General features: G+C 58.3%; 42 protein-coding genes and 1 pseudogene. 22 read left to right on the top strand and 21 right to left on the bottom strand.

Annotation, left to right across the window (positions count from 1 at the left end):
* Nucleotides 1–53 precede the first annotated feature (53 nt).
* The 4 genes from BFP92_RS04075 to BFP92_RS04060 all read left to right on the top strand — a co-directional run bounded on the left by BFP92_RS04075 (nucleotide 54) and on the right by BFP92_RS04060 (nucleotide 2,382).
* Nucleotides 54–1,276 (top strand): IS3 family transposase gene (locus BFP92_RS04075; protein ID WP_122527355.1). Its coding sequence is split into 2 segments (ribosomal slippage): nucleotides 54–405 and nucleotides 405–1,276, totalling 1,224 coding nucleotides; the frame shifts between segments, so codons are not numbered across the junction.
* Between the two features lie 148 nt (nucleotides 1,277–1,424).
* Entirely contained in the window at nucleotides 1,425–1,709 is a 285-nt protein-coding gene (locus tag BFP92_RS04070; RefSeq protein WP_065911975.1) for a hypothetical protein, read from the top strand.
* Between the two features lie 132 nt (nucleotides 1,710–1,841).
* Entirely contained in the window at nucleotides 1,842–2,135 is a 294-nt protein-coding gene (ihfB, locus tag BFP92_RS04065) for an integration host factor subunit beta (protein WP_003172657.1), read from the top strand.
* Nucleotides 2,136–2,154: 19 nt separating this feature from the next.
* Nucleotides 2,155–2,382 carry a LapA family protein gene (locus tag BFP92_RS04060; RefSeq protein WP_065911987.1) on the top strand — a complete coding sequence of 76 codons (228 nt, stop codon included), beginning with the start codon at nucleotides 2,155–2,157 and terminating at the stop codon, nucleotides 2,380–2,382.
* A 60-nt stretch (nucleotides 2,383–2,442) separates the two neighbouring features.
* Here BFP92_RS04060 and BFP92_RS04055 read toward each other — a convergent pair whose 3' ends face one another.
* The 10 genes from BFP92_RS04055 to wecB all read right to left on the bottom strand — a co-directional run bounded on the left by BFP92_RS04055 (nucleotide 2,443) and on the right by wecB (nucleotide 15,018).
* Nucleotides 2,443–3,459, bottom strand: a complete 1,017-nt coding sequence (locus BFP92_RS04055) for an MraY family glycosyltransferase (protein WP_065911974.1) — start codon at nucleotides 3,457–3,459, stop codon at nucleotides 2,443–2,445.
* Nucleotides 3,456–4,415, bottom strand: coding sequence for a UDP-glucose 4-epimerase family protein (locus tag BFP92_RS04050; protein WP_065911973.1), 960 nt, complete (start codon nucleotides 4,413–4,415; stop codon nucleotides 3,456–3,458). Before BFP92_RS04050 ends, BFP92_RS04055 begins: the two co-directional genes overlap by 4 nt.
* Before the next feature lie 2 nt (nucleotides 4,416–4,417).
* Nucleotides 4,418–5,596 carry a glycosyltransferase family 4 protein gene (locus BFP92_RS04045; RefSeq protein ID WP_065911971.1) on the bottom strand — a complete coding sequence of 393 codons (1,179 nt, stop codon included), beginning with the start codon at nucleotides 5,594–5,596 and terminating at the stop codon, nucleotides 4,418–4,420.
* A gap of 7 nt (nucleotides 5,597–5,603) precedes the next feature.
* Nucleotides 5,604–7,232: a heparinase II/III family protein gene (locus BFP92_RS04040; protein ID WP_065911966.1), complete on the bottom strand. Its 1,629-nt coding sequence runs from the start codon at nucleotides 7,230–7,232 to the stop codon at nucleotides 5,604–5,606.
* A 60-nt stretch (nucleotides 7,233–7,292) separates the two neighbouring features.
* Nucleotides 7,293–9,134, bottom strand: coding sequence for an asparagine synthase (glutamine-hydrolyzing) (asnB, locus tag BFP92_RS04035; RefSeq protein ID WP_065911961.1), 1,842 nt, complete (start codon nucleotides 9,132–9,134; stop codon nucleotides 7,293–7,295).
* Complete coding sequence (locus BFP92_RS04030) at nucleotides 9,134–10,756, bottom strand: O-antigen ligase family protein (RefSeq protein WP_065911959.1); 1,623 nt, start codon at nucleotides 10,754–10,756, stop codon at nucleotides 9,134–9,136. The genes asnB and BFP92_RS04030 overlap by 1 nt, the downstream gene beginning before the upstream one ends.
* Nucleotides 10,757–10,772: 16 nt before the next feature.
* Nucleotides 10,773–11,234, bottom strand: a complete 462-nt coding sequence (locus BFP92_RS04025) for a serine O-acetyltransferase (RefSeq protein ID WP_056857221.1) — start codon at nucleotides 11,232–11,234, stop codon at nucleotides 10,773–10,775.
* A gap of 2 nt (nucleotides 11,235–11,236) precedes the next feature.
* Complete coding sequence (locus BFP92_RS04020; RefSeq protein ID WP_065911958.1) at nucleotides 11,237–12,481, bottom strand: hypothetical protein; 1,245 nt, start codon at nucleotides 12,479–12,481, stop codon at nucleotides 11,237–11,239.
* Nucleotides 12,482–12,616: 135 nt separating this feature from the next.
* The gene (gene wecC / locus BFP92_RS04015; protein ID WP_065911957.1) at nucleotides 12,617–13,882 is read right to left on the bottom strand and encodes a UDP-N-acetyl-D-mannosamine dehydrogenase; all 1,266 of its coding nucleotides are present in this window, start codon (nucleotides 13,880–13,882) and stop codon (nucleotides 12,617–12,619) included.
* Nucleotides 13,879–15,018, bottom strand: a complete 1,140-nt coding sequence (gene wecB, locus BFP92_RS04010) for a non-hydrolyzing UDP-N-acetylglucosamine 2-epimerase (RefSeq protein ID WP_065911949.1) — start codon at nucleotides 15,016–15,018, stop codon at nucleotides 13,879–13,881. Before wecB ends, wecC begins: the two co-directional genes overlap by 4 nt.
* A gap of 1,186 nt (nucleotides 15,019–16,204) precedes the next feature.
* Between wecB and BFP92_RS04005 the strand changes: the two genes are divergently transcribed.
* Together BFP92_RS04005 and BFP92_RS04000 are read left to right on the top strand one after the other, a co-directional pair.
* Nucleotides 16,205–18,199, top strand: a complete 1,995-nt coding sequence (locus BFP92_RS04005; protein ID WP_065911985.1) for a polysaccharide biosynthesis protein — start codon at nucleotides 16,205–16,207, stop codon at nucleotides 18,197–18,199.
* Between the two features lie 111 nt (nucleotides 18,200–18,310).
* Complete coding sequence (locus BFP92_RS04000; RefSeq protein WP_058422818.1) at nucleotides 18,311–18,643, top strand: ComEA family DNA-binding protein; 333 nt, start codon at nucleotides 18,311–18,313, stop codon at nucleotides 18,641–18,643.
* A gap of 27 nt (nucleotides 18,644–18,670) precedes the next feature.
* Here the strand turns inward: BFP92_RS04000 and BFP92_RS03995 are convergent, their stop codons facing one another.
* Complete coding sequence (locus tag BFP92_RS03995) at nucleotides 18,671–19,249, bottom strand: TetR/AcrR family transcriptional regulator (RefSeq protein WP_056857215.1); 579 nt, start codon at nucleotides 19,247–19,249, stop codon at nucleotides 18,671–18,673.
* 134 nt (nucleotides 19,250–19,383) lie between these two features.
* Here BFP92_RS03995 and BFP92_RS03990 point away from each other — a divergent pair, with 134 nt between their 5' ends.
* Both BFP92_RS03990 and BFP92_RS03985 read left to right on the top strand, forming a co-directional pair.
* Nucleotides 19,384–20,028, top strand: a complete 645-nt coding sequence (locus BFP92_RS03990; RefSeq protein ID WP_065911948.1) for a GntR family transcriptional regulator — start codon at nucleotides 19,384–19,386, stop codon at nucleotides 20,026–20,028.
* A gap of 15 nt (nucleotides 20,029–20,043) precedes the next feature.
* A complete protein-coding gene (locus BFP92_RS03985; RefSeq protein ID WP_065911947.1) occupies nucleotides 20,044–20,892 on the top strand; it encodes an urea carboxylase-associated family protein in 849 nt (282 codons plus the stop codon).
* 6 nt (nucleotides 20,893–20,898) lie between these two features.
* Here the strand turns inward: BFP92_RS03985 and BFP92_RS03980 are convergent, their stop codons facing one another.
* Together BFP92_RS03980 and eat are read right to left on the bottom strand one after the other, a co-directional pair.
* Complete coding sequence (locus BFP92_RS03980; RefSeq protein ID WP_065911946.1) at nucleotides 20,899–21,066, bottom strand: DUF2897 family protein; 168 nt, start codon at nucleotides 21,064–21,066, stop codon at nucleotides 20,899–20,901.
* 111 nt (nucleotides 21,067–21,177) lie between these two features.
* Nucleotides 21,178–22,542: an ethanolamine permease gene (eat, locus tag BFP92_RS03975; RefSeq protein WP_065911944.1), complete on the bottom strand. Its 1,365-nt coding sequence runs from the start codon at nucleotides 22,540–22,542 to the stop codon at nucleotides 21,178–21,180.
* A 413-nt stretch (nucleotides 22,543–22,955) separates the two neighbouring features.
* Between eat and kdpF the strand changes: the two genes are divergently transcribed.
* From kdpF to BFP92_RS03945, 6 genes are all read left to right on the top strand, one after another.
* Complete coding sequence (gene kdpF, locus BFP92_RS03970) at nucleotides 22,956–23,045, top strand: K(+)-transporting ATPase subunit F (RefSeq protein ID WP_003218754.1); 90 nt, start codon at nucleotides 22,956–22,958, stop codon at nucleotides 23,043–23,045.
* Nucleotides 23,046–23,054: 9 nt separating this feature from the next.
* Entirely contained in the window at nucleotides 23,055–24,755 is a 1,701-nt protein-coding gene (kdpA, locus tag BFP92_RS03965) for a potassium-transporting ATPase subunit KdpA (protein WP_065911943.1), read from the top strand.
* Nucleotides 24,756–24,770: 15 nt separating this feature from the next.
* Nucleotides 24,771–26,834, top strand: coding sequence for a potassium-transporting ATPase subunit KdpB (kdpB, locus tag BFP92_RS03960; RefSeq protein ID WP_065911941.1), 2,064 nt, complete (start codon nucleotides 24,771–24,773; stop codon nucleotides 26,832–26,834).
* A gap of 96 nt (nucleotides 26,835–26,930) precedes the next feature.
* Complete coding sequence (gene kdpC, locus BFP92_RS03955; protein ID WP_065911940.1) at nucleotides 26,931–27,476, top strand: potassium-transporting ATPase subunit KdpC; 546 nt, start codon at nucleotides 26,931–26,933, stop codon at nucleotides 27,474–27,476.
* A gap of 137 nt (nucleotides 27,477–27,613) precedes the next feature.
* Nucleotides 27,614–30,265, top strand: coding sequence for a sensor histidine kinase (locus BFP92_RS03950; RefSeq protein WP_065911939.1), 2,652 nt, complete (start codon nucleotides 27,614–27,616; stop codon nucleotides 30,263–30,265).
* Between the two features lie 37 nt (nucleotides 30,266–30,302).
* Nucleotides 30,303–30,992: a response regulator gene (locus BFP92_RS03945; RefSeq protein ID WP_053255124.1), complete on the top strand. Its 690-nt coding sequence runs from the start codon at nucleotides 30,303–30,305 to the stop codon at nucleotides 30,990–30,992.
* 122 nt (nucleotides 30,993–31,114) lie between these two features.
* On the opposite strand, the gene BFP92_RS03940 is transcribed toward BFP92_RS03945, so the two are convergent.
* Nucleotides 31,115–32,152, bottom strand: a complete 1,038-nt coding sequence (locus BFP92_RS03940) for a patatin-like phospholipase family protein (protein WP_026013612.1) — start codon at nucleotides 32,150–32,152, stop codon at nucleotides 31,115–31,117.
* Nucleotides 32,153–32,389: 237 nt separating this feature from the next.
* Here BFP92_RS03940 and BFP92_RS03935 point away from each other — a divergent pair, with 237 nt between their 5' ends.
* The 3 genes from BFP92_RS03935 to BFP92_RS03925 all read left to right on the top strand — a co-directional run bounded on the left by BFP92_RS03935 (nucleotide 32,390) and on the right by BFP92_RS03925 (nucleotide 34,360).
* Nucleotides 32,390–32,668: a hypothetical protein gene (locus BFP92_RS03935; RefSeq protein ID WP_010176194.1), complete on the top strand. Its 279-nt coding sequence runs from the start codon at nucleotides 32,390–32,392 to the stop codon at nucleotides 32,666–32,668.
* Between the two features lie 42 nt (nucleotides 32,669–32,710).
* On the top strand, nucleotides 32,711–33,472 hold the full coding sequence (locus tag BFP92_RS03930) for a CHAD domain-containing protein (RefSeq protein ID WP_065911938.1): 762 nt from the start codon (nucleotides 32,711–32,713) through the stop codon (nucleotides 33,470–33,472).
* Nucleotides 33,473–33,562: 90 nt separating this feature from the next.
* Nucleotides 33,563–34,360, top strand: a complete 798-nt coding sequence (locus BFP92_RS03925; protein WP_065911937.1) for an acyl-CoA thioesterase — start codon at nucleotides 33,563–33,565, stop codon at nucleotides 34,358–34,360.
* 6 nt (nucleotides 34,361–34,366) lie between these two features.
* On the opposite strand, the pseudogene BFP92_RS03920 reads toward BFP92_RS03925, so the two are convergent.
* The 3 genes and pseudogenes from BFP92_RS03920 to BFP92_RS03910 all read right to left on the bottom strand — a co-directional run.
* Nucleotides 34,367–34,615 (bottom strand): annotated as a pseudogene (locus BFP92_RS03920) (terminase); the annotation flags it as partial.
* 109 nt (nucleotides 34,616–34,724) lie between these two features.
* Nucleotides 34,725–36,206, bottom strand: coding sequence for a methyl-accepting chemotaxis protein (locus BFP92_RS03915; protein ID WP_065911936.1), 1,482 nt, complete (start codon nucleotides 36,204–36,206; stop codon nucleotides 34,725–34,727).
* A 96-nt stretch (nucleotides 36,207–36,302) separates the two neighbouring features.
* Nucleotides 36,303–37,109 (bottom strand): TatD family hydrolase, encoded by an 807-nt coding sequence (locus BFP92_RS03910; RefSeq protein WP_065911935.1) that lies wholly within the window; start codon nucleotides 37,107–37,109, stop codon nucleotides 36,303–36,305.
* Nucleotides 37,110–37,345: 236 nt separating this feature from the next.
* Between BFP92_RS03910 and BFP92_RS03905 the strand changes: the two genes are divergently transcribed.
* The 3 genes from BFP92_RS03905 (at nucleotide 37,346) to BFP92_RS03895 (ending at nucleotide 39,874) form a co-directional block, all read left to right on the top strand.
* Nucleotides 37,346–38,767, top strand: coding sequence for an MltF family protein (locus BFP92_RS03905; protein WP_065911932.1), 1,422 nt, complete (start codon nucleotides 37,346–37,348; stop codon nucleotides 38,765–38,767).
* 103 nt (nucleotides 38,768–38,870) lie between these two features.
* A complete protein-coding gene (locus tag BFP92_RS03900) occupies nucleotides 38,871–39,305 on the top strand; it encodes a DoxX family protein (RefSeq protein WP_056857202.1) in 435 nt (144 codons plus the stop codon).
* A gap of 260 nt (nucleotides 39,306–39,565) precedes the next feature.
* Nucleotides 39,566–39,874 carry a hypothetical protein gene (locus BFP92_RS03895; RefSeq protein ID WP_065911930.1) on the top strand — a complete coding sequence of 103 codons (309 nt, stop codon included), beginning with the start codon at nucleotides 39,566–39,568 and terminating at the stop codon, nucleotides 39,872–39,874.
* A gap of 7 nt (nucleotides 39,875–39,881) precedes the next feature.
* Here BFP92_RS03895 and BFP92_RS03890 read toward each other — a convergent pair whose 3' ends face one another.
* From BFP92_RS03890 to BFP92_RS03880, 3 genes are read right to left on the bottom strand one after another with little or no spacing between them, the layout of a single operon-like run.
* The gene (locus tag BFP92_RS03890; protein ID WP_065911929.1) at nucleotides 39,882–41,603 is read right to left on the bottom strand and encodes a GldG family protein; all 1,722 of its coding nucleotides are present in this window, start codon (nucleotides 41,601–41,603) and stop codon (nucleotides 39,882–39,884) included.
* Between the two features lie 15 nt (nucleotides 41,604–41,618).
* On the bottom strand, nucleotides 41,619–42,344 hold the full coding sequence (locus BFP92_RS03885; protein WP_065911928.1) for an ABC-2 transporter permease: 726 nt from the start codon (nucleotides 42,342–42,344) through the stop codon (nucleotides 41,619–41,621).
* A complete protein-coding gene (locus tag BFP92_RS03880; RefSeq protein WP_065911983.1) occupies nucleotides 42,341–43,267 on the bottom strand; it encodes an ABC transporter ATP-binding protein in 927 nt (308 codons plus the stop codon). Before BFP92_RS03880 ends, BFP92_RS03885 begins: the two co-directional genes overlap by 4 nt.
* Before the next feature lie 238 nt (nucleotides 43,268–43,505).
* On the opposite strand from BFP92_RS03880, the gene BFP92_RS31650 reads away from it, so the two are divergent.
* Both BFP92_RS31650 and greB read left to right on the top strand, forming a co-directional pair.
* On the top strand, nucleotides 43,506–44,582 hold the full coding sequence (locus BFP92_RS31650; protein WP_065911927.1) for a hypothetical protein: 1,077 nt from the start codon (nucleotides 43,506–43,508) through the stop codon (nucleotides 44,580–44,582).
* A gap of 124 nt (nucleotides 44,583–44,706) precedes the next feature.
* Nucleotides 44,707–45,180 carry a transcription elongation factor GreB gene (gene greB / locus BFP92_RS03870; protein ID WP_056857197.1) on the top strand — a complete coding sequence of 158 codons (474 nt, stop codon included), beginning with the start codon at nucleotides 44,707–44,709 and terminating at the stop codon, nucleotides 45,178–45,180.
* A 43-nt stretch (nucleotides 45,181–45,223) separates the two neighbouring features.
* Here greB and BFP92_RS03865 read toward each other — a convergent pair.
* On the bottom strand, nucleotides 45,224–46,627 hold a 1,404-nt coding region (locus BFP92_RS03865), incomplete at its 5' end, for an FtsX-like permease family protein (RefSeq protein ID WP_139114030.1).

Below are 46,627 nucleotides of genomic sequence, written 5' to 3'. Positions count from 1 at the left end.
TGTCCCGTCCTGAATAAGGTTTACACCTTCTGACCCAATCTCAGGAAGGCGTAATGAATTCAGGAAAAAGGCGCAGTCAGCGTGACTACTCGCTGACCTTTAAATTGTCAGTCGTCGATCAGGTCGAAAAAGGCGAGTTGAGTTATAAAGAGGCTCAAGAGCGCTACGGCATCCAGGGCAAATCTACGGTGTTGAACTGGCTACGCAGGCATGGTCGACAGAACTGGAGTCAAAGCGCGTCCATTCGTACCAAGAGATCCCGTTCCATGGATGAGCCCGACAAGCCGCTGACGCCCGAACAGCGAATCAAAGAGCTTGAAGAGCAACTCGCTCAAGCCAATCAGAAAGCTCAGTTTTTCGAAGCCGTTGTTGATGTACTCAAGAATGACTTTGGTGTCTCTGTCGTAAAAAAGCGATCCGGCAAGCCCTCTCCCAAAGGAAAGTCCAAGACCTGAGTATCAGCCGGGCTTGCCAGTTCATCGGGATATCCCGCCAGGCATATTACAAACGCATTCGAGCATGTAATGCTCGAGCCCTCCAGGCTCAGAAGGTTATGGGGTTCGTGCACGAAAAGCGCCTCAGACAACCTAGGCTTGGAACCCGAAAGCTTCATAACCTCATGCATAGCGAGCCCGAAGCCCCGGTAAAGGTTGGTCGAGACTGCCTTTTCGACATTTTGCGGGATCGCAGAGAGTTGGTTCCTCGAAAGCGGGCCTATCACAAAACGACAAACAGTCATCATCGCTTTCACAGGCACCCCAACCTGCTCAAAGAAGGGCCATCACAGGTAGTTGCTACGGCGCCAGAACAAGTTTGGGTAGCCGATATCACCTACTTGCCCACTCAAACGGGCGTGGCCTATCTGAGCTTGGTGACTGACGCCTACTCTCGGAAGATCGTGGGGCATCATGTTCACGAAAGCTTGCACACGGAGTCTGTGATTCAGGCATTCAGTAAAGCCCTCAAGTGCAGAAAAACAGAGCAAAACCTTGTTCATCACTCAGATCGAGGCATCCAATACTGCTCCGAGCTTTATCAGCGGCTGCATGTAAAGCACGGTATCCGGTGTTCTATGACCGATGGTTACGACTGCTACCAAAATGCTTTGGCCGAACGAGTGAACGGGATTTTGAAAACCGAGTTTCTCTTGCATCGGCCCAAAGATGCGGCTGAAGCCGCGCGAATGGTGGATCAATCCGTGCATATCTATAACAGTGAGCGGCCACATCTATCGCTGAAATACAAAACGCCCGATGCGGTGCATCGGGCGTTTTGAGGCTGAAATAGGTGTAAACCTATGTCAGGACTGGACACTGAAATTCGTTGAATCAACAAGTTAGAACCAAGGCGTGCAGCCCAGTGTCAGAGCTGACTATAGTTCTTAACAAATGCTCCGCCGTGTTGTTGTTTCAATAAGGATTTGAATGAACAGGCTTATCGTTTTATTCGCAGTGGTGCTGCTGGCCGGCTGCACTGCCACCAATGCCAAAACCCACGCCAAACGCGGCGTCAGCGGCATCGAGATCGATTGCTCGGGCCTAGGCAGCAATTGGGACAAGTGTGAGAAGCGCGCTGCCCGAGAGTGCAAGATGCAGGGCTACAAGGTCATCACCCGATCCAGTGACGCCAAGGACGAAGAGGGTGACTATCTGTTCGGCTGGAACCCTGCCGGCGCTGTCACTCGTACCATGTTGGTGATCTGTAATTGAGGGGGTCAAGCATGAGTTCCGGGTATCCGTTGATGCTGCAGATAAGTTGGCAGGTGGGCTGTTCAAATTCACCAAGTCATGCTAAAACCTTCGAAGCGCTTTTCCTAGCTGCTTGAAAAAGAAGGGAAAAATATGACGAAGTCGGAGTTGATCGAACGAATTGTCACCCATCAAGGGCTGCTTTCATCCAAGGATGTAGAGCTGGCTATCAAGACGATGCTTGAACAGATGTCCCAGTGCCTGGCTACCGGGGACCGCATTGAGATCCGTGGTTTTGGCAGTTTCTCCCTGCACTACCGCGCACCGCGAGTAGGTCGCAACCCGAAAACCGGGCAATCCGTCAGCCTTGACGGCAAGTTTGTGCCTCACTTCAAGCCGGGCAAGGAATTGCGCGATCGAGTTAATGAGGATGAAGACGAGGTTTGATACTCGTGAGGGAGGCGGCATGAGTAGATTCAAGCGTGTTATTGCACTGCTGGTAGTGTTGGTGCTGCTGCTGTGCATCGTGGCATTTGTGCTGGAAAATCAACAGTCGGTTTCCCTGCAGTTCCTGAGTTGGGCAGCCCCGCAGTTGCCAATTTCTGTTTTCGTAGTGCTCGCTTTACTGGTTGGAATGCTTATTGGCCCACTGATGGCGTGGGTTGCCAGGGCGCGGCGCAAGACTCGGGTTTGATCCTGGCCACTGTTCATGTGCGGCAGGAAGGGGAGGCGATCGCCGCCCCTGTGGACGTATTCAATTCGGCTCTTTCTCTCCGGCCCTGAACTTTACGGCCAGCGCGATCAGCGGCAGATAGGCCACCAGCAGTCCCAAAAAGCCATCCACCGTGCCGTTGCCCACGAGCAGCGCCACAGGCAACAGCCATCCAATGTTGATTGCCGCTACCGCCAGGGTGACAGGCGCATGTTTGCCGAACTGGCGAGAAGCAAACTGGTAGGCGTGGCTGCGGTGGGCCTCATAGACTTTGTCGCCTCTGAGCAGGCGGCGCAGCAAGGTCCATGTCGCGTCAGTGATAAACACACCCAGCAGGATCAGCCAGCTCCACAGCAGCTGCGGCGTGACCCAGGCCGCCTGTAGTGACAACACCCCCAGCGTGATGCCCAGGAACCCGCTGCCCGCATCGCCCATGAAAATACGGGCTTTTGGGAAGTTCCAATACAGGAAGCCAACGACTGCAAACGCCAGTAACAACGGCGTAAACGCGATCAGCTCGTGACCTGTAAGCCAATAGAGCAGCGCACTGCCAAGACAGACGCAAATAGCCTCGACGCTGGCTATTCCATCAATTCCATCCATGAAGTTATACAAGTTCAGCAGCCATACCAGGTAGACGGCTGCCAGCATATGGCCGATCCAGCTCAAGTCGACGGCGAATCCCGCCACCACCAGCGGCGGCAGGCCACCGATCCAGAACAGTGCCCATGCCGCGGCTATAAAGTGCCCTAGCAGGCGCCAACGTGCGCTGATATGACCATGGTCGTCTAAAAAGCCCAATACCGCGATGCCGGTACCGGCGCCCAACAATGCGTACGTGAGTGGCCATGCAATCAGGCCAAGGCTGGCGGTCAGCAATAGCGCTAACAAAAAGCTGACGACGATCGAGACACCGCCGCCCCTGGGCGTAGGCACGACGTGCGAGCTGCGCGCATTCGGGATGTCGATCAGGCTTCGCGCCAGGGCGTAATGACGCAAGGCCCCGGTTAAAAGGAGTGCGACAATCGTCACAGCCGGTAATAGCCACCACATATTCATTTAGTTTGCCGTTCCAAAAAGTGTTTACCTGTTTTACTCAGTGCCTGGTCAACGCTGCTCGGCGGTGTCCAGCCCAGCAGTTCGCGGGTCTTGCCAATATCGACCTGCAGGGAGCCGCATAGCCTTTGAGCGAGTGCCCGGCGACCCAGCGCCGTGGCGCCGGTTTGCAGCAACCAGCTCGGCACAGGTAGCAAGCGTGCGGGCTTGTTCAGTGCCGTTCCCATTCGACGCAAAAGCGCGGTGGTCGAGAGGTCCTCGCCGTCACTGACCAGGAAGGTTTGATTGGCGGCAGCGGGGTGCTCGGTGCACGTCACAATCAAATCAACCAGGTTGTCCAGGGCAACCAGGCTGCGTCGATTGTTCACGGCCCCGAAGGGCAAGGGCAGGCCTTTATGCAACCAGCGCATCATGCTCAGGAAGTTCGCTTGAACGCCGGGTCCGTAAACCAATACGGGACGAATGATCACCACCTCCATGCCGGTTTCAGAAGCCAGTGTTCGCAGGCCTTGTTCTGCTTCCTGTTTGGAGATGCCGTAGGGGTCGGTAGGGGCTGTGGGACCGTCAGCCGTATACGGCGCGCCGGTCGCCGTGCCCTCGCCATTGACCTTGATCGAGCTGATGAATATAAAGCGTTTAACCCCGGCAGCCGCCGCCTGGCGGGCCAGGTTCAGGGTGCCTTCGACGTTGACCCGCCGATATTCGGCAAGTGGATCGGTGGATGCGTCACTCATGACATGGACCCGGGCGGCCAGGTGGATCACCGTATCCTGGTGCTTGAGCAACACCTGCCAATCCTGATCGTCGGATAGCCCGCCGATAAGGCGCTGGTTGACGCGCGGATCGAGGTCGGCCTTGAGCCCGCGTACAGCAGCGGTAATCGAGTGCTGGCGTTGTAGCAGTGGCGCGATTAACCCGCTACCGACAAAGCCGCTCGCTCCCGTCAGGAGGATTTGCATAATCAACGAGTTCCTGTGAGTGAAAGAACATCATTCGCCATTTCGCGCATGATGCGCCCGCGTGCGAAACGCTCGACGAAGGCATGGCGCGGGCGCGTCTTAATATTGAGCGTCTCGAAGGACTGGATCCCTGCGGCAGCGTCACACGGCGCAAACACGGCAGCGTTTTCAATATGTTCAGAGACAAAGCCGGCTGCGTAACCCGAGATGCCCGCCCAGATCGGTTTGCCCAGTGCCGCGTATTCAAACACTTTCGATGGCAAGACCTTGCGGAAGGCGTCGTGGTCGTTCAAATGCAGAAAAAGCACATCCGCCGCCTGATAAGCCTCGATCAATTGTTCGCGCTTGACCGGTTTCAAGAGTTCAACGTTAGTACAGGCGTGAGTGACAAGGGCTTGTTTTAACAGCCCGATCCGGCCTCCGTCGCCGATCACTCGGAATCGCACCTTCCCCTCAAGCTGTTTGGCCAGTTGGGGGATAATGTTGTGCAGCCCCTGGCCTTCACCGATATTTCCCGCATAGACAATGTCCAGAATCGGGTTGGGCACCTTTTCTTCAGCCACCGGTTGCGCATCCAGAAATTCGCCATCGATGCCATTTGTATAGGTGGAGTAGCGCTGATCGGGATAGCGTGATTTGAAGTAAGGAAGAAAACCTTCAGAGACCAGGTTGACCTTTTGCGCCGAGTGAATGGTAAAGCGTTCAACCAGCGATAATAAGGGTTTAAGCAACCAGACTTTTTCTTTGGACAGCACATCCTTGATGGTGTCGACAAAGATATCGCGTATGTCCAGGTAGAGCGGCGTTCGTTTTGTGCGTGCGATCACCGCTCCCAGCGTAGCGGTCATCAGGCGTGAAGAAGTCGCATAGACAAGATCGTAGTCCTGGTTTCGCACAATCTTGCGTGCAGCGTTGGCATACACCAGAAACGCTCTTGCTTGATCGACCATCCCGCTCTTGTGGCCAGGCAGGGCCACTCGGCGGATGGTGAGCCTGGGGTGCGTCTCCAGTTCCGGGGCTTGACTGCTGAAGGAGCTGTAGCGATTCGGCAGGGTTGTGATCAACTCGATATGGGCGTCTGCGGGCAGTTGTTCCAGAAGTGCATCCACCAGTGCCGTCGTGCGGAATGAACCGGCTGACAGATCAGGCTGGTAGTAAAAGCTCAAAATCAAAAGTTTCACGTAAGCCTCACCAGGTTATGCGGGTGGTCAGTTTGTCTGTCGACATTTCAGCGACGATGCACTGATTGGGAACAGACTTGCCGAATTCCGGATGCCATGTGGAAGACACCACATTGATCCGGGTTGCGCCCTCTAGTGTCGCGACAGCGACCTGACCGCCGGGCAGGGTGATCGTTACCTTGTTGCCATGTTGAGTGGTGCGGATATCAGGGTGTAAAAATAGCCTTGAGACAGCGTGATCGAATGTGCCGGATACGCAATCGATCACCTGTAATTCACCAACCATCGCAACCCACTCGCGAACGTGCAGGTTTTTCCCCGGTAGGCGCAGGTAGCCGTCATGGCTGCCACTGACCCGTACGGTATCGACCGTTTGTTCCAGCTCACCCACGGTGGTGCGTGCGCGTCGTGCGACCCTGAATCCGGCCCAGACTTCAGATGAGTTTTCACCGTTCACTTCTATTGTGTTGTGCGCTGCCGTGCTGCGTTGCCGTTGACGCTCTGCGTCTTCGCCGTATTGAGACGTGCCGGAGTTGACGAACACGCGCTGTCCAAACAGGCTGAGTTCGAAGCTCAGGGTGTCCGCATGGGTGTGACCTGGCTGGTAATCAGGCGCAACCTGCGCAAGGTTCAACAAGGCTTTGCACCGATCGCCAAAATTGATCGCCACGTAGCCACTTTCAGTTTGGTGTACAGCTGCAATCGTAGTGGTGGACGTGTCATTGCGCGCACGGCACCCCAATTCAAACGCGTAGGCCTCTATATCCAGCAGTGTGGGGGCGATGCCGAATGCCGAGTCATTGAAGAATGGAATGCCACCATCCGGGTGCTGGAGGCTGCGCAACCAGACCAGGCCTTGCTCAATCTGCTGCTTCCATTGGTTTTTGCGAGTGTTAAGTTCCGGCAGCTCGGAGTGAGTGGCCAGGTTCAGCAGGTCGCAGATGTCCCAAAGAAGAGACGCGTGGTACATGGGGGACAGTTCGAAGTGCGCACCGTCCGCAAGAAACTGCTCCTCGATTTCCTCATCAAGGATCTTTAACCCCTTGGACAGCCAGCTGTCTGCCCGATCGCCGTTCAGAAAGCTCCCGGCAAACACCAGCGCCTTGCCATTCACGAACAAATGGTTGGCGAGAATGTGATATTCGATCTGTTCGGACAGCGCGTGGGCCTGTGTCGCCAGGCTGTCCAGCCAGTGAGGTTCCAGGGTCGGTTGTTGTTCAAACCACTTGACCAGATTTACGATGCGCAGAGATAGCGTATACGGTTCCCAGCCGCATCCATGGAAGGGTGGATTGTTTGCTATCCAACTGTTGACCAGGCGCCTGTCGAAGTCTCTTCGGTCCTCGCCTGAAGAGGCCAGGTGATCCAGATAATGCAGGTTGTACTGCCAAATTTTCGGTCGTGTCTGATCGTGCCAGTCAATCGGCGCCGTCAGCCCCATGAATTCAAACTGTTCGTCGGCACCGAAGCGCGAGGCACACCAATGGGGAGCCTTCGCCAGGTCAACTCCAGGGCGCCGGGTAAAGCCTTGCGCCGAAAAAGGCCGGACTTTAGCGAAGCGATAGTAAAGACGGTAAACGATCTGCTTCAATCGCAGCATTTTAACGGTGTGGTAGAGCTTGATTATTCGTTGCATCAACGTCCTGCTTGGGTCAATCACTTGAAAGTTAAAGTAGTGAGTACTGCCTGACGCCCGTTAAGGGAAATTGATTTTCAGCCAACGCTCGAAGTACACCATCTGCCAGAGTTTGTAGGTGTTGTTTGCACTGCCTGAAAAATGATTGTTCACTAACTTTTCCACTTCCTCTCGGGCTACGTAGGTGTAAATACGCTCGAACTCGGTGAGCAGGCGTTGTTGGCCTATGCGTTGGATAATGCCATCCAGAGGTGGGTTGAAGCCTGTTTTGGGACGATCAACCAATGAGGCGGGAAGCAGACTTTTCAGCAGCTTCTTGAGTGGGGCCTTTGGCGCTCCGCCTTTAAGCAAATCTGCACTTGAGGTTGCAAGACCGCTGGCCACCACGCGCTCGTCCAGCAAGGGGACGCGCAGTTCGATACTGGCCAGCATACTGGCCTTGTCCGAGACACTCAGGTTATGGCTCAAGAAGCCTGTCTGGTCAAAATGCTGTGCACATTTGACTTTGTCTTCAATGGCGCCGGTGTACTGATCCATTACGCCGGACAGGCGTTGCTTGTAGTGTCGTTCAAGCTCGCTGTAATCACGAAAAAAGCCCTGCAACTCTTGGCGGGAGAAGTACCCCAGCATGCGCGAATACGCCAGCGGCCAATAGCTTTCCTGAGCGTAGGACACCAACCGTTCAAACTTTTTATCGAGCCGCTTTGGAAATAACTTGAGCGTTAGCAGTGCACTTAATACGGGATACAGCCACCTGATGAGTGTGTGATGCTTGAGGACTGTGTAGCGTGGGTAACCTGCAAACGCCTCATCTCCACCCATGCCACTGAGCATGACGGTATACCCACTTTTCCTGGCTTCGGTGGACAAGCGGTAGGTTGCCCAGAACGTATAGTCGGATACCAGTTCTTCGGTGTTGGCCGCGACGAAGTCGATGGACTCGAACGGGTCCGTATTTGAGTCGAGAATCTCGGTGACCACCAGCTTTTTGCCAAGGTGTTCGGCGATCCTGGCGGAAAACTTCGTATCGACAGTGGCGTCGTCCGTTGCGTCGTACTGTGCAAAAAATAAGTCGGCATCACCGGTGAAACTTGCCAGGATGCTGGAGTCTGCGCCACCACTGAAAAACACCCCGACCGGTACGTCCGCTTCCAATTGGCGCGTCACGGCAGAGCGCACATCCTGCGCGAGGCTTTGCTCGGTCTTGAAGTTCATCGCGCTCTGGTAACGCTGGGTTGTGGTCTTGCCGGTTGCCAGGTCGAACGCCAGGTAACTGCCGGGCATCAGTTTCTTGATGGATGTGTAGCCGGTGTTGGGTTCGTAAAGAAAGCCGTTGTTGAAAAACTCAAAGACATCATCCGGGTCTATGTCGGTGTTTACCTGCGAGAAACATTTGAGGCCGCGGATTTCCGAGCAGGCGTAGAAGCCGTCGGTGCCGGTGTAGCAATACACCGGCTTGATGCCAACGACGTCCCTGACCAGAAACGTTTTTTTGCGCGGCTCATCCAATATGACAAATGTGAACATGCCTTCAAGCCGTGCAAAGGCCTGTTCTTGATACTCTACGTACAATTGCAGGATAACTTCGGTATCGGAGGTGCCTTTGAAGGTATAGCCTTTTTCGATCAGTTGTCGGCGCAACTCGTGATGGTTAAACACCTCGCCATTGAACACGATGCTTACACCATGATTGTCGGCAAACATCGGCTGGCTGCCAGTGGGTGACAAATCCAGAATGCTCAGCCTGTTGTGTCCCAGGCCTACCTGATAGCCCGCGACACTGGCGAAATAGGTGCCGGATGCATCCGGGCCACGGTGCCGTGTAACCGCCAGGCTTTTTTCCATTTGGGCCTGGGTCTCGGGTACGCCATCTTTGACTGCAAAAAAGCTGAGGCCGCACATTATACCGACGTCTCCCTGGTGTCTTTGACGACCATTACCGGCCGGGTGTTGGAGAGTGACGCTGGATGCCCGTCAGGCAAGGCGGTACCCATGATTTGATTTGAATGCTTATGCGCCAGCATTACGCCCCAAGCTGCTGCGAGCAGTAAGTTGAAGGAAATCAGGCGAAACACCGCGAAGAACAACCCGTAGATCGCCAGCGTTATGACCGCCGTGCGAATCACTGTGAGGTGAACGGGGTCGGATTTCAGAGTGGTGAACCGATACAAAACGGGAGCGCCGAGGACAGTGATGTACATCAGCAGCCCCAGGATGCCGCCGACCATCAGCATGTACAGTGGCCAGTTATGGATATAGCCAACTGACTCCGTGAATGAATCACCGCCGGGTCTCTCCCAGCGCATCTCGTGTTTGATCCCGATACCGTTACCCAGCGCGGGGTGATCCTGAAACATGCTCCAGGCGATTTTATATTCCTGTACCCGGGAAGAGACGTTGAAGTCCTGCTTCTCGTTGGCAGCAGGCTTGGACTCCGAGACTACTGGCGCCGCAGCGTCAGGTTGCGTGCGATTCTCTCCCATGGACGCAATGGAAGAGGTTGCGATAGGCAGTGCCGTATTCGCCAGGGAGTTCATGCGCCCCAGCCATACGTCTTGCATGCCGGTGGCAAAAATAAACACAAGGCTAAACAGCGCTTGAATGACAATGCCGGATACTACTTTCAGCCGTAAATGCTTGTGCGCGAAAAAGGTATAGAGCGCGAACAAGCCAATGACCAGAAGCGCACTGATCAGCATGCTTCGTGTGAATGTGATCAGCACTGCGGCCGTGCAAAGCAGCGATATCAGGCCACTGATCCATGCAACCCTTCGGTCAGGCGTCAACGTGCCGACGACATACCCGAGCACCATGCCCAGCGGCAGGATCGCGTCTGTTGCTTGCGCCAGCACCATGGTGATGCGATCACGCATGGGGCCCTGTGCGTTAACGTTGCGCAGCGCTTCTTCATAAGGGATTTTTACCATCTCCCCGTTGACCTGAAGGGTCCAGTACGGCTGCCACAAGCCGTGATAGAAGTAATAGAAAACGATGTAGCCTGCGGTCAGTAAAATCAGGGTTCCCACCGAAGCGCCGAGCCAACGATTGTTATTTTCTTCGCGGCCTACCAATGCGCAGATCGGGATCAGTGCATAGATAAACAGAAAGGGCACCACCCCTCTGATCCAATCAGCCATCGGAACATGGTGGTACATCGCTACAACCAGGTTCAGCACTAGAAACCCCAGGCCTATTAGCAAGGGGGCGGCGAACAGACGCAGGACCGATTTGAAACCCAGAGTACGGAGCAATTTGATCAACGCGCTGAGAAATACCGCCATCAGCAGGGCGGCAAACGCTATTTCCTGGGCGCCCAACGAAGTGGGCGCGGGGTGAAGAGCAAAGGCCATTGGGAACAGCGCCAATAAACCCAGCCAAGGCGACAGGATGGCCGTCAATACCAGTAAAGCGCTGCCGATAATGGCCGTGTAAAAAAGCACGCCAGGATCCAGCATAAATAAAATGGCAATGAGCGCTGCTGCCGTGATCGCCATAGAATTTTTTACGCAGACAGGTTGACTCATTGCGGTACTCCATTGTTCAAGGGCGTATGGCTTTATAGTCGCTGGCTGTTTGTCCAATCACTTTTGCGGGTATTCCCACAACGATTGAATTATCAGGCACGTCTTTCAATACGACCGCCGAAGCGCCAATTTGACAGTTGTTTCCGATGACGATGTCGCCAATGATTTTTGCCCCGGCCCCTATGTAGCAGTTGTCACCGATGACGGGGCAGCGATTGATCTCGCTGGTGACATAGCCCTCAGCGGCGCCGATGGTGATGCCTTGGCCCAGCACGCAGCCGTCGCCAACCTTGGCATTCGCGTGCAGTACGACGCCGATCGCACCATAGGCGAATATCGTGCCCCTTCCGATCGTCGCGGTGATTGGAATGTAAGAGTTGAACAATAGGAAAATCACATTTCGAACAAGGCCTGGTAATAACGGCACTCGATGCCGGTGCAGCCAGTTTCCAACTCGATAAAGTTTTACTGCATTCACGGTTAAAACCTCAGCGTGCGAAGATCGGCGGGTCGAAGCTGGAGTGCTCCCACTGCGATGATCATGAGCGAGCCCATATACAGCACGGCCCAGACCAAGCTCATGTGTGTCAAAAAGATAGCCAGGGGTGAAAGTAACGCGACCCAAAAAACCACCGGCAAGCGAATGCCAGGACGGCAGCTTATGTGCAGGAACAGCAAATAGGCCGAGAACCCGATAGCGTAGAACAACTGCGCCTGGTTCAAGTCTTTGACAAATAGAATCATGCTGGTTATGGCCAGTGGGGCAATGACCAGGTTTGCCACGATGACTTTGCGGTGCAGGCCGGAGGCGACCAGATAGCGCTCTGTCACCACTGCCCAGTACAGCACTGGCAGGCAGGGCAGCATCACCAGATAGTTCGAGTACTGAGGGAACAGCCAAACCGCCGCGTACCCCGACAAGCCCACCAACGCGAAGTAGAAAATCGCCACTGACGTGATGATTCTATAGTGCGCTTGACGTTGCCCGCCCGAGACGAAGGCGACAAAGACTGCCCTGACGTTGATGGGGAACAGGCTGGTGGCTGATTGAATGATCGAGACGATGACCCTGAACAATCCAAGGTCGCGGACGGGCAGGCTCTTGGAAAGAATGAAGGGCAAGATGTTGGTGAACAGGTTGAACACCAGGGTGATGGATATCATTCTGGGTAATAACAACAGCACACCTTGGCAGGTCTGCAACAGCTGTTTGCCGACCGGCAGTTTCGCACCTTTGAAAAACAGCACCGCTACGGCAAATACGCACGGAATCAAGTTGGTCAGAATCAGTATGTCGACGATAGTCAGCGGCACTAGCTGTTGGTAGCTGATAAACAGGAGCGTGAAAAACACGCCAAGAAATAGCACCAGGTAGGCCACGATCCAGCGTTGCAGGCGCAGCCCGAACAGCGATAACAGGCATGCCGAGCTTAAAAGCATCACCCCAAGCAGGAGGGGGTTGCCGATGTGATCAATCAGGTTCACAGCGCTGAACAGTACAAAAATCAGTACGGCCATAAATAATGAAGTCACCAGAATGTACTCGGCCTCCACGGTGGCAATCAGTTGCTCATTGACGATATCCAAGAGTTTTTGAAATAAAAATACCAGCACGTTGGCCTTGATGAATGCGCCATACGCTTCCAATCCGTAAAGTCCGGGAATCACAAAGTTAACAACCAGGCCACTTATCAGTGTCAGCACCTGGATCAATAGGTTGACCATGCCAGAACCTCTTGAACCTCATCATGACAAATGCAATGGCATGATCATTTAACAAACATGCCCAACGCGGTGCTCGGAAACCGACGCAATACTAACGGCTTGCGTCGGTTTCCAGGCGGGATTTATCAGGCGTTATCAAGCCCACACACCGCGTGTGTCGATGACTTTGAGCGAGGACAGGCGTGAGCCCGGGATCTTCTTGAATGCGCTGTGATCGACCAGCAGGACAATCACCTGCGCAGATGACAGCGCCTGATCGATTCCGCTCAGCGTTGCAATACCTTCAAGGCGAGCCGGTAAGTGCGCGATGTTCGGTTCAACCGCCAGCACAGTACCGGGATGGGACTGGGCAATGTGCGCGGTGATCTCCACAGATGGGCTCTCACGCAAGTCGTCGATGTCCGGCTTGAAGGCCAGCCCGAGGCAGGCAACCGTGACGTCCTTGGCCGTTTTCGACGGGTGTTCCTGCAGGAATTGACCGATGGCCAGTTGAACCTGCTCCAATACCCACTTTGGCTTGCTGTCATTGACTTCCCTTGCGGTGCGGATCAGGCGCGCCCGGGCGGGTGTTTTGCTGACAATGAACCAGGGGTCGACAGCGATGCAGTGGCCGCCCACACCGGGGCCAGGTTGCAGGATATTAACGCGAGGGTGGTGATTCGCGAGGCGGATCAGCTCCCATACATTGATGTTGAGTTCGTCGCAGATCATCGACAATTCATTGGCAAACGCGATATTCACGTCGCGAAAGCTGTTTTCTGTGAGTTTGCACATTTCGGCAGTGCGGGCGTCGGTGATGATGCATTCACCCTCAACGAATGTTTTATACAGAGACCGCGCAGCCTCTGAACATTTGCTGGTAAGCCCGCCGATGATGCGATCGTTTTCAATCAGCTCGCGCAGAACATGACCCGGCAGCACGCGCTCCGGGCAATGCGCTATGCAGATGTCTGACGCTGCGCCATGGGTTTGCGGGAAGGTCAGGTCCGGACGGGCTTCGGCCAGCCATGCAGATATTTGCTCGGTAGCGCCCACTGGAGAGGTTGATTCCAGCACGACCAAATCCCCTTTTTTCAGGACGGGGGCAATGGCTCGACTGGCTGATTCGATGTAGGAAAGATCAGGTTCGTGATCGCCCTTGAAGGGGGTCGGGACGGCAATCAGGAAGGCGTCGGCCGGCTCTGCGGTTACAGTTGCTCGCAAATACCCTTCGGTGACGGCGGCGCGCACGACGATGTCCAGATCCGGTTCAATAATATGGATTTCGCCGCGGTTGATGGTTGCCACTGTGTTCGGGTTTACGTCGACGCCGATGACTTTTTTCTTGCGTGCAGCGAAAACGGCTGCCGTTGGAAGCCCGATATAGCCGAGGCCGACTACAGAAACAGTTTCAAAGCTCATGAATTGGCCTTTTTAATTCGTGAAAGTGCATCGAGAATTCGTGCGGATGCTTTTCCGTCACCATAGGGGTTATGAGCGAAGCTCATCTGGCCATAGGCTTCAACATCCGTCAGCAGGACTCTCAAGTTAGAGGTAATGGCCTCAATTTCGGTGCCGACAAGTTTTACTGTGCCTGCGTCGACCGCCTCTGGACGCTCAGTGGTGTCACGCATCACCAGCACAGGTTTGCCTAAAGAAGGGGCTTCTTCCTGAATGCCACCTGAATCACTCAAAATCAGATAAGACCGATCCATCAAATACACGAAGGGCAGATAATCCAGGGGTTCAATCAGATGGATATTCTGGATGTCGCTGAGCAATCGATTGACTGGCTCGCGTACATTCGGATTCAGGTGAACGGGGTACACAATCTCGACATCGGGAAACTCCCTGGCGATAGTGATCAAGGCCTGGCAGATATTCTCAAAGCCGCCGCCGAAACTCTCGCGGCGATGCCCCGTGACCAGGATCACTCGCCGGCAATCACCCAGGAATGAGAACTGCTGGTGAAATTGCTGCTGCAGGGCCGGACGGGTCTTGATTCGGCCCACCACATCCAGCAATGCGTCAATGACAGTGTTGCCGGTCACATGGACGCTTTGGCTTGCGACCCCCTCTCTCAGCAAGTTCTGCCTGGACGTTTCAGTCGGCGCGAAGTGCAATGCCGCAAGAGCGCCAGTCAGCTTGCGGTTTGCCTCTTCAGGCCACGGAGAATAGAGATTTCCGGTGCGCAGGCCGGCTTCGACGTGAGCCACGGGAATTTGGTGATAGTAAGCGGCCAATGTGGTGGCGAACGTCGTCGCTGTGTCGCCATGGACCAGGACGATATCCGGTTTGAATGTTGCGAAGACAGTTTTCATTCCCTGCAAGATGGCACTCGTGACATCGGTCAGATCCTGGCCGGACTTCATGATGTTCAAATCGAAATCAGGCTTGATTTCAAAGAGATTGAGCACCTGGTCGAGCATTTCTCGGTGCTGTCCAGTCACGCAGACCTTGGCATTGAAGCGCTCATCGGCTGCAAGGCTCAACGCCAAGGGAGCCATTTTGATTGCTTCAGGTCGTGTGCCGAATACACACAGGGTTCTTAAAGTCATCGCAACACCGCTACTTAAAGTAAAAATCAATGCACGCTTACGTCATAATCCGCGGATTAGGTGCCGTCAGTTGTGATACGTTTTTGCACACGCTATGCCAGGGCACAGGGCCGCGGGACAGCACAATCAGATAGTGGGAACATGACATCTGAGAGTTGTGCATGCGTTATTTTCTGGAATTCCACTCGCCGGCATTTGCATGCCCGTGTGTTGAGGTTCGTGAGAATTCCAAGCCATATGCCTGGGTCTAGTGACGATTCTCGGGCGGCCTCCTTTCGTCCAGTTTGGCAGTGCGTATGTACACCTGCGATGGTCACTCAGCAAGTAGTGCGCATACTCTAAAGTATCCTTGTCATTCGGCTCCAAGACACAATTTGCTCGCGTTGGGGCTGTTTGGTTTCTTTAAAACATGATGGCTGATTAGCATTTTTATCATTAAGGTCAACCATCAAGTGCTGTTGATCCGGTTATTTTTGTCATGGCGGATTCTTACGGACTTTTCCTACAATGCTTTCCGCTGTAGTGGCACAGGTGAACGCGTTGCCGAGTATAGCCTCTTTAGGCGTTTTTTTTCCAAGACTGGAATGGAACAGCTGTTCGACTTGGCTCTCCAAGGGCCTTTGCCGGACGTTCTAGAGGGCGGGACTTAGAATCCAGCTATGCCTTATGGTGAACATAGACAGTGATATCAGCCTCTCTTGCATTGTTTTAAAGGTGACCACTTTTGTTACATTTTGCTATACGGGACTGTTGCTATGCTAGCTAATGATGCGACTGCAACTCAACGTCTCGGGCCAAGCCTAGCAGCTTGTCAGGTGTTCGCCATTTTTTGTTGGTGAGCGCTCGAACCCCTCGGTTTCGTGGGGGCCAACGCTCACTCGCCTTGGTTTTTTTGGGACGGACAAAGGATTTCAAAGGATTTCCCACACAACAAGGGTATCATCCGATCTATGGTGTTTACTGTAGGTGTCGGGTAACGCCGTGGTGTTTTCAGTACAGAATAGGGGTTATTAACCCAGGGAAAGGTCGTCAAAGGAGTGCGATTTTTCTGAAGGGAGATTTTGATGCGGTTGCCGTGCTTGTACGATTTTTGTTCAGTGCTGGTTATTCATTATGGATCGCTATTTTCGTCTATTCGCGGGCACGGTTTTGATTCTAGGAGCGTGGAAAAGTGTTGGAGAAGGGCATGGATAAGATGAGAGTTTTTTTATTAAATCTCCCGCGCCGCCACAAGCGCATTCTTCAGGTGCTTGTCGATATTGTACTGGTGTGGATTTCATTATGGATGGCCTTCGTCGTACGACTTGGGATTGCCGAGATGGAACAGCCGATCCAGCGATACTTATGGCTGTTCTTGAGCGCTCCGGTGATCGCCATTCCCCTGTTTGTTCGCTTTGGCATGTACCGCGCCGTCATGCGTTACTTTGGTAACGATGCACTTATTACTATTATCAAAGCGGTGAGCCTTTCTTCACTTGTTCTCGGCTTGGCTGTCTATCTTTACAGCAACCATCAATACGTTGTTCCACGCTCGGTTATTTTCAATTATTGGTGGTTGTGCCTGGTGACCGTGGGCGGATTGAGACTAGCGATGCGCCAGTACTTCATGGGCGATTGGTTCTCTGCAGCGCAGCATGTTCCCTTTACCAATCGTGATGATGGATTAACGAAAGTTGCCATTTACGGAGCCGGCTCGGCGGGTAATCAATTGGTCGCTGCGTTGCGCATGGGGCGTGTCATGCGGCCGGTCGCCTTTATCGATGACGACGGGAGTATCGCAGGTCGTGTCATCTCCGGGCTGCAGGTGTTCAAGCCCAAGCATATTCAGCAGATGATCGACACGACGGGCGCTCAGCAGATATTGCTTGCAGTGCCTTCTGCGGGCCGCGGGCGCAGGCGTGAGATTCTCTCTAACCTTGAGCGTTTTCCGCTGCATGTGCGCAGCGTGCCTGATTTTATGGACCTGGCCAGTGGTCGCGTCAAGGTCGACGATATTCAAGAAGTCGATATTGCCGACTTGTTGGGGCGTGATGCAGTGCCAGCCCAGGAAGACCTGCTTGCACGTTGTATCGTGGGCCAGTCTGTCCTGGTCACTGGAGCAGGGGGATCGATTGGGTCTGAGCTATGCCGGCAGATTTTGACGCAGAAACCCAAGACCTTACTCTTGTTCGAACACAGCGAATTCAACCTCTACAGTATCCTGTCCGAACTTGAGCACCGCGTTGCGCATGAGTCGATGCCCATTAAGTTATTGCCTATCCTGGGGTCGGTACGCGACGAAAATAAATTACTTGATGTCATGAAAAGCTGGCACGTCGACACGGTTTATCATGCGGCTGCCTATAAACATGTGCCGATTGTCGAGCACAACATCGCCGAAGGTGTCCTGAATAACATCATCGGTACTTTGAATACCGCCCAGGCAGCCTTGAAGGCCGGCGTGGTGAACTTTGTGCTGATTTCCACCGACAAGGCTGTTCGACCCACCAATGTGATGGGGAGTACCAAGCGCCTTGCAGAATTAGCCCTGCAAGCCCTGAGCGTTGAAAAAGCACCGGTGATGTTTGGCGACAAGTCTGGCGTGGCGCGCGTCAACAAAACACGCTTCACGATGGTCAGGTTCGGCAATGTTCTGGGTTCTTCCGGCTCAGTGATTCCGCTGTTTCACCGGCAGATCAAGGCAGGCGGTCCGTTGACCGTCACACACCCAAAAATTACGCGTTATTTCATGACCATACCCGAAGCGGCCCAGCTGGTGATCCAGGCCGGTTCCATGGGGCAAGGCGGGGACGTGTTCGTTCTGGACATGGGTGAACCCGTAAAAATTGTAGAGCTTGCGGAAAAGATGATTCATTTATCCGGGCTGAGCGTGCGCACGGATAAAAACCCTCACGGGGATATCGCGATCGAGTTCACCGGATTGCGCCCAGGCGAAAAGCTTTACGAGGAATTGCTGATCGGCAACAACGTCGTCGCTACCCAGCACCCGATGATTATGAGCGCCAACGAGGACCACCTGGCGTGGGACGTACTCAAAAGCAAACTGAGCGAATTGCTGGGCGCGGTGAGTGAGGACGACTACACCCGCGTGCGTCAGATCCTGCGCGAAACAGTCAGTGGCTACTCGCCCGACGGCGAAATCGTCGATTGGATCTACCAGCAGCGCCGTTTGGAGCCGTGAGTTAACACCCTGTTACTCACCCGTTTTTGACTCTCTCGCCACATCGCCTAAGTTAGAAAAGCAGCTTTTGGAAAGCTGCTTTTCTTTTACCGATGTCATGGAGTGTCACCAATGCAAAATGCCTATATCTCTTCCCTGATCTTTGCCGTCCTCACCAGCCTCTCCGTAGCAACCACCGCAGCCCCTTCCATCAAAGCCGAAGCCCCAGCGCCTATCACGGCTCAAATGGCCAACGTCGAGCAATCCACCAAGGTCAATCTCAACACCGCCGACGCTGAAGTTCTGCGCCGCGACCTGTTCGGGATTGGCGCCGCCAAGGCCAAGGCGATCATCGCCTATCGTGACAGTAACGGGCCTTTCACGGCGGTCGACGAGTTGCTGGAAGTCAAAGGCATCGGCAAGGCGTTGCTGGAGAAAAACCGCGACAGGCTGGCGATCAACTAAGGGTGTGAGCCCTGGACAGAAGGCCGGTCACTGACCGGCCTTCTGTTTGTCCGAGACCTGTTCTTTCAAACACCCGCTTACCACCTCCATGATGCGGGCTGCCATTTCCTGGCTTTCGACGCTTCTGGCCAGCACCAGGGCGCCCACCAACGTCGACATCAGTACCAGGCTCTCGTGGTCACCCTTCGGGTGCTCCAATGCCGAGTCGATCTGGGTCAGCCTGGCTTCAAGTACCGCATCCGTTACCGGGCTATGTTGCCCTCGCAGGCCCAACTCCGACGACATCGTGGGCAGCGGGCAGCCTTCACCCGGCGAGGTCTGGTGCCATGGCGACAGGTAGCTGTCGATAAACGCATCCAGTGGCCGTTCCTGGCTGAACAACGTTGCGCAATGGGCATCGAGTTCCGCAGCGGCGGCCAACAGGGCCTTGTCCACCAGCTCATTCTTGGACTTGAAATGCGCATAGAACCCGCCGTGTGTCAGGTTCAACGCTTTCATCAAGGGCTGCAGGCCAGTGGCGCCAATACCGTCGCGGCGAAACCGTACGGAGGCTTCCTTGATGATGCGCTGGTGAGTCTGAGCTTTGTGATCGGTTGAATAACGCATAGGGCGGCCTCTGGAACGAGTGCGCATTTTAACGAAGTTAAATCCTTTTTACCCATAGCGACAGCCTTGAGCGGGCCTGGCATGAAAAGTGATTACATCTGGCTCAGACATTGTTCAACAATCGAGGCGCGGTGATGACGCTCAGTTTGTCTTTAGCCGATCAGATTGCCCTTGAGCTGCGCGCCGACATCATGGGTGGGCGGCTGTTACCGGGGATGGCGCTGGTCGAAGTGGACCTGGTCAAACGCTATAACGCCTCGCGCAATACCATTCGCGAAGCGTTACACCGCTTGGGGCAGGAGGGGCTCACCCGCTATGTGCGCAACAAAGGCGTGATGGTCCGGCGCGTGGCACGCGATGAAGTGCGTGACCTGTTCGTGGTACGCCGTACCCTTGAACTGCAGGCCATCGCCCAGAGCGGCACGCTGGCGGGCGACCATGACGTGCGCATGCAACATGCCATCGAAGCCACCACGCTGGCGCGCGAGCGTGAAGATTGGCGCGCCGTGGCCACTCACAGCCTGGTGTTCCACCAGCACATTGTCGGGTTGATGCGCAGCCCATTATTCGACGAGTTCTTCGCCCAAGTGATCGCTCAATTGCGCCTGGTGTTTTGCGCGGCGCCCGATGAACAACGCTTCCAGTCGCCCTGGCTGGAGCGTGATCGTGAGATCTACACCTTGCTGGCAAACGGCAATAAATCGGCTGCGCAGGAGGCGATGAGCCTTTACCTGCACGATTCCGAACGCCTGTCCCTGGCGCTGTTTGATTACCCTTGATGGAGGATTGCACCCATGTACAAAGACTATCCGGCCGCCTATCAGGTCAGCAAAGGCTCGGCGCTGCAAGTGGACACCGCCTTCTACGCGCGTATTCGCGACCAGGGGGATAAACGTACCTTGATCGAGCAGTTTGAAGTACCGATTCGCACGGGCAGGGCGTGGAAAGTGCCGGCTGGGCATGTGTTTCGCGTGACGACGCCGGTAGGCCCGCAGGTCGGCGATTTTAACGTGTGGAACGCCAATGACCCGCGCGAACGCCTATGGGCGGCACGCACGCGGCAGTTGCAGGGCGCCCATGTCAGCACCCATGACCGGTTGTGGTCGAACCTGCCGTTCCTGCGCCCCCTGGTGACCATCACCGATGACAGCCTGGCGAGCTATGGCATCGATGAACACGGCGGACGCCTGCACGATTTGCTCGGCACCCGCTGTGACCCATATGTGAACCGCATGCTCACCGGCGAAGACTTCCACCACCACTGCCATTCCAACTTGACCCGCGCCGTGCTGCCCCATGGCTTGACTGAATTTGATGTGCACGACGTGCTGAATATTTTCCAGTGCACCGGCCTTAATCATGACGACATGTACTTCATGAAAGCCTGCCCGGCGCAGAAGGGCGATTACCTGGAGTTTTTTGCCGAGATTGATTTGCTCTGCGCCTTGTCGACATGCCCGGGAGGGGACCTGTCGCTACCGATGTGGGGGCCGGACGCACAAGACCCTTTGACCGTGTGCCGCCCGCTGGGCGTAGAGATCTATCGTTTGGAGGAGGCGTTGCTCAACGGCTGGAGCCAGCCTGAGCGTGCTGCCTACAAGGGGCAGCACGGCTTGCATATTGCCAAGGCAGACTGGGAGTAACCCGCTTCAGCGGTCCTGTGCGTCCTTGGCGTCCGCCTGGGCGTTGCGCTCGGCCACGCGTTTGCGTTGGTCGTCGGTGAGTTCCACCTTGTTGGCGCTGTCACGCAGCATCAGCAGCCCACCGACGATCGACCCGATCGCTACCACTAAAATCAACCACGCATACCACGGCATAAGGCTCTCCTTGAGGCGGACCAGCGTCGGAGGATGTTCCCACGCTAATAACGGCTTTGAGTCACAGGCTTTCTGAGTAGTTCATTGTAGGCCTGTTCCGCCTCGTTAACCCTAGAGCCCGGTCAACATCGCGTCGGCCGGTGCATCGGCGCGGTCTTGGGCGGTCAGTTGGAAGTAGATGAACCCCGCCAGCATAAAGCCCAGAAATATCAGGCCGATCAGCGCATTGAACCAGGCCATGGCCACCAGGCACACCAGCGCCAGTACCAGCGCAATAGCGGGCACGATCGGATAACCCGGCGCGCGGAATGTGCGCTCCAGCAGCGGTTCGGTCTTACGCAGCTTGAACAGGCTGAGCATGCTCATGATGTACATCACGATGGCGCCGAACACCGCCATCGTGATCATCGCTGCGGTCAGCGTCATGCCACCCAGGTTGATCAGGCCATCGCTGTAGATCGCAGCGATACCGACCACACCGCCGGCGATGATTGCCCGGTGCGGTGTCTGAAAACGCGAGAGTTTGGCCAGGAACGGCGGCAAGTAACCGGCGCGGGCCAGGGCAAAGAACTGGCGCGAATAGCCAAGGATGATGCCGTGAAAGCTCGCTACCAGGCCAAACAGGCCGATCCACACCAACATGTGCAGCCAGCCGGAGCCGGTGCCCACCACGCTTTTCATCGCCTGCGGCAACGGGTCGTTGATGTTCGACAGGGTGCGCCAGTCGCCCACGCCACCGGCGAAGAACATCACGCCCATGGCCAGGATCACCAAGGTCAGGATGCCGCTGATATAGGCTTTTGGAATGGTGCGCTTGGGGTCTTTCGCTTCTTCAGCCGCCATGGCTGCGCCTTCGATGGCGAGGAAGAACCAGATGGCGAAAGGAATGGCCGCAAACATCCCGGCAATCGCCGGCGCGCCGAAGGTGTCGGAACCCGCCCAGCCGTTCAGGGCGAAGTTGCTGAAGCTGAACGCCGGCGCAACCACGCCCATAAATACCAGCAATTCAGCGACGGCGAGTACGCACACCACCAGCTCAAAGGTCGCGGCGAGCTTCACTCCGAGGATATTCAGGCCCATGAACACGATGTAGGCCCCCACGGCGGCGTGCTTCGGGTCGAGTGCCGGGAACTGCACGTTCAGGTAAGCGCCGATGGCCAAGGCAATCGCGGGCGGTGCGAAGACAAATTCGATCAATGTCGCCAGGCCCGCGATCAAGCCGCCTTTTTCGCCGAAGGCGCGACGGCTGTAGGCAAACGGCCCGCCCGCGTGAGGAATCGCGGTGGTCAGTTCGGTAAAACTGAATATAAAGCAGGTGTACATGGCGGCGACCATCAACGAGGTCACCAGAAAACCCAGCGTACCGGCCACGCCCCAGCCATAGCTCCAGCCGAAGTATTCGCCGGAAATCACCAGCCCGACGGCAATGCCCCATAAATGCAGGGTGCCCAAGGTGGGTTTGAGTTGTGTGTTCATCGTGTGGCGCTCCCTGAACGGTTTGGAATGATTACTGGGTGTTGCAGTGGCCATGCCAGCCCATAGAAGCGTGTCGTAAAGCGCAGACAGTGTCGTGAGGGGAACGGTTTTGCGTTTGAATGCTTCATTTGGTGCACCAGAATAAAGCGGCGGTGCCCGGCCTGACGCTTTCGCGAGCAAGCCCGCTCCCACACTCGACTGCGTTTGAGCAGGAGGTACGCGGTTAAGTGTGGGAGCGGGCTTGCTCGCGAAGAGGCCCGCAAAGCCACCACTAATCCCTCTGTAAACCCCGCATAAAGCCACTCTTTACGCCGTCTTTACGCCCCGCCCATACCCTCGCTCTCGTTCCTTTACGCCACTCCTGCCGACAATTGCTCCACACGCGGCAATCGCCGCAAAACGGAGAAACTTCCATGAGCGTTCTGGACGGGGTGTCACTGCTATTGGCCGTGGCGCTGTTCATTTATCTGCTGGTTGCGCTGTTACGCGCGGATCGGAACTAGGAGCAGGCTATGCACAGTTATGACTATTGGCTGATCATCGCCTTCTTTGCCGTGGTGCTGGTGCCGGCACCTTTCCTGGGGCGGTTCTACTACAAAGTGATGGAAGGTCAGCGCACCTGGCTCTCGCCGGTGCTCGGCCCCGTCGAGCGCGCCTGTTATCGCCTGTCCGGCGTGGACGAGCATCAGGAACAGAGCTGGCAGAAATACACGCTGGCGCTGCTGGCGTTCAACCTGGCCGGTTTTGTGTTGCTGTTTGCTGTGCTGTTGTTCCAGGAATATCTGCCACTCAACCCGCAGAAATTGCCGGGGCAGGAATGGACCCTGGCGTTCAACACGGCGATCAGTTTCATGACCAACACCAACTGGCAGAACTACAGCGGTGAAGCCTCCCTGAGCTACCTCAGCCAGATGATCGGCCTGACCGTGCAGAACTTCGTCAGCGCCGCCACCGGCCTGGCTGTGCTGGTCGCGCTGTGCCGGGGGATCGGGCGCAAGTCCACCAAAACCCTGGGCAACTTCTGGGTCGACATGACCCGCGCCACCCTCTACGGCTTGCTGCCGCTGTGCCTGGTGTTTGCGTTGTTCCTGGTGTGGCAGGGCGTGCCGCAAACCTTCGCGCACTATGTGAATGCCGTGACGATGCAGGGCGTGGACCAAGTGATTCCACTCGGCCCGGCTGCCAGCCAGATTGCGATCAAGCAACTGGGCACCAATGGTGGCGGCTTCTTTGGCGTCAACTCGGCGCACCCGTTTGAAGACCCGACCGCCTGGGCCAACCTGTTCGAGGTGTCGGCAATCATCCTGATTCCGGTGGCGCTGGTGTTCACCTTCGGTCACTACGTGAAGGACCTGCGTCAGAGCCGCGCGATTCTCGGCTGCATGCTGGCGCTGTTCCTGATCGGCGGCGCGACGTCGCTGTGGGCCGAATACCAGCCCAACCCGACCCTGAACAACCCGGCGGTCGAGCAAACCGCACCGCTGGAAGGCAAGGAAGCGCGCTTTGGCACCACCGGCACGGTGTTGTGGTCGGTGACCACCACGGCGGCGTCCAACGGTTCGGTCAATGGCATGCAAGACAGCCTCAACCCGCTGACCGGGATGGTCTCGCTGGTCAACATGATGGTCGGCGAAGTGATCTTCGGCGGCGTCGGCGCCGGTATGTACGGCATGTTGCTCAACGTGTTGATCGCGGTGTTCCTCGCCGGCCTGATGATCGGCCGTACCCCGGAATACCTGGGCAAAAAGCTGCAGGCCAAGGAAGTGCAATTACTGGTCGTGACGCTCTTGGTGATGCCGGTTGGCGTGCTGGTGCTCGGCGCCATTGCCGCCAGCCTGCCCGGCCCGGCCGGTGCCATCAGTAACCCTGGCCCCCACGGTTTCAGCCAGTTGCTCTACGCCTACACCTCAGCCAGTGCCAACAACGGCTCGGCATTCGGCGGTTTCAGCGCCAACACGCCGTTCCACAACCTGATGCTGGGCCTGGGCATGTTGATCGGCCGCTTCGGATACATCCTTCCGGTACTGGCCCTGGCCGGCAGCCTGGCGATGAAGAAAACCGCACCCATAGGCCAGAACAGCTTCCCCACCCATGGCCCGCTGTTCGTGACCCTGTTGACCGTGACCATTTTGCTGGTGGGCGGCCTGACGTTCCTGCCGACACTGGCGCTGGGCCCAATTGCTGAACACCTGAGCATGGCTGCTCCTAAATAAAGAGCTAGAGGGGATATGAAAATGAATATGCCTGCAAAAAATGCGGCCCCTGTGACTACTCAGGAACCGGCCAAAACCGCCATCTCCGCTCTTTGGCGCCCGGCGCTGGTCCAGGCGTTCGTCAAGCTCGACCCTCGCCAACTGCAGCGCTCGCCGGTGATGCTGGTGGTCGAGCTGACCGCCATCCTCACCACCGTGCTGTGCCTGGTGCCGGACACTAACGTGCCGACCTTTGTCGCCGTGCAAATCGCCGTGTGGCTGTGGTTCACCGTGCTGTTCGCCAATTTCGCCGAAGCCTTGGCCGAAGGTCGCGGCAAAGCCCGCGCCGACAGCCTCAAAGCTGGCAGCGAAGGCCTCAGTGCACGCCGCAAAGAGGCCGACGGCAGCTTCAAAGTCGTGCCGGCCACCAGCCTGCGTAAAGGTGATGTGGTGCGCGTCGCCGCCGGGGAAATGATCCCCGGTGACGGCGAGGTCATCGAAGGTATTGCGGCGGTCAACGAGGCGGCGATCACTGGCGAATCCGCGCCGGTCATCCGTGAATCCGGCGGCGACCGCTCGGCTGTTACCGGCAACACGCGGCTGGTGTCGGACTGGTTACTGGTGCGCATCACCGTCAACCCCGGTGAGTCCACCCTGGACCGCATGATCGCACTGGTGGAAGGCGCCAAACGCCAGAAAACCCCCAACGAAGTGGCGCTGGATATCCTGCTGATCGGCCTTACGCTGATCTTCCTGCTGGTGGTGGTCACCCTGCAGCCGTTCGCCCATTTCGCCAATGGCAGCTTGCCGCTGGTGTTCCTGGTGGCGCTGCTGGTGACGCTCATCCCGACCACCATCGGCGGCCTGTTGTCGGCCATCGGTATCGCCGGTATGGACCGTCTGGTACGCCTCAACGTCATCGCCAAATCCGGGCGTGCGGTGGAAGCGGCGGGTGACGTGCATGTGTTGCTGCTGGACAAGACCGGCACCATCACCTTCGGCAACCGTCGCTGTGCCGCCGTGATCGCCGCGCCAGGCGTCAGCGGTCGCGACCTGGCCGAAGGCGCGCTGCTGGCGTCCCTGGCGGACGACACGGCGGAAGGCAAATCCATCGTCGAATACCTGCGCACGCTGCACCCTCAGGCCGAGCCAACCCTGGAGGAGCTGACCTCCGTGCCGTTCAGTGCCGAAACGCGCTTGTCCGGTGTCGACTACCAAGGGCGTGTGTTCCGCAAAGGCGCGGTCGATTCACTGCTGGCGTTTATCGGCCAACAACGCGGTGACCTGCAACCGGCACTCTCGCGGGAAATCGACAAGATCGCCCAAAGCGGCGGCACGCCATTGCTGGTATGCGCCGACGGCAAACTGCTCGGCGCGATCCACCTCAAGGACGTGGTCAAGCCCGGCATCCGCGAACGTTTTGCCGAACTGCGCAAGCTCGGGATCCGCACCGTGATGGTCACCGGCGATAACCCGTTGACCGCCGCCGCAATTGCCGCAGAAGCCGGTGTGGACGACGTGCTGGCCGAAGCCACGCCAGAGAAAAAACTCGCCCGCATCCGCCACGAGCAGAACGACGGTCGCCTGGTTGCCATGTGCGGCGACGGCGCCAACGACGCCCCGGCGCTGGCCCAGGCCGATGTCGGCATGGCGATGAACGACGGCACCCAGGCTGCCCGCGAAGCCGCCAATATGGTCGATCTCGACAGCGACCCGACCAAGCTGCTGGACGTGGTGCAGATCGGCAAGGAACTGCTGGTGACACGCGGCGCGTTGACGACCTTTTCCATCGCCAACGACGTGGCCAAATACTTCGCGATTTTGCCGGCCCTGTTCGCCTCGATCTACCCGCAACTGGGCGTACTCAACGTGATGCACCTGCAGAGCCCGCAGAGCGCGATTCTCTCGGCCATCGTCTTCAACGCGCTGATCATTGTGGTGCTGATTCCCCTGGCACTGCGCGGTGTGCGCGTACAGGCGGCGAGTGCGGCGGCGTTGCTGCGCCGCAACCTGCTGATCTACGGGCTGGGCGGGATTGTGGTGCCGTTCGTGGGCATCAAGGCGATCGACATGCTCCTGACCGCGCTGCACCTGGTGTAACTGGATCGCACTTTTTGGATCGTTCCCATGCTCAGCGTGGGAACGCCGCCCCGGACGCTCCGCGTCCTGCGCTGATAACGAATCGAGGAATTTGAAATGTCCACCCTGATCCGCCCGGCCCTGAGCCTGCTGGTCCTCATGACCCTGATTACCGGCGTTGCCTACCCGCTGGTGGTCACCGGCGTCGCCCAAGTTGCGTTCCCCGACCAGGCCAACGGCAGCCTGGTGCGTGACGCCGACGGCAAAGTGCGCGGCTCGCGCCTGATCGCCCAGGATTTTACCGGTGACAGCTGGTTCCACCCACGGCCATCGGCCGGCGCGTTTGCCACGGTCTCCAGCAGTGCCAGCAACCTGGCCCCAAGCAACCCGGCGTTGGCCACACGCATTTTTGACGACGCCAATAAACAGCGGGTGCCAGGCCAGGGGCCGGTGCCGTTGGCCTCCCTGACGACCTCCGGCAGCGGCCTTGATCCACACTTGCCACCGGCGGCGATTGCCTATCAACTGGCGCGAGTGGCGGCGGCGCGAAATGTGCCGGTGTCTACACTGCAGCGCTTGCTCGATGAGCACATCGAAAGCCCGCTGGTGGGGCCGCCGGTGGTGAATGTGATGGCGCTGAACATGGCGCTGGAAAAACTCTGATCCCCTTGTGGGAGCGGGCTTGCTCGCGAATGCGGTCTGTCAGTAACAGATTAGTTGACTGTTACACCGCATTCGCGAGCAAGCCCGCTCCCACATTGGATCTTCAGTGACCTGAATACCTGAAGGAACTCCAAAGCATGAGCGACTCCGGCCGCGCCGATGCCCTGTTAGCCGATCTGCCACGGGACGGCCGTGGCCGGCTCAAAGTCTTCCTCGGTGCGGCGCCCGGCGTGGGCAAGACCTACGCCATGCTCCAGGCCGCCCACACCCAACTGCGCCAGGGCGTGCGCCTGATCGCGGGCGTGGTGGAAACCCACGGCCGCGCCGAGACCGAAGCCTTGCTCAGCGGCCTGCCGCAGCAACCCTTGCTGCGCAGCGAATACCGTGGCGTGATGCTCGAAGAAATGGACCTCGACGGCCTGCTCGCCGCCAAGCCCAAGCTGGTGCTGGTGGATGAGCTGGCCCATAGCAACGCTCCCGGCAGCCGCCATGAAAAACGCTGGCAAGACATCCAGGAACTGCTTGCCGCCGGCATCAACGTGTTCACCACGGTCAACGTCCAGCACCTGGAAAGTTTGAACGATCAGGTGCGCGGTATCACCGGCGTGCACGTGCGTGAAACTCTGCCCGACTGGGTGCTGCAAGAAGCCGACGAACTGCTGCTGATCGACCTGCCGTCCCGCGAGCTGCTGGAGCGCCTGCGCGACGGCAAGGTGTATGTGCCGGAACAGGCCCGCGCCGCCATCGACGCATTCTTCACCCAGACCAACCTGATGGCCCTGCGCGAGCTGGCCATGCAAACCGCCGCTGCCCATGTCGATGACGATTTGGCCCAAGGCTACCGCCAGCTTGGCCAGGCTGCCCCGGCGGTGCGCGGGCGTTTACTGGTGGGTGTGGACGGTGATGCGCAGGCCGAGCGCCTGGTGCGTCACGCCAGCCGCGTGGCCCAGCGCCGGCATTTGCCGTGGAGCCTGGTGCATATCGATAACGGCCGCGCACGCGATGAGCAATCGCGTCTGCGCCTGCAAAATGCCCAGCAACTGGCCGAACGGCTGGGCGGCGAAGTGGTGTTGCTGCGCGCCGGTGAAGTGGCCAAGACGCTGATCCAGCATGCCGCCGAACGTCGCGCCAGCCTGGTATTGGTAGGACAGTCGCGGATGCGCTGGCGGCGCCGGTTGTTCGGGGGTGGCTTGGCGGCACGCTTGCTGCGCAATGCCCGGGGTCTGGAGATCAACGTGCTCGACAGCGACGACATGCCCGCGCCGCCGCGCCTGCCGGATGTACGCGGGCTGGTGTGGTTCGACTATGGCCTGGCGGTGGTGGCGACCATCGTCGCAGCTGCGTTGGCCTGGGCGGTAGCCAGTGTGTTGCCGCTGCCGAATATCTCGTTGGTGTTTCTCGCCGCAGTGCTGCTGGTCGGCGTGCGCAGCAGCCTGGGACCGTCGCTGGTGTGCGCGGCGCTGTCGTTCCTGACTTATGATTTCCTGTTTATCCCGCCGAATTTCTCCTTTTCCATCCAGCGCGAAGAAGACGTGCTGACCCTGTTGTTTTTCTTGCTGATGGCGGCGTTGACCGGCAACCTCGCGGCGCGTCAGCGTCGGCAGTTGCAGGCCTTGCGCGACACCCAGGAAGAAACCAGCGAACTGCTCGACCTGTCGCGCAAGCTCACGGCGGCTACTGATCGCCAGGCGGTGGTCAGTGCGGCGGCCCATCATCTGCAAGGCTGGAGTGATCTGGACCTGTGTCTGCTGAACCGCGACGGCCAGGGCGGCTGGAAAGTTGAAACCGGCGCCGCGCTTAACCTTACCGAAGCCGAACGCGCTGCCGCCGATTGGGCCTGGCAGCATGATCAACCGGCCGGCATGGGCACCGGCACCTTGCCGTTTGGGCGTTGGTGGTGGTGGCCGCTGTCGGGGGAGGAGGGCCCGTTGGGCTTGCTTGGTGTAAGCCCGAAACCCGGCCTGGAACTGAGCGGCCAACGCCGTCGTCTGCTCACCGCATTGAGCCAGCCATTGGCCCAGGCGCTGGCGCGCGCGCAACTGGCGCAGGAGCTGGAATCAGCGCGCCTGCACGGCGAAACCGAACAGCTGCGCAGCGCCTTGCTGGCCTCGGTGTCCCACGATTTGCGCACGCCGTTGACCTCGATGCGCGGCAGCATCGACAGCCTGCTGGCGCTCGGCGAAGCCATCCCGCTGGAAGACCGCCGCGAATTGCTGGAAGGCACCCGCGATGAAGCCGAGCGCCTGGACCGCTATATCCAGAACCTGCTGGACATGACACGCCTGGGCCACGGCGCGCTGAAACTGGCGCGTGACTGGGTGTCGCCGGGTGATATCGTCGGCAGCGCCCTGGGCCGCTTGCGCGCAGTGCTGGCGCCGTTGCAGGTACACACCGACGTGCCGGCGCAGCTGCCGCTGCTGTATGTACACGCGGCGTTGATCGAGCAGGCCTTGGTCAATGTGCTGGAAAACGCCGCGCGGTTTTCACCGCCCCACGGCCGTTTGCAGGTGAGTGCCGGCGTGGCGGATGAGCAGCTGTTTTTTGCAGTGGCCGACGAGGGGCCGGGGATCCCCGAGGACGAGCGTGCGAAGATTTTCGATATGTTCTACACCGCCGCCCGTGGTGATCGCGGCGGGCAGGGCACAGGCCTTGGCCTGGCGATCTGCCAGGGCATGGTGGGCGCTCACGGCGGGCATATCCGCGTCGAGGATGGTATAGAAGGGCGCGGCACCTGCATCAGCTTGTTCCTGCCGTTACCGACGCAACCTGGCCCGGAGCGCGAGCCTTGAGCTACCCTCTTTTCTCCACGGATTTTGATTGGACACCATGAGCCAGACCGCGACGATTCTAGTCATTGATGACGAACCGCAGATCCGCAAATTCCTGCGTATCAGCCTGGCCTCCCAGGGCTACAAGGTGATCGAGGCCGGCACCGGCAACGAAGGCCTGGCCCAAGCGGCATTGAGCAAACCGGACTTGCTGGTGCTCGACCTTGGCTTGCCTGACATGGACGGCCAGCAAGTGTTGCGTGAGTTTCGCGAGTGGTCGACGGTGCCGGTATTGGTGCTGTCGGTGCGCGCCAGTGAAGTGCAAAAAGTCGAAGCCCTGGACAGCGGCGCCAATGACTACGTGACCAAGCCCTTTGGCATCCAGGAATTTCTTGCCCGCGTACGCGCCTTGCTGCGCCAGGCGCCAGCCGGAGAGGCTCAGGAAGCGGCGCTGAGTTTCGGCCCGTTGACGGTGGACCTGGCCTATCGCCGGGTACTGCTGGACGGTGTCGAGGTGGCCCTGACCCGCAAGGAATACGCGGTGCTGGCGCAACTGGCGCGGCATCCTGGGCGGGTGATCACCCAGCAGCAATTGCTCAAGGATATCTGGGGGCCGACCCATACTGAAGACAGCCATTACCTACGCATTGTGGTGGGCCATCTGCGTCAGAAGTTGGCGGATGATCCGACGCAGCCACGGTTTATCGTGACCGAGGCGGGTGTGGGGTATCGGTTGTTGAATGCCTGAATGTTGCAGTGCCTGAACGGGCCTCATCGCAGGCAAGCCAGCTCCCACCTTTTGATTTGTGAATACATTCAAAGGTGGGAGCTGGCTTGCCTGCGATAGGGCCATCAACCACACCGCCTATCTCAGTGTTGCTCACTCTCATACCGATCCAACGTATCACTGGCAATTTCCCGCCCCAACGCGATCAACTCCGGCGCCTTGTAGAACTCGAAAAACCGACACACCCGCTTCGGCACGTTGATCAGTACGTCCGGCGGGTAACCGGCGATCTTGTATTGCGCCAGCGAGGTCTGCATCACTTCGAAACTCTGGTTGATCAGGTCCAGCAGTGACGCCGGGCCGACGTTATCGATGATGAACGAACCGGTCGCAGACTTCGGCGCACCTTGTTTTTCCGGGGCCGCCGCAGGTTGCTGGGCTTCGGGTTCGGCCGACTCCAGCCACGGGTTGATTTCGGCGGCCTGGGACTGCAAGGCTTCCTGCTCCAGCTTCATCAGTTGCTCGGCCTGCTTGCGCCGAAACGGCAGGTGCGAACCCAGTGATTTGGCCAGGCTGTTGAAGCGGCTTTTGAACGCCGGCGGGCGCTGGATCACCGGCAGGTGGTAGTGCTTCTGGTTGGTGGCGTTGAGGTTGACCGCGATGATCAAGTCGCAATGGCTCGACACCACCGGCACGATCGGCAGCGGGTTGAGCAGGCCGCCGTCCACCAGCATGCGGTTGCCTTGCATCACCGGCGTGAACAGGCTGGGAATCGCCGCCGAAGCGCGCATGGCCTGGTGCAGGCAGCCTTCCTGGAACCAGATTTCCTGTTGGTTGGTCAGGTCGGTGGCCACGGCGGTGTAGGGAATACGCAGCTCTTCGATATTGATCTCACCGACGATTTTGCGGATTTGCCCGAAGACTTTTTCGCCACGTATCGCCCCCAGGCGAAAGCTCACGTCCACCAGGCGCAGCACGTCCAGGTAGTCGAGGCTCTCGATCCAGTTGCGGTATTCGTCGAGCTTGCCGGCGGCGTAGATCCCGCCCACCACGGCGCCCATGGAGCAGCCGGCGATACAGGCGATGTCGTAGCCGCGCCGTTCGATTTCCTCGATCACGCCGATGTGGGCGTAACCGCGGGCGCCGCCGGAACCGAGCACCAAGGCAACACGTTTTTTCATGAGCAGATCCTTCGTAAAACAGTGGCCCACAATGCGCTTACCGGCCGAGGGCATCAAAATATTTTTCCAGAATAGCCATAACGCTCGGGTATGCTCTGGCGGTAGGCATTTCTGAGCAGGCACTTCTGAAAGCACGTTTGAATGGACACTTCTGATTTCAGGCGGCCCACAAGGCACTTTTCCTTGGAGGCAACGTCTACAGCCTACGACTGTTTTTCTATATTTGAGGTGTCATTGATGAAAGCCTGGATGTGTGTGCCTGTGATCGTGTTGGCCCTGGCCGGTTGTGCCGGCAAAACCGCATACCGCGACAGCTGTGGCACGCAATTGGATGCGGCCTGGCACGAGTTGGATTTGGCCAAGGCCGAAGGCTTTGCCGGCACCGTGAGCTATTCTAAGGCTTTGTCGCTGTTGACCGGCGCCAAGACCCAGCAGCAATTCGAAGCGTTTGAAGGCTGTTCCAACAAGGCCGAGAAAGCGCGCTTCTACATTCGTGAGTCGCGCGCCGGGCGTTGATCGGTGAGCGGTGCCTAGGGTTTCATGGTTAAGGGGGAAGGGATGTCAGCGCTGGTTGATCAGTTAGTCGCTCAGGTCATTGGCCTGGAAGTAGGGTTACTGAGCTGCCAGGCTCGCCTTGCCGCCGTCACCGACGATGAAGCCTTGCACGACCTGCGCACTACCGTGCGACGCCTGCGCAGTTTGTTGCGGCCCTTGCGCGGGCTGCCGGGTGTCGAGCAGCTTGAACTGGCCGCCAGCACGGTCGGCCAATTGACCACGCCGCTGCGCGACCGCGAGGTGCTGGCGGCCTACCTGCACCAGCACGGCCATCACGCGGCGGCCGATCGGCGCCTGCGCTTGCAGGCCGATGCTTATCGCCAGGTGGCGCAAAGCCCGGAACTCGCGCATTTGCTGCTGATACTGGATGCCTTCCCGCGGTTTATCCGCGCCTCCCAACACCAGAAACTGCTCAAAGGCCTGCGCCCGCGCATCGAAAAGCGCTTGGCCAAGCAATGGCAGAAGCTCGATGACGCCCTCAAAGACCCGGATCATGACCGCCACCGTCTGCGCCTTCTGATCAAGCGCGTGCGTTACGCGGCCGAAGCCTACCCCGAACTGGACAAACTGCCTGCCAAGGCGATGCAACGCCTCAAGCAAGCGCAAGGCGCCCTCGGCGATTGGCACGATTGCTGGCAATGGCTGGCCCAGGCTGAACATCAACCCGACCTGCAGCCGTGCGTTGCGGTTTGGCAGCGCACCATGGCCAAGGCTGAAGGCCAGGCGGATCGGGTGCTGGACAAGCTCAGCGCGGATTGTTTCTGAACCGGTCCGGCTTTTGGCCGGAATAGGCGCTGTGCCTGGCCAGCCTGCTGGGTAAGATCCCGGCATCGGTTTTCTGGATGTGAGGTTGCCATGCGCTTTAGTGATTTGCTCGATGCCGCCCGTAACAACCCGCTGGAAGTGACCATCCCCGCCGAATGGGCCCAGGGCCGCGCGACGTTTGGTGGCCTGGTGGCTGCGTTGCAATACGAAGCCTTGCGCGCCAAAGTGCCGGCGGATCGCCCTTTGCGTTCACTGGCTATCACCTTTGTCGGCCCGGTCGCTCCGGATGTACCTGCCAGTTACCAGGTCGAAGTGCTGCGCGAAGGCAAGGCGGTCAGCCAGTTACTCGGCCGTGTGGTGCAAAACGGCGAAGTGGCGACCTTGGTACAAGCCAGCTTTGGCGCAGCCCGCGAGTCGGTCATTGAGGTGGAGAGCGAGGCGCCGCCGCTGTTCAAACACTGGGATGAGTGCCAGGAGCTGCCCTATATCAAGGGCGTTACCCCAGAATTCATGCGCCACTTGGCGATGCGCTGGAGTGTCGGCGGCCTGCCGTTTACCGGTACTAAATCCCGCGACATGGGCGGTTGGGTGCGTTTGCGTGGGGACGTGAAGGAAGAACCGCTGACCGAGTCGCATATTCTTGCTCTGGTCGACGCCTGGCCACCGGCCTTGCTGCCGCACCTGACCAAGCCCGCGCCGGGCAGCACCCTGACCTGGACCATCGAGTTTATCCAGCCGCTGCAAAACCTGACCACCCTCGACTGGTGCCAGTACTACGTCAACATCGAGCACGCCCGCGACGGCTACGGCCATGCCGCTGCCGCGCTGTGGAGTCCGAGCGGCGAGTTGATCGCCATCAGCCGCCAGACGGTAGTGGTCTTCGCCTGAGCCTCAGAAGTGCTGGCTGCCCTGGGCTTCCAGCGTGCGGCCGTGGCGTTGCAGCGCCACGCCTGCCAACAAGCCGACGACGCCGATGGCAACACTGGCCAGGCTGAAGCTGAACACGCCTGACACCAACAACAGAAAACCAATGATCAGCAAAGGCACGGCAAGCAGTTGCAGGCCCAGGTTGGTGGGGTGCTGATGAGCCTGTGGCTGAGTGCGCCATTGCCAGGCGGGGAAGTTGGGGTGACGTTTGCCCATGATGATCAATCCTCTGTCCGTTGAAACAACATGGACAAAGTTTAGGTCGCAGGCAGGTGCGGCGGCGAATCAAGGCTCGCTATGGAGGCCATAGCCAGCCTTGTTTGGCTTATAGCTTCAACTGCCCGATCGCCTTGCTCAATTCCCCGGCCAAGGTCGCCAGCTGATTGCTGGTGGTGGCCGACTCCACCGTCTGCTGCACGGTGTTCTCGGTCACATCGCGAATGCTCACCACCGCGCGGTTCATCTCCTCGGCAACATGGCTCTGCTGTTCGGCGGCCACGGCAATCTGGGTGTTGCTCTCGCGCATCTGTGCCACGGCACTGGTGATTTCGGCCAGTGCGGCACCGGCATCCTGGGCCTGTTGCACGCAGTCGTCGGCCTTGAACGAGCTTTCCTGCATAAAGTCCACCGCATCGCGGGTGCCGGCTTGCAGCGCCGAGACCATGCGGGTGATTTCATCGGTGGAGCTTTGCACACGCTTGGCCAGGTTGCGTACTTCGTCGGCCACCACGGCAAAACCACGGCCCATTTCGCCGGCGCGGGCGGCCTCGATGGCGGCGTTGAGGGCAAGCAGGTTGGTTTGTTCGGCGATGCTGTGGATCACGCCGACCACACCGTTGATTTTCTGACTGTCTTCAGCGAGTTTCTGGATCATTTCGGCCGTCTGCTGCACGCCGGTGGACAGGCCTGCGATCGAACGCTGTACCCGGGTGACCACTTCCTGGCCGCTGCCGGCGAGGGTGTCGGCGGTCTGGGACAGGTCGCGGGTTGCGCCGGCATGCTGGGCGATATGGTAGACGGTGGCGGTCATTTCATTGATGGCGGTGGCGGCCTGGTCGGTTTCGCTTTGCTGGCCGAGCATGCCGTGCTGCACCTCGTTCATGCTGCTGGCCAGGCGTGCGGCGCCATCGTCGAGTTGCTGGGCGGTGCGCGCCACGGTGCTGACCACGCGCTGATAACCGGCTTGCATGGCGTTGAAGGCGCTGGCCATCTGGCCCACCTCGTCCTTGCACGCCAGGGGCACGCGAGCCGACAGGTCACCGGTCTTCTCCACGTGCAGCATCACGTCCTTGAGGGTGTTGAGTTGGCTGAGCAGGAAGCGGATCAGCAACTGCGAGGCCCCGAGCATCGCTAGCATGAGGATCAACACGGCCACGGCATAGTTGGCAAAGCGTTCGCCGAAGACTTGGCTGAGGCTGCGGCCGTAGGCCAGCACGGCAATCTGTTGGCCATCGGCCCGTGTGAGGACTTCGGCGCCGATCAGTGGGTTTTCCCCGAACAAGGGCATGTGATTGAGTTCAACCCAACCGCTGGCAGTGCTCAAGGCGGACAGATCCTGATCAGCCAACGATGGGGTTTGGCCGCGGGCAAAGGTCAGCCAATGTTCATCTTTGGGTAATGGGGTGTCGGCCGGCCAGGCACCGAGTAGTCGCGCCTGGGCCTGCGCCGAGGACCGGGACGCATCGCTGCGGGCCTGTTGCTCAAGCTGCACGGCATACAGCACCAGCAGCAGGGTGGTGATGAAAGCGACCGCATTCACGGCCCAGAATTTGTATTTCAGCGAGATATTGCTAAGCCAGGCACCCATGGAAGGTTTTCTCTGATAGCGGAAACAGCATTGGCAAGGTGCCATTATTGTGCCGCTACTCAGGAAAGCGTTTTTGACATGGGTCAATGCGCCGCATCAATCCACTGGGGGCAGCCCAAAAAACCCACGGGCGCAGGCGGTGCTGTGTTCGGCCAGGTCCTCCAGCGTTTCATTGCGATGCAGGGCCACTTCACGCAGCACTTCCGGCAAATAAGCCGGTTCATTACGGCCATTTTTCGGCTTGGGCCGCAAGGTGCGCGGTAGCAAGTACGGCGCATCGCTTTCCAGCATCAGGCGGCCACGGGGAATTTCCCTGACCAGCGGATGCAGGTGCGTCCCACGGCGCTCGTCGCAGATCCAGCCAGTGATGCCGATGTGCAAGTCGAGGTCGAGGTAGCTGAACAGCGCCTGTTGCTCGCCGGTAAAGCAATGCACCACGGCGGCGGTCAGGTGATCGCGGTAATCCTTGAGAATCTCCAGCAGGCGCTGGTTGGCGTCACGTTCGTGCAGGAACACCGGCAGTTTCAGCTCGACCGCCAGTGCCAGGTGCGCTTCGAGGACTTTTTCCTGCTGCGGGCGCGGGGAAAAGTCCCGGTTGAAGTCCAGCCCGCATTCGCCCACCGCACGCACGCGGCTTTCGCTGAGCAACCCGCGCAAACGCTGGGCGCTGTCGCCGTTCCAGTCACTGGCCGAGTGCGGGTGAATGCCGGCGGTGCTGAACAGGCGTTGGCCGCTTTCATCGAGTTTTACGCACAATTCCAGAGCCTGTTCGCTGCCGTCGACGCTGGTGCCGGTGAGCACCAATTGTTGCACGCCGGCGGCATAGGCTCGGTCGAGAACGGCCTGGTGCCTCTCGTCGAAACTGGGGTTGGTCAGGTTGACGCCGATATCAATGAGTTGCATGGTGCTAGCTCCGCCTGCGGCCGGAAAGCATATCAGAGCTGTAGATTTATAAGAAAAACTAAGAACTACAACGCGTTATAGCTGTCTTTGAACGTCGCAAGTGACATTGTGGCTGGCCCATCGCCTGCCCCGACGCCACCGTTGCGTGCCTTGCCAGCGCTTGAAGCGCTCTGTTTCTGACCTCCAGCTTCTCGTCTTTCACGAGATGGCTGGCCAGTATTCTTTCCGGAGAGCGGATGATCCGACCCTCGGCGTTGCTTATGTTGTGCCTCACGTTACTGCTGCCCACGGCGGCGGTCGCGCGTCTCGACGGGCCGCTGGAGGTGACCAAGCCCGGCAAGGTCCGTGATTTGGCGCAGATCCGTTCCAGCCGCACCCTGCGTGTGCTGGTCAACCAGAGCCGTAACAGTTCCGGTGAGGTCCAGGGCCAGGCCATCGGCGTCGAATATCATCGTCTGCGCGCCTTCGAGCAATACCTGAACGGCCACGCCCGGGATGGAGAAGCCATCAACCTCAAGATCATTCCCAAGGCCAAGGACCAATTGCTTGGCGCGTTGGCCCGTGGCGAAGGCGACTTGGTGGCGCCGGGTGAACTGCTCGATGTAAAGGCCACGCACAAGATCAGCACCAGCGACCCGATTGCCAGTGGTGTGCCGCTGTGGCTGGTGGGCGTGAAGGGGGAGCGACGGTTTACCAGGCTGGAGCAATTGTCCGGGCGCACCCTGGCGTTGACCACCGGCAGTGCGGCGGCGGATGCGATCAGTCAGGTCAACCAGCAACTGGCGCTGCACAAGCGTGCGCCCGTGAAGGTGGAGTGGGTGGACCCTACGCTGGCCGTGGAGGACGTATTGGAGATGGTCCAGGCCGGGATCTTCCACCTCACCATTGTCGAAAAACCGATTGCCGAGCGCTGGTCGAAAATCCTGCCCAAGTTACGTTTTGATCGGCAGGTGGTCATCAGCGCACCGGGTGATGAATACTGGTTTGTGCGCCAGGATGCCTCGATGCTGCGGGCCAGTATCGATCGCTTTCTCAAGACTTATCGCACGCCGTCCGACCAGGACGTGGCGTTCCAGCGTATTTATCGACGTCTTTACCAGGTGCGTAATCCGCTGGCCCGCGCCGACCGTCAGCGTCTGGAGAAATTGCGTCCGGTGCTGCAAAAGCACGCCCGTGAGCAGGGCATGGACTGGCTGAACCTGGCCGCGCTGGCGTTCAAGGAATCCGCTCTGGACCCTGGCGCGCGTAACAGCGGCGGGCCTACCGGCCTGATGCAGATCACGCCCTCGGCGGCGCAGCGGGTGGGGGTGAACAATATCGAGAGCCTGGACAGCAATGTGCAGGCCGGTGCGCGCTACCTGGCGATGATCCGTCGCAAGTTCTTCGCCAGCCCCAAACTCAACGAGCGCGAGCGCATGGCCTTTGTGCTGGCGGCTTACAACATGGGGCCGGAGCGGGTCCAGGGTATGCGTGCAGAGGCTCGCCGGCGGGGCTTGAACCCCAATCAGTGGTTTTTCCAGGTCGAGCGTATTGCCATGGAGCAGGTGGGAATGGGCGGCGTCAGCTATGTTAATAGCGTGAACAAGTATTACTTGGCGTTTGATCGGGAGCGTGAATCCCTGGAGCCGTCGGCGCCGAAAATTGCCTCACGAAAATAATCGGTTTTATCGATAAGTATTAGGCGATTTTTGCGCTTTTATCATTGCATGATCCGATTAATATAGCGGCCAACCAACCCCTACTTTGAAAAGGATTATCACCATGAGCCCACTGATCACTCGCATTCTGTCCACTCGCGCCGGTTACGGCCTGACCATCCTGCGAATCTTTGTCGGCATCGTTTTCGCCGCCCACGGTTCGCAAAAGCTGTTTGGCTGGTTTGGCGGCGGCGGTTTGGCCGGTACTGCGCAGTACATGGAAAGCCTCGGCCTGACCCCAGGCACGCTGATGGCGGTGTTGTCCGGCGGTACGGAGTTCTTCGCCGGGCTGGCCTTGATCATCGGCTTGCTGGCGCGCCCGGCGGCATTGGGCCTGGCCTTCCTGTCGCTGGTGGCGATCTTCTCGGTGCATATCCATAACGGCCTGTTCATGGCCAACAACGGTTATGAGTTCGCCTTGGCCTTGCTTGGCGGTGCGCTGGCGGTGTTGTTCGAAGGCGCCGGCAAACTGTCCGTCGACCGTGCCATCGCCCACTGATCGGTCGCGTAACGCCCTGAAAAAGCCCGCCATGAGCGGGCTTTTTCATTGCTCGGGATTCTTGACATCGCCCCACCGGCTTCTCTAGGATGCTGCTCATGCGCCGATTTAAACAGCTAATTGCGGGGCGCCACTGGGACTCAATGCAGCCCGACAGAAGCATGCACTCATCATGAGTCAGGTTTCGAAATACCGCTAAAGCGCTGGTTCGGTGTTGCCTCTCACCTGCCCGCAGACTTTTGAGGCAGAGACACGACACGATGAATGCACTACGCCCCCTCATACGCCTGGCCCCGATCACTGCGGACCTGACTCAACGCAACCCCAAGATCCTGCTGGGTGGCAAACATCAGCCGACCTTGTTGCGTTACCTGGACGGCTGGCCGCGCCGCACAGGGCGCCCTTCAGCGTTTCTGATCCAGTTTGTGGAAGATGGCGATTCCCTGAGACGTTTTGCCAGCAACAGTTTTGATCTTGCCGTTATCCAGGCGCCCAGCGCCGGCGATGCCGAGGAAGTGATCCGCCAACTGACGCGCATCGCCCGGCAAGGGCTGATTGCGCGTCGTTGACGGCTGATCAGTGAACGACAGCCGCCGATCGACGACGCCGGTGGTAGAGGAACACTGCACAGGCGATCAGGCATAACGGCAACGGCACCGCGCCGATCATCAACAACTTGAGATTGCGCTCCACTTGATTCACAGATGCATACGCCTGGACCTTGAGTGCCTGCAACTCCATGGGCAGGCGCAGGCGTTCCTTGTTGAGCGCCTGCAATTGGATAGTCGTATCCACCGCGCGGGTGCCGAAGCCGATACTCGGTGGATTCAAGCGCTGCCATTCCTGCTCGGTGTGCTCAAGCCGCCTTTGCAGTTCGCCGGCCTTTTGCGCATAAGCCCGCTCTGCAGCCTCGCGCAGTTGCTCCAGTGCGTGGGGAGAATGGCTGACCTTTGTACGCGGTTGAATGTTTGCGAGCACGTCGGGAGCCGCAAGGTTATCCAGGGTATTCAAGACAAACATCACGTTGCTATTGGGCGCAGAGTCAATCACAGCGTCCATCAGCAAATCGGTATCGGCGACTACCACCACCTCGATATGCGCAGCCTTTTGCAGACCGGCACGTTGTTCGCCAACGCCATCCGGAAAGGCCGAGTAGGCGGGGCCTTCGAGGCGCGCCGCGATCATGTGGGGTTGCGTGGCAGCCGGTATCCCTTCAGCCAGTAAGTCGGCTGCAGACGTTGCTGCAAAGCGGCCTGAGTCCAGCAGGGTGGAGCGCCGGGAACTCTGCAACAGGGGCGTGAGCGTGGTGCGGCTTTTTCTCACGCGCGACAGCGCACCGCTGCTCGAGACGATGACCGTATCCAGTTTCCAGACACTCACGTCGTTGGCGGCCATCGCGTGCCGAGGCAGGTTCAGCCTGGCCGGGTGCCGTACCGCCGGCGCGCCTGAACCAAAAGCGTGATCGATCAACAGTTTGTCCGCCGGCATCTGAATGCCCCAAGCCGCCAATAGCCCGTCCAGCCTTGTGTCGGTGGGCTTGGCGTTTGTCTCGGCCTCGCTCACCGGGTCAATAAAGAGCATCAGTTTGCCACCCCTCAATACAAACTGGTCAATCGCATACAGGGTTTGTTCCGGCAGGGCGCGCGGGTGTACAACCATCAGGGTTTGGATCGATTCGGGCACGGTCGGGGTGCTTGATGCCAGGCCGACCAAATTGAAATGCCGATGCATCTGGGCCAGCACTTGTTCCCCAGACGCGTTCAATGCCAACCCCGTCAATACGCCGACGGTGGGGAGCTCGGGGTGCATCAGTTGGTGGATCAGATGGCTGATTTCGTACTCAAGCAAGGGCTCGTCAGCCGGGCGCAGTACTTTGATACGTTGTGCGGGCTGGCCTGCGCGGGTGCCGATGAGGCCAAGAAAGCCTTGCTTGTCATCCAATCCGAACAGGCCGGCCTTGTAGGCATCCTCTGAATAAGGTGTCGGATCTATAACATGTAGGTTAATCATGCCCTTTGACGCTTTTTCGAACTCTTTGAGTAAATCTTCCACTCGTTCGCCATAGCGGTTTATTGCCTGGCTTCTTCTCGGGTCATTACTTGAGTTGAAGTAATACAGATCCAGTGGGTGTTCCAGAGTGGCAAGCAGTTGTCGCGCAGGGGACGATAAAGTGTGGATTTTCTGCTGTGAGAAGTCCCAGCGGATATTCGGTAGTTTGCCGACCCAGGCGAGATTAAATGCAAGGAAAAGCAGCAATATGACCAGCAGCGTCATACCTGTACTCAGAGTGGAACGCATCGTTTGCTTTCCTTCTCAACGGGTTTTGTAATTGAGCATGACTGTGGATGCCGAGAGAAAGGCAAGGATCATGCTGATGTAGTACAAGCCGTCATGCAGTGTCAGTTTGCCGTTGTCGATAGCACCGAAGCGCGAGATAGGATTAATCGAGACCAGGCTGTCTATGACCCAGATCGGCGCCTGATGCTCAAGTGCGTCGAGAACCGATGAAAGTCCGCTGGCTGCCAGTAACATCACCACCGTTATAAGGAACACAGCCAAACGTTGATGGGTCAGGGTAGAAGTAAAACATCCGACAGAAAGATAGGCGCCGGCCAGCAACCAACTGGCTAGAAACTGTGAAGAGATAACACGGTTATCGGCGGTGCCGAGGTAGTTGGCGAGGATCACCAGTGGGAACGTCAGCAACAATGCGATACCGCACACGACCCACGCAGCCAGAAACTTTCCGATAACCCGCTCTGCGCCGGTGATAGGCAGGGTCTTCAGCGTGTCGCGCATGCCGGCGTGGTGTTCGTCCGACCACAATTGTGTCGACAACATGGGAATCAGCAGCAGGTAGAGCCAAGGGTGCAATTGGAAAAATACCTGCAGGTCGCCGCTGTCCTGTTCCAGCCACTTGCTTGTATACAACCCCAGGGTGGCGCACGAAACCAGAAACGCGGCAATACCCAGGTACGTGCTGGGTGTACAGGCATAACTGGCGAGTTGGCGTTTGAAAATGACAGGCAGCAGTTTCAAAGGGTGACCTCGTGGCTCAGATGCTGAACGACTTCGTTCAGGCGACCTGGCTCCAGATTCAGTGACGTTATGTTCCAGCCGCGGCTGGCGATAAGTGCGTTGATATGGGGGTAGATGGCGTGCCCGGGCATGGCCAGAACGGTCACGGTGCCGGGTGCATGCCGGTCCTCTTCTATACCTGCCACGCCGGGTAATACGGCAAGGGCGAGTAAATCCAGGGGTGTTTCTGCGGCCAGCGTGACGGCTCGGTAATGCCGCGAGTTGCGCTGCAAGTCGGGCAGTGGGGTATCTGCCACAAGGTGCCCGCCGGCGATAACCAGGGCGCGCGTGCAAAGCCCGGACAGGTGGTCGCAGTGCCGGGAGGCAATGATGACGGCCATGTCTTCGGTCAGCGCCTGGATAAGTGTCTTGAACCTGAGCAGTTGATCCGGTGTGAGCCCCTCGGTCGGCTCATCCAGCAACAGCAGGCCGGGGCCGTGCAGGATCGCCTGGGCGATGGCTACTCTGCGTTTCAAGCCGATCGAAAGCGCCGCAATCGGTGTATCGAGCACCCGTGACAGCTCCAGGCGCATGGCGGCCCGATCGACACGGCTACGTTTTTCGGCACCGCTGAAGCCGCGAACGGCGGCAATGAAATTGAGCACGCCTTTGACCGACAGTGTCTGATGGCTGAGGCCGCCCTGGAGCTGATAACCGAGGTTTTTTTGCGCCTGCACTGGCTGCGTCTGAGTGTCGAAGCCTTGGACAGTCACATGCCCCGCAGAAGGTTTGGCGAACCCGGCTATCACGTTCAGTAGAGTGGTCTTGCCTGCGCCATTCTCCCCGAACAGGCCGATGCATTCCTGGCGTTGGGCACAAAATGAGACATTAGTGATGATGTTTCTTTTGCCCAAACGCTTTGTCAGGCTGCTTATCTCGAGCATCTTTTTACCGAATAAGTTTTGCGAGGCGTAGGAACATTTACCGTCATGCACGGTAAGCGCCGAGAAAGATACGTTTAATCATTGGACTTGGGAACAAGGGGACATGTTTATCAGATAAGTCCTACGCCGAATCAGATAACTTGCTGAAACAATTGCGTTGTTCCGAGGCTTGTTAACGGCCAGGTGTTTATCTGGCGTTCAAATAAGTTTTACTCTTTCGCAATAAGGCCTGAATATCATGATGCTTCTTCGCACGCTTGTTCTTGAACGCAGCGGTCAGGACACACCGATCAACGGTGCATTACTTTGCGGATTTGCCGTTGCACAGACCGATTCAAACTTTCTGGTCTATAGCCTGGATGAAGAGACCGAACCTGGTAACTCCAGGGTCTACATCGCGGCGCTCCGCAAGAAACTCGATCGGTATTTTCTGGGTGGGGTCGAGTCCAAGGAAGACCTGCAAGTTGCCATGCAAGTGTTCAAGCAAATCCTCGTGGCAGCGGCAGCATCCGGATCCAAGACCGGCACTGTTAGCGAATCCTCGATCCCTTTCCATTTTATTGATTTGAAGGGCTGCAAGTTGCCGCCCGCCAGACCGGAAGATCATCATTCAATGATCATCAAGAAGGCCCTGGTCATGAAGGTTATTACTCTGGGCATGTCCGCGCCCGCACTGCCGGCCATCGAAAGTGCTTCGTTGATCGTGCCTTCGATTCGCTTCTCATCGCAGATGATTTCCCCGCCCAGGCCCACGAACCCAGCCAACTCCGCTGAGCCTCCGGTTTCCGAGCCGCTCAAGGCACAACCGCTGGAGGCACCCGTCGCGATAGCTCAGGAGCAGGCATTGGAGCCAGAACCAAAGCCGGAACCAGAACCGGAACCAAAGCCGGAACCACAACCAAAGGCGGAACCGGAACCGGTCGAGCTCAGTGTGCCCCCGGTTCAGGTTGAGCCGGCCGCGCCTGCACCGCGCCCACCTGCCCCCCAGATGGAGCATGCCTCGTTGCTCGAGGTCGACAGCACGCTGACCCGCCTGGCCAAGGTCGCCCAAGAGCTGTCGCAGCAACAGCAAGCGACAATCGAGCGAGAGCAGATGCTTGAGCAGTGGCAAACCCGACTCGAACAGGAGCAATCTGAGCTGGAGGACAAGAGCCGAGAGTTGCAGCAGCAAACAATGCAGTTGCAGGCGCGAAACCTTGAAGTTGGCCAGAAGGCTGAGAAGTTGACGCTGGCGCTGTCGCAGGTGGCCGGAATACGCCAGCGCCTGCAGAGTGTGCTTCTGGAACTGGATCAAACCCTGGATGGCCAGGCTTGAAGCTGATGTGTTCTGCGGTCTGGCTACTTTTCAGGGTTCATTTATCATCAACCCCAGCCGGCCGGCGCCAGGGCATGCTGCCTTGGCATCGGCACCATTGGACATTGTCTGGGGATGCACGCGTTTGAGTACCAAGCTGATTACCAAAGAAGGTCATGAGGCGCTGAAAAAAGAGCTGGATTACCTGTGGCGTGAAAAACGCCCGGATACCACGCGCAAGGTGACCTGGGCGGCGTCTCTCGGAGATCGCAGCGAGAACGCGGATTACCAGTACAACAAGAAACTGCTGCGTGAGATTGATCGGCGGGTGCGTTACCTGCGCAAGCGCCTGGAAGATATGCGGGTGGTGGAGTACATGCCCGAGCAGGAGGGCAAGGTGTTTTTCGGCGCCTGGGTCGATATCGAAAATGAGCAGGGCGAGACCAAGCGGTTTCGTATCGTCGGCTATGACGAAATTTATGAGCGCATGGATTACATCTCCATCGACTCACCCATGGCCCGGGCGCTGCTGCGCAAGGAGGTCGACGATGAGGCCATGGTGCAGACGCCGACCGGCGAGGTGTGCTGGTGGATTACCGGTATCGAGTATGTGAAATAAACGCTGGCCGGCACGCCGTCGGGCGTGCAGGCCATCGCTGGTTTCAACCTTCGCGCAACACCGTCAATGGGCTGGCATTCAACGCCCGACGCGTACCGAAGACACCGGCGCCGCCGATGAGCACGGCGCCGATCACCGGCAGTAGCAGCAGCCACGCATGCGGATGCCAGGCCAGGTCGAAGGCGTAGCGGTACAGCACCCAGGTCACCAACTCGGTGCCCAGGGCCGCCAGCAGGCCACTGACCGCGCCGAGCAAGCCGAACTCGATGCGCCGCGCCTTGACCAGCAACTTGCGCTCGGCCCCCAGGGCACGCAATAGCGCGCCCTGGCGAATCCGCTCATCCAGGGTGGCTTGCAGGCCCGAAAACAACACCGCCATGCCCGCCGCCAGCACAAACAGCAACACGTACTCCACCGCCAGGGTCACTTGGGCGAGAATGCTGCGCAACTGCTCCAGCAAGGCTTCGACCTGCAGGATGGTGACGGCCGGGAAGGCCCGGGACAGGTCGACGATCTGCTGGTCATGCCCTGGCGCCAGGTAGAAGCTGGTCAGGTAAGTGGCGGGGAGGTCCTTCAAGGTGCCGGGCTGGAAAATCATGAAAAAGTTGGGCTGGAAGTTGTCCCAGTTGATGGTCCGCAGGCTCGTCACCCGTGCTTCACGGTTCTCGCCACCGACGGTGAACACCAGATGATCATTGAGCTTGAGCTTCAGGCTTTCAGCGACCTTGGCTTCTACCGATACGCCTGGGATGCCGTCGCCCGGTTGCTGTGACCACCAAGCGCCTGCGGTGAGGACGTTGCCCGGTGGCAGGTCGGTTGCCCAGGTCAGGCTCAGGTCGCGCTGCACAGCGCGGTCACCACTGGAATCTTTGCTGACAATCTCCTGCACCGGCTCGCCGTTGATGCTGATCAAGCGGCCCGGCACCACCGGGTACAGCGGCGCCGCTTGCGCTTGCAATTCCAGCAGGCGGGCGCCAAAGGCGTCTTTGTCGGCCGGCAGGATGTTCAGGGCGAAATAGTTGGGGGCGTCCTTGGGTAGCTGGTTTTGCCAGGTGTCGAGCAATTCGCCGCGCAGCAGGGCGATCAAGCCCATGGACAACAGGATCAAGCCAAACGCCAGGGACTGCCCGGCCGCCGCCAATGGATGGCGCAGCAACTGGCCCAGGCCCAGGCGCCAGGGCAGGGAAGCGCGGGCCAATAAACGACGCAGGCTTTGCAATAACAACAGCAGTAAACCACCCAGAATCAGTGCCGCCATCACGCCACCGCCGAGCAACGCGAAGGTCAGCACCAGGTCGAGGCTCAGGCGCCACATGATCAGGCCAAGGGCGAACAACGCAGCGCCATAGACCATCCAGGTGCTGGAAGGGATCGGCAGCATGTCGCGTCGCAATACCCGCAGCGGCGGCACCCGGCCCAAGGCTGCCAGTGGCGGCAACGCGAAGCC

The sequence above is a fragment of the Pseudomonas sp. 58 R 3 genome (assembly GCF_900006605.1).
Lineage (GTDB): Bacteria > Pseudomonadota > Gammaproteobacteria > Pseudomonadales > Pseudomonadaceae > Aquipseudomonas > Aquipseudomonas salomonii.
The sequence above is the reverse complement of the archived record's forward strand: the minus strand, read 5'-3'. Positions and strand labels throughout refer to the sequence as shown.

What these genes read in the sequence shown, in the direction of transcription:
- BFP92_RS04070 (WP_065911975.1), top strand. Translation starts at nt 1,425, where the DNA reads ATGAACAGGCTTATCGTTTTATTCGCAGTGGTGCTGCTGGCCGGCTGC.
- ihfB (WP_003172657.1), top strand. Translation starts at nt 1,842, where the DNA reads ATGACGAAGTCGGAGTTGATCGAACGAATTGTCACCCATCAAGGGCTG.
- BFP92_RS04060 (WP_065911987.1), top strand. Translation starts at nt 2,155, where the DNA reads ATGAGTAGATTCAAGCGTGTTATTGCACTGCTGGTAGTGTTGGTGCTG.
- BFP92_RS04055 (WP_065911974.1), bottom strand. Translation starts at nt 3,459, where the DNA reads ATGAATATGTGGTGGCTATTACCGGCTGTGACGATTGTCGCACTCCTT.
- BFP92_RS04050 (WP_065911973.1), bottom strand. Translation starts at nt 4,415, where the DNA reads ATGCAAATCCTCCTGACGGGAGCGAGCGGCTTTGTCGGTAGCGGGTTA.
- BFP92_RS04040 (WP_065911966.1), bottom strand. Translation starts at nt 7,232, where the DNA reads ATGCAACGAATAATCAAGCTCTACCACACCGTTAAAATGCTGCGATTG.
- asnB (WP_065911961.1), bottom strand. Translation starts at nt 9,134, where the DNA reads ATGTGCGGCCTCAGCTTTTTTGCAGTCAAAGATGGCGTACCCGAGACC.
- BFP92_RS04030 (WP_065911959.1), bottom strand. Translation starts at nt 10,756, where the DNA reads ATGAGTCAACCTGTCTGCGTAAAAAATTCTATGGCGATCACGGCAGCA.
- BFP92_RS04020 (WP_065911958.1), bottom strand. Translation starts at nt 12,481, where the DNA reads ATGGTCAACCTATTGATCCAGGTGCTGACACTGATAAGTGGCCTGGTT.
- wecC (WP_065911957.1), bottom strand. Translation starts at nt 13,882, where the DNA reads ATGAGCTTTGAAACTGTTTCTGTAGTCGGCCTCGGCTATATCGGGCTT.
- wecB (WP_065911949.1), bottom strand. Translation starts at nt 15,018, where the DNA reads ATGACTTTAAGAACCCTGTGTGTATTCGGCACACGACCTGAAGCAATC.
- BFP92_RS04005 (WP_065911985.1), top strand. Translation starts at nt 16,205, where the DNA reads ATGGATAAGATGAGAGTTTTTTTATTAAATCTCCCGCGCCGCCACAAG.
- BFP92_RS04000 (WP_058422818.1), top strand. Translation starts at nt 18,311, where the DNA reads ATGCAAAATGCCTATATCTCTTCCCTGATCTTTGCCGTCCTCACCAGC.
- BFP92_RS03995 (WP_056857215.1), bottom strand. Translation starts at nt 19,249, where the DNA reads ATGCGTTATTCAACCGATCACAAAGCTCAGACTCACCAGCGCATCATC.
- BFP92_RS03990 (WP_065911948.1), top strand. Translation starts at nt 19,384, where the DNA reads ATGACGCTCAGTTTGTCTTTAGCCGATCAGATTGCCCTTGAGCTGCGC.
- BFP92_RS03985 (WP_065911947.1), top strand. Translation starts at nt 20,044, where the DNA reads ATGTACAAAGACTATCCGGCCGCCTATCAGGTCAGCAAAGGCTCGGCG.
- BFP92_RS03980 (WP_065911946.1), bottom strand. Translation starts at nt 21,066, where the DNA reads ATGCCGTGGTATGCGTGGTTGATTTTAGTGGTAGCGATCGGGTCGATC.
- eat (WP_065911944.1), bottom strand. Translation starts at nt 22,542, where the DNA reads ATGAACACACAACTCAAACCCACCTTGGGCACCCTGCATTTATGGGGC.
- kdpF (WP_003218754.1), top strand. Translation starts at nt 22,956, where the DNA reads ATGAGCGTTCTGGACGGGGTGTCACTGCTATTGGCCGTGGCGCTGTTC.
- kdpA (WP_065911943.1), top strand. Translation starts at nt 23,055, where the DNA reads ATGCACAGTTATGACTATTGGCTGATCATCGCCTTCTTTGCCGTGGTG.
- kdpB (WP_065911941.1), top strand. Translation starts at nt 24,771, where the DNA reads ATGAAAATGAATATGCCTGCAAAAAATGCGGCCCCTGTGACTACTCAG.
- kdpC (WP_065911940.1), top strand. Translation starts at nt 26,931, where the DNA reads ATGTCCACCCTGATCCGCCCGGCCCTGAGCCTGCTGGTCCTCATGACC.
- BFP92_RS03950 (WP_065911939.1), top strand. Translation starts at nt 27,614, where the DNA reads ATGAGCGACTCCGGCCGCGCCGATGCCCTGTTAGCCGATCTGCCACGG.
- BFP92_RS03945 (WP_053255124.1), top strand. Translation starts at nt 30,303, where the DNA reads ATGAGCCAGACCGCGACGATTCTAGTCATTGATGACGAACCGCAGATC.
- BFP92_RS03940 (WP_026013612.1), bottom strand. Translation starts at nt 32,152, where the DNA reads ATGAAAAAACGTGTTGCCTTGGTGCTCGGTTCCGGCGGCGCCCGCGGT.
- BFP92_RS03935 (WP_010176194.1), top strand. Translation starts at nt 32,390, where the DNA reads ATGAAAGCCTGGATGTGTGTGCCTGTGATCGTGTTGGCCCTGGCCGGT.
- BFP92_RS03930 (WP_065911938.1), top strand. Translation starts at nt 32,711, where the DNA reads ATGTCAGCGCTGGTTGATCAGTTAGTCGCTCAGGTCATTGGCCTGGAA.
- BFP92_RS03925 (WP_065911937.1), top strand. Translation starts at nt 33,563, where the DNA reads ATGCGCTTTAGTGATTTGCTCGATGCCGCCCGTAACAACCCGCTGGAA.
- BFP92_RS03915 (WP_065911936.1), bottom strand. Translation starts at nt 36,206, where the DNA reads ATGGGTGCCTGGCTTAGCAATATCTCGCTGAAATACAAATTCTGGGCC.
- BFP92_RS03910 (WP_065911935.1), bottom strand. Translation starts at nt 37,109, where the DNA reads ATGCAACTCATTGATATCGGCGTCAACCTGACCAACCCCAGTTTCGAC.
- BFP92_RS03905 (WP_065911932.1), top strand. Translation starts at nt 37,346, where the DNA reads ATGATCCGACCCTCGGCGTTGCTTATGTTGTGCCTCACGTTACTGCTG.
- BFP92_RS03900 (WP_056857202.1), top strand. Translation starts at nt 38,871, where the DNA reads ATGAGCCCACTGATCACTCGCATTCTGTCCACTCGCGCCGGTTACGGC.
- BFP92_RS03895 (WP_065911930.1), top strand. Translation starts at nt 39,566, where the DNA reads ATGAATGCACTACGCCCCCTCATACGCCTGGCCCCGATCACTGCGGAC.
- BFP92_RS03890 (WP_065911929.1), bottom strand. Translation starts at nt 41,603, where the DNA reads ATGCGTTCCACTCTGAGTACAGGTATGACGCTGCTGGTCATATTGCTG.
- BFP92_RS03880 (WP_065911983.1), bottom strand. Translation starts at nt 43,267, where the DNA reads ATGCTCGAGATAAGCAGCCTGACAAAGCGTTTGGGCAAAAGAAACATC.
- BFP92_RS31650 (WP_065911927.1), top strand. Translation starts at nt 43,506, where the DNA reads ATGATGCTTCTTCGCACGCTTGTTCTTGAACGCAGCGGTCAGGACACA.